Below are 57359 nucleotides of genomic sequence, written 5' to 3'. Positions count from 1 at the left end.
CAGGGTGATGGTCTGGGGAACCAGCTGTCTCTTGCAGACAAAGGATTGGATAGCCTCGTCAAGGTGGGCGGCCTCCAGGCCGGAGACCGGTGCGTAGCTGAGATCGCTGCCCTGGCCCGAGGGGACATGGGCAAGCTTGGAATCGGTCATGATCAGCTTTTCGCTCTCCTTGCCCTGATCAAAGAAAAAGTAGATCCCGTTGCGCTCCATCCAGCGGCAGATAAAGGCATAGTGACTCTCCGCATACTGACAGGCATACTCCCAGGTAAGGTAACTGCCCTGCAACCTGAACTCAAAATCCAGGGTGGAGAGACCGCCGTCCTGCAATACCTGGGCAATGATATCTTCTGCGCTACGGTCTAAAAATATCTGGTTGTGGTGGCTCAGGGTGAGGCGCCATAGCTTCGGCACCAGCAGGGCTCGATAGAGATAGCAGGGGCCGACCGCCCGAATCAGCTCAAATTCAGCGATGATGCCATGAAAGGGGACCCTGCTGCCGTCGGGCCGATGGATAAAAAAGGAGGCCGGTTCCTGCATGATCCCGTCCATATCAAGATCAGCGCTCTCGGCAACCAGGGTGATGTCAAAGTGATAGAGCCGGGAAAGCCCCTCTGTGCCGCTGAAGCTGACCACGCCAAAGCTTTCCCGGTCCACCGCCTTTGACTGGAAAGAAAATTTTTTCTCAACAAGATAGTTCATACTGCTCCCAGACAGTGCTCACTGTTTTCGACGCCCCTTGGCTGGAGCGCAGCCCGCCTTAGGCGAAGGTAAGGGTAAATTCACCCTCTTGGTCTGTATCCAAGCTAACGGCCGAGGGCATTTCCCCGTCACTCATATGGGTCAGGATCTCCCGCGACAGTTGAGGGAGGACATTACCATTGAGGATGTATTCGATGTTTCTGGCCCCGGTCTCGACCTCGGTGCAGCGGGCAACGATCTGCTCAATCACCCCTTGGCTGTACTCCAGCTGGATCTTGTTGTTGCGGCGGAGCATCTCCTCCAGTTTGGCCAGCTTGATGGCCACGATGTTTTCCATGGCATCCCGATTGAGGCTGTAGTAGGGAATGACCGTGGTCCTGGCCAGGAGGGCGGGTTTGAAGTATTGGGAGAGCATGGGTCGCACTGCCCCCATCACCGCCTCCATGGGTGGCTTGTCCTCAGTTGCGGTCATCTCCTGGATCACATCGGTGGCCAGGTTGGAGGTCAGGATGATGATGGTGTTACGGAAACTGATCTCTTTGCCCTCGCCATCGGTGAGGATACCCTTGTCAAAGACCTGGTAAAAGAGATTGAGCACCTCCAGATGGGCCTTCTCCACCTCGTCGAGGAGGACGATGGAGTAGGGGTTCTGGCGAACCGCCTCGGTCAACATGCCGCCCTCACCAAAACCGACATAGCCGGGCGGGGAACCGATCAGGCGACTGACGGTGTGGCGTTCCTGGAATTCAGCCATGTTGATGGTGACCACATTTTTTTCGCTGCCAAAGATCAGGTCTGCCAGGGCAAGTCCGGTGGCGGTCTTACCCACCCCGGAGGGGCCGGTGAAGAGAAACACCCCCATGGGCTGTTCCGGATTCTTTATCCCTGCCTTGGCGGCCCGGATGACCTCCCCCATGGCTGTCAGGGAATGGTCCTGGCCCTTGATCCGCTCTGCCATCAGCGCCTCGAAGTTGACGATACTCTCTGCCTCATCCCTGAGCATCTTGCCCAGGGGAATGCCGGTCCAGTCTGCAACCACCTGGGCAACCACATCCGGGTTCACCTCAATCTGGATCAGCGGGCTGTCGCCCTGGACCTGTCTGAGTGCCTGGTCAGCCGCTGCCAACCTGGGCTTCAGGGCCGCCGCTTCCCCGGACAGAGGGGCCGCTTGCCCCTGGCTCTCCTGGCTGGGCACAGGCTCCGCCTCCTCCTTGAAACGATGCAGCTGTTCCCGTAGCTCCAGGACGGCCAGCGCTGCCTCCTGTTCCTGCAGCCAGCGGGCCTCCAACTCGTCATGTCGGCTCGTCTGGAGGCTGATCTCCTCCCGGAGCTGCTGATATCGTTCCCGGTCGATGTTGATATTGTTTTCCTGATCCCGCTCCATGGCCTGCTGCTCCCGCTTCAGGGCCGCGCTGGAGCGTTCCATATCTTCGAGGGCAGGCGGCTTGGCACTGAGGTTGATGCTGATCCGGGCACAGGAGGTATCCAAAAGATCAATGGCCTTGTCCGGTAAAAAACGTCCCTGGATATAGCGATTGGCAAAGCTTGCGGCCGCCTGGACGGCGTCATCACGAATGATCACCTTATGGCTCTGTTCATAGCCCGCCTTGATGCCCCGCAGGATCAGGGTGGTGGTGGCGGTGTCCGGTTCCGCCAGCTTGACCAGCTGAAATCTCCTGGCCAGGGCCGCATCCTTTTCAAAGTATTTTTTATATTCGCTCCAGGTGGTGGCGGCAACGGTTCGCAGTTCTCCCCGGGCCAGGGCGGGTTTGAGCAGGTTGGCGGCATCACCGCCGCCGGCGGCACCGCCGGCGCCGATCAGGGTGTGGGCCTCATCGATGAAGAGGATGATCGGGGTGGCGGCCTGTTTGATCTCGCTGATGACCCCGTTCAGGCGGTTCTCAAACTCCCCCTTCATCCCGGCACCGGCTTCCAAGAGACCCATGTCCAGACCGAGCAGGCTGGTCCCCTGGAGCCGTTCAGGGACATCATCCTCAACGATGCGCAGCGCCAACCCTTCCACCACCGCTGTCTTGCCCACCCCTGGCTCACCGACACAGATGGGGTTGTTCTTCCGCCTCCTGGAGAGGATATCGATCATCAGCCTGATCTCCTTGTCCCTGCCAAAGACCCGGTCGATCTTGCCCTGCCTGGCATTTTCGGTAAAGTCGATGCAAAAACGGTGGAGAAATCCCTCCCTGGTCCCTCCGGAGGGAGAGGGGGGGGCGGCCTCGCCCGTCGCCGCTGTTGCGGCCTCGCTGGAGGCCTTGGTGATGGTCCAGAAATTCTTGAGCAGCTCCTCCCGGTTGATCTGGCGGAGGAGATCCATGTATCGGCCCGAGGAGTAGTAGGCAGGCTTGGAGAGCAGGGCGGTCAGGATGGCCCCGGAGCGTATCCTGGCATCGCCCAAATCGATGGAAGCGATCAGCCAGGCCTCCTGAACCAGGTCAAGCAGGATCGGGGAAAAGACCGGCTTGCCGGAGTTACCGTGTTGGTACTCCTCAAGTACCTCCTCCAGGGCCTGGCGGAGCTGCCCGGCCTCTATGGCGTTTTTTTCCAGGATCAGGGGCCAGTCACCATGGGGGTCTTCCAGCAACTTCATCAGCAGGTGTTCAACGGTCACCTCGTAATGGGTTCTGGAGACCGACAGTCCGGCTGCAGCCTGGAGGCCGTTGGTGCAGAAGCTGTTCAAGTGGAGGAGCAGGGACTTGATATCAACATTGACCATGGAAACCCCTTAAGGAGAGATTGTTAAGAAAATAGGCGTGAAACCGTAGCCGCGCCTGTTCACCCTGCAGACCCGCAGAGCGGTACCTTTCCCGGAGAGGGCGTGCCCTCTCCGCTAAACAGCCAGGTATTCCAGCCCAGTTTTCCCCAGTGGGCTCTCCCGGGTTGACAGGTATGCAGGTCTTCTGCCGCAACCTCTACCTCGATATCCCACAACAGGGGTTGATCGAGATAGAAGCGCACACACTCACAGAGCAAACCGTAGGCCGGGGTGTCGGGCAAAACTTCTTGCAGGCTCCGGCCGCTCAAAGGGCCGAGGCAGATGCGAAACTTTCCCATCATATCGAGGAGCTGGCGGCCAAGGTGCGCGTCTTCCCCAAGGCAGTGATTGTTCCGGCCCAGGGAGCAACGCTGTTCCGGAGCAATCACCGCCAGGTAGTGCACACACTGCTCGATTTCAACTGCCTGGAGCTGGAGGCAATGGGCGATGATGGTGCGCAGGCCTGCAGCAGAGCGGGGTGCCTGGCTGGCCAGACCGATATAGGGAAGAAAGCGTCGACTCTGCCGGAGTGCCAGCCGGGCATGCTCGCCGCCCAGACCAAGCAGGCTGAAGAGCTGGTCATAGATCTGACTGTGACGGTTTTCAGCGAGTTGATGGAGAATGGAATATTTTTCCCAGATCTCGAAACAGTGCTGAAAAAAGGGCTGGTTGATGACATCGAGGAAGTCCCGGGTAATCGAGTGCTCCTCTCGCTGTTCCTCAAGCAGGTCTTCGGTATAAAAGGTCGGTAGGGGTGAAGAGGGGCCGTAGAGTCCCATAAAGGCCAGGGTTACCCGATAGAGCGCACCCTTTTTTTGTTCAATCTGTTCCACCCTGACAACATCGGTCCCTGGGAAATCCAGGCCTAACTCTGCCCGGCAGCGGATAAAGTCAAAGACCTGGTCATAGCCGCGGGGATCACCTGCCCTCTTGATCAGGATCAGCCGGAGGAGGCGGAGAACCTGGACAAAGGGAACCTGCCGGCCATGCTCCAACAGGAGCTGCTCTAGATCAATGTTTTGTTGCCGACCCGAGTTGGCCATGGGTAGGTCTCTCCACTGACGCTATCTATAATGTCCAGCTGAATAAAGGTATTCATGCTGCAATATTCAGAAAATAACTGGTCCAAAACCATGCCGAACAGGCAGAAGTCACCCGTACCTGCAAAATGGTCGCTCCTGGCGGTCAGGCGAATCTTCTGCCCCCGCATCATCTGGCCCCGAATCAGCCTGTTGGTCGGGGTGACCTCAAACTCTTCAATTCCTTGAATCCTTTTTAGATTGGAAGCCACCCGACCCTGGTCCCGATCCTGTTTAAAGACATAGAGTTCCAGGAGCTCTGTCAGGTTTTCCACGGTGGAGAGGCTCAGGAGGTTCAAAGAGAGGTGGGATAAAAGTTTCCAGAGCAGGCTCCCGGAGAGCGGAGGGTCGATGGAGAGGGTGGGTTTCATCAGGTTGCTGAACTCCACCAGTTCAGGGGTCTGTGAGGTCGGCCTGCAGACGTCGCCAAGTTTCAACTGTTGGGGAATATCTCCGTTGGTGCAGGTCAGAGACACCGAGATGGTCTCCTCCGCCAGCTCCAACTCCTCAGGGGGGTAGGAAAACTGGAGCGACAACTCCGGCCTGTTGGAGACCTTGGAGATCGAGTGCAACAGGCCGTAACTGTTGCCCACCCTCCCTGCTCCGAAGAGCGATGCCGAGTGGTATTCTTTTTTTACCATGGCCCCCCGGGTATAACCGGTAACCCGGTCAACGGAGTATATTTCAGGCCGCCTGCCCTCCTTCAGGGCAGGGCTGACCATGATCTTGTCCCGACTGTGATCCTGGAGGATGGGATCTGCCTCGTGGCTGAAGAGGTTGATGACCGGGACCGTAGAGAGCAACAGGGCGTCCAGGCCCAGGTTCGGCAGGGTCAGGGTCGATGGTTCCAGTTCAAAGCAGAGGCGAAAACCTGTCCCTGTGCCCCGATCGGTCCACTCCCCGAGCCCCCTCAACTCCAGAAAAAGAAACTTATGGGGGAGCAGGAAGTATTCCTGGAGATAACGAAACCCTGGAAAGGAGTTTCCGGGATAGGGGAGCAGGCTGTTTTTGCGCTCAAAGGCGGTGGGCTGCAGCGACTGAGCAGCAAGGCTAATGCCCTTGCCCCCCTCCTCGGACTCTGCGACAATCCTGCGCAGCTTTCTGGTCAGGAGGTAGAACAGGTCAGCGGCCCTGGAGTAGCTGCCGCCGATATAAAAGGCCAGCTTCTCAGGGATCCAGGTGTCCAGGCCCGGTCCGCTAAGGCGGAACTCCACCGTGATCTGTTGGCCGCCGGCTGCGGAGCCGCTGTTGCTGATCCTGGTGATTGCAAGGGGTTGGACCGTGCAGTCAAAGCAGGTCTTAAAGGTGGCGGAAACCTGATCAACCCTGTTGGCGCCCAGCTCAGTGCCGGCCTGGATCAGGAGGGGCTCCTGCAGGCCTTTTTTGGGGGTAAAGCGGACCAGAGAGACGGCAGGGATACTCTTGAGGAAGTGGGGGAAGATGAAGTTGGTCAGCGAATGGATGACTTCCGGCAGATGATCATCAATCTTCTGCCTGAGCAGGCCGCTGAGAAAGGCCGTGCCTTCGAGCAGCCTCTCCACATCAGGGTCGGCCGCCTGGCCGCTGAGCATGGGCGCAATGGCAGGGTGAACCTCGGCAAACTCCCGGGCAAGTTGCCTGAGGTTATAGAGCTCCTGTTCATAATATTTGGAATAGACGTCCATCCGGATCCCCTGCCTTGCCTACGAAGAAATGCTTATTTTACCCTCTGTGGAGACCACGGTCTCAAAGATCACCGGTATCTCCTCCTGCTCTGCAAGGTTGGCCTCCAGCCTGAATCGTAAAGAAAAATTCTCCTGGTCTTCATGCTGCATGATCAGTCTGATGTCTTTGAGTCGCGGCTCATACTTCTGCACCACCTCTTGAATCACCTCTTCGATGCGCTGCCGCGCCTCCTGGATACTGTCTCCCGGGATATTGGTCATGTCGGGCACGCCGAAGTCCGGGGCAATGGTGACACTTCCCTGGCGGGTATTGAGCAATCTGAGCAGGTGGGCAATGATAGAGTTCACCTGCCTGGCGCTTGGTGTCAGCGGCTGCTGCGGCTCTGGTTCTTCAAGCCGACCGATACGCTCAAGCAGGCGTTCCTGGAGGATCATAAACCCCTGTCCAGGGCAGGGGATGAGTTACCGCCAGGCCTGGTGGTCGGATCATGCCCCTGGAGTAGAGGTTTATGATTTGGGAGATTTCCAGTCATCTTCGGCCTCGATACCGTCGGGCTCGTAGGTCCAGACAATCTTTTCATAGGAAAAAGAAACCTCTTCCATGTCATGGTAGGACTTGTTTTCCTCCAGGAAGGTGGTGGGGGTAAACTCCCGCATAGCCACGATGATCGCATTTTCCAGCTTGATGGTGAAGTAATGTTCTTCCTGACCCTTGGGGCTGACCCGATAAAAATCGAGTTCAAAGCTGGTGATCTGTTCACCGGTGCAGCAGGCCTGAAAGAGGAGGGGGCTGGCTTGATCCTTGTGTTTTTGGATGGTGAGCGGCTTGTGGATTCTCTGCCCTGTGGGTAAGCCGGAATGGGTGTCGCGGGGGATCTCCACGGAATGTTCCAGGCTGTATACCAGGATCGCGTTTTCACGACCGGACTGGCTGCAGTCGCCTTTAATATCTCCCTGGCTTGCTCCTTTCACCTTAAGGTACATCGTATTTGCCATCTGGTTTCTCCTTTTAGAGGATGAGATAATGAGAAGGACTCGCTTTGTTTCTTTGCAGGAGGCAGAGGTCCTGGCTCCAGCCTCCTGCCTCCCGGATCAGGTCAAAATCCGTGACCTGGCGGTGCCCTGCCTGGGCCGTTCTGCAGGCTGCCTGCAAGCCTCTTGACTATCAGGACTTATCGAGCTTGCCCACCAGCGAGAGGGTGAAAGATGCGCCCATGTACTTGAAATGAGGTTGGATCGCCATGTTGACCTTATACCAGCCAGGTTCTCCCTCAACATCGGATACCGTGATCTGCGCCTTACGCAGGGGACGACGACTTCTCACCCCCTTTCCCGGGTTCTCCTGGTCAGAGACATATTGACCGATCCACTTGTTCAACTCGTCTTCCAGTTCTCCGCGATCCTTCCAGGTTCCGATATTTTCCCGCTGAATAACCTTAAGGTAGTGGGCAAGACGGCTCACCACAAAGGTGTAGGGCAGCTGGGTGCCGAGCTTGTAGTTGAGCTCAGCCTGTTTCCCTTCCGGGGTGTTGGCAAAGGTCTTGGCCTGCTGGATGGAGTTTGCAGAGAAGAAGGCCGCATTATCGCTGCCCTTGCGCATGGTCAGGGCCATAAAGCCCTCCTCAGCCAGTTCAAACTCTTTGCGATCAGAAATTTCGATCTGGGTTGGAATCTTGTTTTGTATCTCGCCCATGGCCTCATACTGGTACATGGGGAGATCTTCAACCGCGCCTCCGCCCTGGGGGCCGATGATGTTGGCGCACCAGCGATACTTGGCAAAGCTGTCGGCAACCCTGGAGGTAAAGGCAAAGGCTGCATTACCCCAGCAGAAGGCGTCGTTGTCGGCAGAGACGTCTTCCGTATAGTTGAATGATTTTGTGGGATTGTTTTCCGGGCCATAGGGGAGCCGTAGCAGAAAACGCGGCAGGGCCAGGCCAATGTTACGGGCGTCTTCGGATTGGCGCAGTGATCTCCACTTGGTGTATTGTGGGCCCTCAAAGATGGATTTCAGATCCTTCAGGTTGGGCAGACCGTTAAAGTCATCGAGTCCGAAAAAGCTTGGCCCGGCTGCAGCGGTAAAGGGGGCATGGGCCATGGTGGCCACGCCGGCAATATTCTGGAGCAGGGCGATGTCCTGGTTGCCGGGGCCAAAGTCATAATTTCCCACCATCATTCCGTAGGGCTGGCCGCCGAACTGGCCGTACTCCTCGGTGTAGGAGAGTTTATAGAGGCCTGATTTGACAATCTCCGGCGCGTCCTCAAAATCATCAATCAGGTCCTGTTTGCTCACGTTGAGCAGCTCGACCTTGGTATTCTCCCGAAAATCGGTATGGTCGACCAGGTACTTTAATGAACGCCAGGCAGACTCCAGTTTCTGAAAGTCGCTGTTGTGGAGAATGGTGTTCATCTGCAGGGAGAGCTTCTGGTCAAGTTCGGCAATCATCTCATCCACCAGCCCCTGGCTGATCTTCGCCGTTTCCCGTCCGGGTTTGAGCAGCTCATCGATGAAGGCCTGCACGCCCTGTCTGGTAACCGCATACCCCTCGTCTCCGGGTTGGACCCTGGTGGCCTGGACTATCTCATCGAGCAGGGAAAGCTCCTGCTGTTCTGCCTGATCAACTGCTGCTTTTTTTTGTTCACTGGCATCTGCCATGGTTCTCTCCTATTCTTCTATCCCAAGTTCAGCGAGCAGTCTGGCCCTGGCGCTCTCATCGGTGACCAAGGAACTCACTTTTTTCTTGAAATCAGGGATGTTGCCCAGGGGACCCTTCACCGCCTTCAAGGCCTCTCTCAGCTCAAGCAGCTTGTTGAGTTCCGGAATTTTTTTGATGATCGCGTCAGGGTCGAAATCGTGGAGCGATTTGAAATCCAGATCAAGGTGCAGCTGGGCTTCGGGGTCTTCATCGAGTTCATTCTTGACAAAGGTGTCCAGCCTGAGCTTCTGGCCTGCAAGCACATCGTTGAAGTTGTCCTTGTCGATATTAATCGCCTTCCGATCTTCCAGTGCGGTGTCATCCTCCTGCCGGGTGTAATCGCCCATCACCAGAATCTTGAGCGGAAGTTCAACCTCTTCCTGGGCATCACCGGTGGCGGGCTTGTAGACCACGTTCACGCGTTCCTTGGGGGCAACGGATCCTTCTTGAGACATAGTATCCTCCTGTTGGCTGGATAAGGGGTAGGGCAGGGCGCGGGAGAACAGAATCGATTAAAGGCTACCTTGAAAAATGGCTTTTTCTTCCAAGCTCTGCGTTATGGTAAAAATTGTATCCTCGGAATATCAGTTATATGCCTGCGGTACCATTTTTACCATGCCTCGGAGTCTGCGCGTACCTGATCTTGATCGAAAAATCTACCTTTTCAAAGCACCCTGAAGAGACAAAAAAACAATCGATTACAGATGCGATAATTTATAAAATTGTAGCAGCATGGACAAGGAAATCAAAATGAATTTATGAGTTTTTCCGGTGCCAGCAGCATCAGGCGGTCCCGGAGGAGGCGGCTGCGGTGGCGCCACTCTTCGCCGACCTCCTGCTGAAAACAGTGGTGGACAAGGAGCAAGCCCTCCAGGGCAAGCTCCGGTTCCCAGGCTTCAAGTTCCCTCCGGTCGATGACCTCGAGGATCCGCTCAGCAAAGGGAAGCGCCGGCTCACTCTTCTTGCCCTGCAGCATCAGGCGGCATAGCGCCAGGTCATGGCGAAAACGGACCCTCTGGCTGGTGATGGGGTCACTGTTTTCCTGAAAATAGCGGACTGCTGCAGAGAGCCCCTGGCGGCCGACACGCTCCAGGGCCTTGGCCTGGCAGGCTCTAAGGGTATCATCGCCTCCTGTGCTGCTGGCCGTTCCAGCTGCGTCGGGCCCGGCCTCAGCCCCCTGCCGGAGCCATGCCCTGGTAGCCTGGCCGGCAAAGGGCAAACCTCCCTGGAAAGAGAAGGTCTCGATGGTTGGCAGGCGCTTAAGATAGAGGCGGGTATCGTTTTCCACCGCCAGCGCAGCCGTGGTCGCGCCAAGTTGCTGGAGGGCCGTGGCCACCCAGTAGCTCAAGTCCAGCCAAAATAGATATTGGCGGACGTGTCCCTCTGCGGTGCTGAGCAGGTCCGACCAGCGTGCTGTCTGGTACTGGCCCTGAAGCAGCGAGATCAGCTGCTCATCCGGCGGGGGCAGCATGGTCTCACCATCGGTGGCCGGCGGCAACACCTCCACCTGGCTCCAGGCTGCCAGGCGATTAAGCTGATAGGAAATGGGGCTCCCGGAGTCCTCGGCAAAGAGCTTGGTTGCTGAGCTGCAGAGAAAGTCGAAACCGGCGTGGAAGTAGGCAGCCCCATCATCCCCCTCCTGGCCATTGTCCCCAGGTGCCCCATTGTCCCCAGCCGCCTGGGGGACAGGTGGGGCCTGGGGGACAGCAGGCTGTGGCAGAGCCGCAGGCTCCCGAACGTCGGCTGCGCCCCCCCCATGGGGGGGCTGCTCCGTGTCCGGCTCTTCGACGCCGTCATCGACCGGAAGCTGCAGGCGGCTGGCCAGGGTGTCGACCAGGGTGCGGAGCAGGGGACCGTCAGGGAGCTGTTCGCCAATAAAGGCATCGATGGCCTCAAGATCATCGATGGCCTCTGCCCGCTGCTCCGGCTCCCAGGTTTCAGGCCCCAGCTCTGCAAGCAGCTCGTTGAGGGTCTCACTCCACCAGACCAGGGCATTGATCCTGCCTTTCTTCCTTTTTTTGGGCGGGTAGAGCTGGTCCCAGAAGGTGTCGAGCAAGACCCTGATCACATGGATACCGAGAGCGCAGCCCCTGAGTCCCTGGGTATGACCCAGGGCAATGCAGAGGTAGGAGGCAACCAGAAGGTTTTTCGACTCCTGTTCCAGGATCTTTTGGCTCAGTTCCGCTATCTTCGACCAGTCCACGGCCGAATCAGCAGTGGGGGAGGAGAGTTTCTTTACCTCCTCGGTCAGGGCCTGGTAGTCCTCGCCATAGGTGATATCCGTGCCCGCTGGTTGCTCTGCACTGACCGGCTCCTTACCCAGATCATATATCGTCATATCTTTCTGTCCCTCTCTCTGCCTCTTTCCCGGTTCAGCCTCAACCCTAGCGTAGTTCCTGCTGCACATCCCCAAACGAGCGGACAAAGGCACCGCCTTTGCGGAGCGCTGGGGGCAGGGACTTGAGATAGCCCTGGGCAGCTGCCCTGCTGTCAAAACGGCCGGCCAGCAGGATATGCCAGCGGACCCCCTTGATCAGGCGCGAATAGACCGCCTTACTCTGCTCCTGGGCGATTGCGGAGAATCCCTGGGCGATACTGGCTGCAGCCTGGAGGCTCATGATCTGCACCGTGTACTTCTTGGGGTCCTGGGCAAGCAGCCACGTCCCCTGCCGGTAGCCACCTCCCCCTGCAGAGTTCCCCCCCTGCTCCCTTTGGGCGGTTATGGGCAGTGGCTGGGGCCAGAGGCGCTCGGCCTGGGTGTCTGTCTGGGGTTTGGCTGCGAGCTGCTGTTCCGGAACAAGGACCTGCTTTGGCAGTTTTTGCGGCACCTTGTGGAGTAAGCGCACGATCTCCTCTGTCCCGGAGAGGGTATAACCGATGCTGATGTACTCTATCTTCTTCTCCTCCAGGTGGCCGGCATCCGCAGGGAAATCCTTGGCCGTGAACCGGTAGCCGCCGGTCTGGAACTGTTGAAGGAAGTGGGCGAAGGCCAGTGCGCCGCTCCATTTTTTGCTGAGCTCCATGGTCGGGAAACCAATCTTCAGGCTGACCTCACCGCAACTCTCGGGAGCCCAGTCAATGGTGAGGTCCTGGGGGAAGTTGTCATTTTCCAGGATATAGGACTGCTTGGCGCACTGCATGGAAAAGATGCTGTAGTAGGGTTCGACCCCTGCCTGCTCATTTACCGCCATGGGCTTGGTGGTCATGGTGACCCTATAGTGAGGCTGGGTATGGATCACCGCCAGCTTGGCCTGGTTGAGCAGGCTGTAAAAGGAGGGTTTGAACACCAGGGTACGGCCATAGAGGGTTCTGGCGGTGTAGCCGTTCACCGATTTCCGTACAAAGGGGGCTGCGTAATCCTGGAAATACTTCCAGACCACCCCGTGCTCCCTGTCAAAGAGAAAGGCTGTCCGTTTGTCCGGATCAACATGGGCGGCCAGGGAGAGGACCTCTTCCTGCCATTTCTGCTGTAGGACCTGAGCCGTATCCCGAGCCGCAAAATCCTGGAGAAAATTGAAGGGACCGTAGACCAGCTTCCAGACAAAGGGGGTATCATATCGCTCCTGGGCCAGACTCTTCAGGGAGACCCAGGCCTCGTAGACCTGGGCAAGGCCGGATTGGCTCGGCTCAGGGCTGTCGGCCTGCTTGAACCAGCTCGAAAACTGGGCAGCTGCCTTCTCCCTATAGGGGGTGATCACCTTTAATCCCGTCAGCCCGGCCTCATACTTGCTCCAGGCTTCGGCCAATTTCAGTTTGTCGACCATCTCTGCCGCCTTGGCCGGGTCAACCTGCTGCAGGGTCTCGGTGGTAATCCGGTTCTTCTCCGAGGCGATTCTGGCAAAGAGCGAGGGTTCGGCGTCCTTGCTCTTTTTGCTGGAGAGAGCAAGCGTACGGATCTCGTTGATGGCAATGACCGCCTTGCCCCACTCGGGTAAGACCGAGCCCGTCTCCTTGCTAAAGGCGGCAAGCTCCCTGGACAGGGTTTCCAGGAGCAGGAAATAGGGATTGCCTGGGCCGGCCATTCGGATGGCCTCCTCGCGCCAATCCGTATCCGTATCCAGGCCAAGCTCACCATCGATAAAGGCCAGGCCAAAAGCTTTCCACCAGTGGACAAACTGTTGAGGATAGGAGTTGAGGTAGCCCTGGCGGAGATCGCCAATAAGCTCCCTGCTGATACCTGCCTGTTCGATGGCCCTAAAAAAATCTTCGATCTTGGCTCTGCCCCTCTGGCTGAATGCGCCTGGAACTTCGATCCGGCCGGCTGCAGCGGTTTGGTGGACTTTCCAGAAGTCGGCCAGGGTCAGCGGAGGGGTGTCGGTAATGGATTGGGCGTAGAGCCAGGAGCTCGCCCCGCCGTTTTTGGTCAGGAGGTCTTTGAGGGTTCCCTGCAGGGCCAGGAGACGTTCTTCGATATCGGTTCTGTTGCGGGACCAGGCAAGATAGCTTGCATTGAGGTCGGGAAAAAATCGGCCTACATCGGCAAGGACCTCCTGGCTGTTGATGCTCAACACCGTCGTGGCCACCCGGGTAAAGGCATGAAACGGGGGGAGTTTCTTCCCTGCCAGGGCAGCCTTGAGGTAATTGATCTGTTCCACCAGGTAGCCGATATAATCGGCATAGAGATCTGCCGAGGTATCGGCGGAGAGATCTGCAACGGCCTGGGAAAAACCCTGCTCCATGGGATGGATCAGGCTGGTCGCCATCAGCCGGCAAAACTTCCTCTTATAGGCCGCCTCTGCCCGCTCTGCTGCCGAGAAGATGGGCAGCGGCAGGGCCCAGCGGCTGTTTGCCGTTTCGATCTCCAGGATGTTGAGGCGCATTTTTTCCAGGGAGACGATCACCGCATTGCGGCCGTTCTGCTCGCTTACGATCGTTTGCTCTGCCTTGGGAAAGAGGGCAAAAACCTGCTGGTTATGGAGGTAGGACAAACCGATCATGCCCCCTGCAAAGATGACCATGCAGAGCCAGCTGATCAGGGCCAGATTACGGGTCATCTTTCTCCAGAGCAGCAACTCTTTGACCGGCTCCAGCTGCCGGCGATGTGCCGGCAGTACGGTGCTGAACAGTTCCCGCACAAAGACAGCCGCTGAGCCGGCCTGTTCAGCGGCCCCGGTGGGGAGCGCACCACTGGCCGAGGTCCGGCCGCAACGACCACTGCCCAAATAGATCCCCTGAAGAAGGGGCGTTTCCTGGTAGGCGTTTTCAGAAAAGAGCACCTCCAGAAAGGACTCGAGGCCGGCTGCCAGGGACGCCAGTTGTGCAGGGAAGGAAAAAAACGCCCCGTTTCGTCCCTGCGGCTGACCGATCTTGTTGAGCCGTATACGCTGCAAGCCCTGATCCACATCCGCGATGGTCGCGGCCAGGAACTCCTGCCAATAGGGAGTGGCCTGGTTGTTCAGCCGGCCCATCACCTGCTCCCGTTCCTGTGCAGAGAGGAGGGCTGCGAGTTCGGAAAAGCCCGGGATCAGATCCATCTTGGTCACCATAACCGTGACCGGTACCTTGAAGCCGATGGTCCGCATGAGACTGTGGATGCGGTTGCGCAGGATCTGGGCTTTTTTCCGGAGGGCCTGGCCAGGAGTGTTGAGGAGGTCATCGGCAGCGACGAACAGGAGGATGCCGTTTAGGGGTTCTTTGCGGCGATGCCTGGCAAGCAGCAGCAGGAAGTGTTTCCATTCATTCTGCTCCTCATCCGAGGCAAGGGGCACGCTGTAGCGTCCGGCGGAATCGAGCAGTATCGCCTGGTCAAAGAAGAACCAGTCGCATGAGCGGGTTGCCCTTACCAGGCCCTTTTGATCTTCAAGTTCTGTAAAAGAAGAGGCAACACCGGCATTTGCCAGCATGGTCGATTTGCCGACCCCTGTCTCCCCCATGGCCAGATACCAGGGCAGGACATAGAGGGGGTTGCCGCGCTTTTTGAGGTGAGAGTGTTTCAGGATCTCCAGGTTGGCCTTCCAGGACTGTTCGAGCTCCAGGATGTTCTGTCGTTCCGGGCGCTCACCCTCGGCCAGGACCTCCCCATGCTCAACCACCCGCCGGACGAATCTCTTTTCCCGCCTGCGAATAAGGTATTTTTTTAAAAAGAGGAGCAGAAAGTAGAGGGCAAATACTCCGGCAGCCATGGAGAGCGCGATCCACCAGGGCCAGTGTTGGCTGAAATAACTCCAGTAGGCTGCAGCCGCAGCAAGAGCGGCGACCACCAGAAAGGTGACCAGGGCGATGATGATCTTGACGGACTTTGGCATGGTTTCCCTCATAGCCCAGCGGTTGTGATGGAAGAGTAGAGCGTCTCCAGTGAGCGCTGGCCAAAGTAGAACAGTCCGCCGAGAATGCCCAGGGAGAGGAGCAGCATCAGCAGGGAATGGGAGGCACGGGAAAAGGATAATCTTTTCAGCATGGTTTTCTTTGCTGCGGCTTGAGGCCCTGCTGCGAAAAGTTGGGCAGGCAGTTCAGCGGCGAATGCTTCCAGCTTGCAGCCAAATGATTGCTGGCAAAGGTCGGCAAAGGCCTGGGGACGGTCATACATTCTGCCGCGAAATCCCAGGATCAGACAGTAGGCAAAGACCTCACGCAGTTGGCTGTCCTCTTCAGCCGTGGCAGCCAGTCGCTGGTAAAATTCATCCCCTGCGACAGAGGTGTTGAACAACACCTTCTGGAGCTCGAGGTGGAGCCAGCGGCTGTCTGCCTGAGGGGCGCAGAGTCGCTGTTCGTCAATCCAGGCAATGACCGCAAAGAGTGCATCCTCCCGCTGCCTCTGACTGTATCCCTGTTGATCACATCTTTGCCGGCACTGATCGACCCGTTCCAGGTACTGTTGCTGGATTGCGGCAGGATCCATCCCCGGATCGGCCGCCTGTGCGTGGTCCTGAAAGCTCAAACTTATCAGAGGTGCAAAACAATCAATCAGCCGCATAGGCAGTCTCACCAAGGTTGTTGATTAGGCGTTCTGGATAACCGGGTATTTCGAATAATTCGAAGAGGAGATTAAACAGCTGCAAGCTGCTACAACCTGGTTACCACCAGTTCCATGGTCGCATCTTCCGGAGCCTGATCCCAGTGCAAACAGAGGGTGGCCTCTTTTTCCACCTCCAGCCACTGGCTGGATTCGCTGTCCAGTTCAAAGCAGAAGCAGCCCTGCCGGCGCACGATTCCCAGGGGCGGAATCTCGCGGTACACCAAGCCCACGCCGTTTAAAGAGCGGCTGACCAGAGTGTCCATGGATTTGCGGCTCCCGGTCTTTACATGGTGGACAAAGGTGTTCACCAGCTCCTCTGCCTCCTGGGCCGTGCGGACAATCAGGCAGTAGAGTTGGCGCTCTGCCAGGATCTCGGCAGGGAGCTCGCAGCAGAAGCGATCTGCCTCCCTGGTCAGGATGAAGATACTCTCCGAACCGATGACAATGCCATCGAGCAACTCGCCGATGAGCTGTTGGACCTCTCGATAACTGCTGCCGGCGTCGAGATGGTCATATTCAGAGAGCAGCTCCTGACCATCCCTTAACTGGGCCAGGCCGTTCATCCGGTCGCTGAAGGTGGAGAGCTCGCCAACCAGCTGGCGGAGTATCCCGTGGAGCTGCCAGGGATGGATCAGGGGCTGTGCCAGGTGATGCTGGAGTTGGACCACATAGCGGTTCAGGGTGTTGAGGGCAAAGAGATAGTAGAGGCTGGCCATCTCCAGGCTGTTCACCTCCTGGCCGGCAAGGGGCTTGTAGGCTTCCAGGACGCGACAGCGGGCCAGCATCTGTTCGCGGATATTCTTGACCACCTGCAGCAGGAGATGGGAACTCTCCAGGGTGAGCGTCGGCGGGACATAACTCTTGTCCAGCAGGATATTGTCGCCGCTCATCTTGAGCCGGAGCAGGGGAATCAGGTGGTAATCGCCGAGACTCTCCAGTTCCGATTGCCAGAAAATCTTGAGATTGTGTTCCATGAAGCTGATCTGCGCCGGCGGCCCCTGGTCGTAGAGGTCTGCCTGTTCCTGCGGATTCTCGGCACAGACGAAGCGGGTATCTGCGAGCCGGTCACGGTTGCCGGTCTTCTCGACGTTGATTCCCAGCCTGTCCCAGCGTTTCAGGCCGAGATAGACGGTAAAGGAGTCTTCCTCGGTAAAGGCATTTTCCTGATCTGCAAAGGACCTCGCCTGCAGTGAACAGTTCTCGCCCGCCATCACCCAGGAAAAATCTTGGAAGATGGCCTCCAGGCCGGTTATCTCGACCACCCTGTTTATCAGGGCAGACTCGTTCAGCTCCACCGCGCGCACCCCCCAGCAAAAGGGCTGTCGATATTGGTTGATGGGGGTGAGGAGGGAGCGTTGGTACTGTTCGGCCTGCTGGAAATGCTGGGGCTGAAGAAAGAGCCCCTGATGCCAGAAAATCTGTTTTTTAGGAGTCATCTCCGTCCTCCAGACGTCGGATGCGATCTTTTTCCAGGACCAGCTTGATATGCAGTGGCTTTACGGTGGTGCTCTTGGTCAGCAACCAGCCGTGCCTGCCGGTCTCATAGCTCAGGGGAATAAGGTCGGCTGATTTTTCAGGATCCAGCCCATGATAACCGGCAACGATGCCCAGATGCTGGGTCTTGGCAGCCCGGTCAAGGGTGAACAGCCCACTGCTGCCGGGTTCAATATAGTGCTTGCTCAGGGCTGTGACCGATGGATCAAAGGAGGCGGCCTGGAGCAGTTTCACCAGCCCCTGGCGATAGCCGACATAGCTGTTGAAGGCGTTGACCTCGGAGAGCTGGTAGATCACCAGCAGGAGCGTGTGGGGCTGGTGGTCGGCAAAGTTGAGCTCTTTGTCGGCCTGATAGTTCACGGTGATGGCAGCCTTGGCATAGTCCAGCTGTGGTGGTGGATCCTGCTTTGCACCACAGCTGACCAGGAAAAGACAGAGGAGCAGAACGACCATCACAGCACAGGGCGTGGTACGGAGTGACAGGACTAGGGACATCTACACCTCCAGCATTCCAGTCAAAGAGCAGACCAGGGGCTAAATTTGATTGGGCCATCTTGGCTACAGAGAGATACGCTGTTCAAGCTCAGTCCAGCTCAGCTCAGGGGTCCGTGTCCACTGCCTCAGGGCAAGGGCCAGTCCGTGCGCACCATTTCCAGCCGTTTCCCGGGGAGTGGGGCAGGCTGAACTTCCATCGTATTTTGAACAGTTACCCATTCACTATAGCAAAAAAACAAAGCAGCGCAAACAGAGGGAAAGAAAAACGAAAGCATTGGAAACACTACCGCCTCTTTTGGCTTAAGCAGACGGCGCCGGAGTCCATCGTCTTCAGGAGGGGTGCGAATCCTCCTGCGGCTGTCGGGGCCGCGTCCAGGGGCTGAGGCCTTGGGGAACTGTAACCGGGAGAACAGCTCCCGCCCTCATCAGCTGAGAGGGGGGCTCCCCTGGCCTGGTCTTGGGAGATTTATTTCTTGAAAACAAGGTGATCCAAGTGTAGCTTTCGTTCCATTCTGCCCGGGAGACAGGCCCTCAGTCGCCTCAGGCGCCTATGTCCCCGCTAAAAAAATGCTTTTCCGGCCAGTCCATGGGGTTGAGATCGGATTCAGCGGAGTCTTTTCAGCACCGCCCTGAAAAAAAAGGAGGAGTTCATGGTCGAACAGATCTGCCCTGTGTGTGAGCAGCAGAGAGTTGCAAAGGTGCAGTTTTTCGAGGAGTACCGAGTTGAGTTCTGCGCTCAATGCGGCCACGGGATAACCCTCCCCGTTTTAACGTCCACAGACCTTGATCGTCTGTACGATGAACGATATTTTTCAGAGCTCTATGAGCCTTGTTTTGCAGAGAAACGATATCTGCAGCGCAAGATCCGCCAGGAAGATCATCGGCTCAGGCTCCTGGGAAAACACTGTTCACAGGGCAAGGTGCTGGATGTGGGCTGCGGTCGTGGTTTCTTCCTCTACGCCTGTAAGGAGCGTTACCGTCCCTATGGTTTTGACGTCTCGTCGAACAATAAGGAATATATCGAGCAGCAACTGGGCGTAGAGCTGTTCACCGCTGAACAGGAGTTGCTGAAGCTATCTTCAGCAGAGGGTCTGTTTGAGGCGATAACCTTCTGGCACAGCCTGGAGCATTTTACAGATCCGGCGGCAACCCTTGGCTCATTTTGCTCCTTGCTGCAAGATGAGGGTGTATTGATTATTGAGGTCCCCATACATGACTCCATCGATGCCGGGATGAAAGGGGAAGCCTGGGAAGGGTGGCATATTCCCTACCACCGGCATCATTTTTCTTCCCGCTCCCTGCAGCAGTTCCTCAGGGATATGGGGCTGGATATTGTGGCTGCGCATTCCTATCACTCGGGACATGTCTATGAGCGGCTCAAGACCAGGTGGTACCTGCAGCCCTTTGCCCGGAGTGCTGCCAAGCTTTTTGGCGGCGGCAGCATGGTGGTGGCCTGCAGGAAAGCCGGATAAAGAACTGTAAATATTTCAGCAGCTTGCGTGGAAAGCCCTTGTTCTGGATTGTTCCGGACTCCTGGCCGCAACCTGTAGACACCTCCCGCGACCCTGGATCGATTGCGGATAGAGCTTTTTGGCGAGAGTGCGAAGGCTGTTGACAAGGAATATCCTGTCCTGTTAGAGGTGTGCATTTTTTCTCCATTGGTGTGCATCGATACGGATAATCAGCTCTCAGCGGCCCCGGGGGGATAGCTTGACATGGATTCCAACGACCTGAATGCAGAACGGATTGTCTCCGACCTTTCCTACTCTCTGATCACCTCGGGCTATTCGACGACCGGTATTGCCAATATCGTCTTGAATTATGCCAAAAAAGTAACCGCAAGCACCATCGGCTATGCCTCGGTTATTGACCCTCTGACCAGGAACAATATCTGTCATACCCTCACCGGCATGATCGGTGATTCCTGCCGCATGCCTCCGGGCAGGGGCGGCATTGTCTTTCCGCTCAGCCCGTCCGGTGAGTATCCAACGCTTTGGGGCCATGCCCTCAATACCCGCACCCCGTTTTACAGCAACGCACCTGAGGAGCATCCTGCCTCAACAGGCCTGCCGGCGGATCATGTTGCCATTGAACGCTTCCTGTCGGTTCCTGTGGTGGTAAAGGATGAGCCCTGTGCGCAAATCAGTCTGGCCAATGCGAGCCGCGACTATGATGACCGGGATTTGGAAAATGTCTGCCAGATTGGTCTGCTTTTTGGCCACGCCCTCAAGCGTTTTCAACTGGACGACGCCTCCCCGTCCGTGGGGGTGCCCGGTGAGCAGGCTGCCCCCTCCCAGCAGGAGGAGCAGGACGTCATAGCCGAGCAGGAGGAGGCCTTTCCTGTAAATATTCAGGCCACTATCACCAGCAATCTCAAGCGCTTGACCACACCCTACATTGAACAGCTGAGGCAGACGGAACTGAGCAGCAGCCAGCAGTTTCTCCTGGAGAAGCTCCAGGAAAATCTTGAAGGCTGTGGTTCGTCCCTGCTTTCCCATGGCCGACTGATGCATGTCTCCTTTACTCCGCAGGAGTTTCAGGTCGCCATCTTGATCAAGTCCGGATTAAAGACCAAGGAAATTGCCGACCAGCTGGGGATATCCATCAACGCCATCAACTTTCATCGCAAAAATATCCGCAAGAAACTGGCTATCAGCAACAAGCAGGTCAACCTGCAGACCTACCTGCTTTCCCTGGAGGAGTGGTAGGCCTCCCTACCACTATCCCCCCTAGTCATTCCCATTGTTCTTCTTCCCACGCCCTCTATACTGCACCATATCAAATACTCAGATTAAGCTGAAGGAGTTGCGCTATGGAAAGTAAGACCTTGATTGTAAACGGCGTTGCCAGAGATGTCCTTGCCGCGGCAGAGACGACCCTTGCCGATATCTTGCGTAAGGGCCTGTCGCTCACCGGCACCAAGGTGGGTTGTGATACCGGCCATTGCGGTGCCTGCAACGTGATTGTTGACGGCAAGCTCATTCGCTCCTGTTCATACAGGTTCAAACGGCTCAAGCCCTATGCCGCCATTACCACCATCGAAGGGGTCGGTACCCCGGACAATCTGCACCCATTGCAGTTGGCCTGGATCCTCCACGGCGGCGTCCAGTGCGGCTTTTGCACCCCCGGCTTTATTGTCTCTGCCAAGGCCCTCCTGGAGAGCAATCCCGCACCCAGCCGTGAAGATGTCCGCGACTGGTTTCAGAAACACAGAAATGCCTGTCGCTGCACCGGTTACAAACAGCTCACCGATGCGGTCATGGATGCGGCTGCGGTACTTCGCGGCGACAGGGATATCAAGGCCCTGTCCTGGGAGTTGCCGGAGGATCAGCGTATCTGGGGAACCCGCTATCCCAAACCCTCAGCAGTGGCCAGGGTTACCGGGATGACGGATTTCGGTGCAGACAAGATCCTCAAGATGCCCGAAGACACCCTGCAGCTGGCCCTGGTGCAGGCAGAGGTCTCCCACGCCAAGATTGTGGCCCTCGACACCTCAGAGGCCGAGAAGATGCCCGGCGTGGTCCGGGTGGTGACCCATGCAGACGTCCCGGGGAAAAATCGGATTACCGGCCTGATCACCTTCCCCACCAACAAGGGGGATGGCTGGGATCGCCCCATCCTCTGCGACGAGAAGGTCTTCCAGTACGGCGATGCCATCGCCATCGTCTGTGCTGACAGCGAGGCCAATGCCCGGGCGGCCGCAGCCAAGGTCAGGGTAGAGCTTGAACAACTCCCAGCCTACCTGAGTGCCCCGGAGGCCATGGCGGAAAACGCCATGGAGATCCATCCCGGTACGCCGAATGTCTACTTTGAGCAGAGTGTCAAGAAGGGCGGGAGCACGGCCGAGATCATCGCCAATGCCCCGGTCGTGGTCGAAGATAAGTTTTACACCCAGCGTCAGCCCCATATGCCCATCGAGCCTGATGTCGGTTTTGCCTACTTTGACGACCAGGAGCGTCTGGTGGTCCACTCCAAGTCGGTCGGCCTCTACCTCCATCACGCCATGATCGCTCCCGGCATCGGTATCGATCCGGACAGGCTGGTGCTGGTGCAGAATCCAGCCGGCGGGACCTTTGGTTACAAGTTTAACCCCACCATGGAGGCCCTGCTCGGGGTGGCCGCCCTGGTCACCGGGTGTTCGGTGGCCCTCTGTTACGACTATAGCCAGCAGCAGGTCTATACGGGCAAGCGTTCGCCCTGGTTTTCCCATCTCAGGTTGGCCGCCGATGCCTCCGGCAAGCTCCTTGCCCTGGAAAGTGACTGGACGGTCGATCACGGTCCCTACTCGGAATTTGGCGACCTCTTGACCCTGCGCGGGGCCCAGTTCATCGGTGCAGGCTACCATATCCCCAGCATCCAGGGGCTTGGTCGCTGTGTCGCCACCAACCACGGCTGGGGTGCAGCCTTCCGTGGTTTCGGTGCCCCTGAGGGGGAATTCGGCTCAGAGGTGCTCATGGACGAGCTGGCTGAAAAGATCGGGATGGATCCCCTTGAGTTACGCTATCTCAATGTCTACCGCCAAGGATCCACCACCCCCACCGGCCAGGAACCGGAGGTCTACTCTTTGCCTGAAATGATCGACACCCTCCGGCCCCTCTATAAGAAGGCCCAGCAGCAGGCGGCAGATAACTCGACCCCTGCGGTGAAACGGGGGGTCGGGGTAGCCATCGGGGTGCTTTGTGCCGGACTGGATGGTCCTGACCACGGCTCGGCAGATATCGAGTTGAACAAAGACAACAGCGTGACCCTCTACACCACCTGGGAGGATCATGGCCAGGGCGCGGACAGCGGGGTGACCTGCACCGCCCACGAGGCCCTGCGACCGCTTCGGCTCGCCCCCGAAGAGATCCGCCTGGTCTTAAACGATACCAGCCGTTGCCCGGACGGCGGTCCGGCCGGCGGCAGTCGTTCCCAGGTCATCATCGGCCGGGCCATCATCGATGCCTGCGAGAAGCTGCTCGCAGCCATGGCTAACCCGGACGGAAGCTTCCGCAGCTACGCCCAGATGGTGGAAGAGGGGATCGCCCTCCGTTACAGCGGCTCCTGGACCATCCCTGCCGAGGCCTGTGACGAGCATAGCCAGGGCAAGCCCTTTGTCTTCTACATGTATGGTTTGTTCATGGCAGAGGTCGCGGTAACCCTGGAGACCGGGGTAACCCAGGTGGAAAAGATGACCCTGGTGGCAGATGTCGGCACCGTGGGTAACCGGCTGGTCGTGGATGGCCAGATGTACGGTGGTATTGCCCAGGGCATCGGTATGGCCCTGTTTGAAGATTTTGAAGATATCAAAAAGCACGCCACCATGCCCGGCGCCGGCTTTCCCTATATCAAGCAGATTCCCGACGATATGGAGTTGATCTATATAGAAACGCCACGTACCGAGGGGCCCTTCGGCGCCTCGGGTGTGGGCGAACTGCCCTTGACCACCCCCCATGCCGCGGTCATCAATGGTATTGCCCAGGCCTGCGGGGTCCGCATTACCGAGCTCCCGGCCCGGCCGGAGAAGGTGCTCGCCGCCTTAAGAGAGCGGTAAAGATCGCCTCTACATCAGGCGCCAGGGGGCAGCTTTCCAGCGGCTCCCTGGTCCCCATGCTATGCCGGGCCAAGAGGCGCTGTGGTCTGTTCTCTTCAGGGGCCGGCTTGAGGTGAGCAGCTCAGCTCAAAGTGGCCAGCCTGTTTATTTTGTTGGGTAGCGGGCTGGTTCAGCGAAAAAGGTTATATCTGCATAGCCTGCATATATCTTTCCGGAATGTGGTACACCTTCCGGGATGTAGTATCGATCGCCCTTGGTAAAGGAATGCTTTTCCTTACCAATGACCAGCTCAATTTTCCCCTCTACGACTATCCCGACTTGAGCCGAATGTTCATGTTCCGGCAAGGCAACATCCCTGTCAAACTGCATGAAGAGAATTTGGTGATCAGCAGCCTGGGAAAGATGGGCGGTTAGCCCCTTAATCGGGATATCTGCCTCAGGCAGGTTTGAAATAGGGCCTGGAAACACCTTGGTCACGATACTCCTCCTTTTTTTTGATCTTTGCATAGGGATACAACTGCGCAGGGATGTCGTGGGGCGGAACCCCCTGCAGCCGGGTGCAGCGCTGTTGCCGGCGCGCTGTTCTGGCTAACAGCCGGCAAAGACAGACTCGATGAAGCTCTTCAGTTTCTCCACCAGTGATGAGCGGTTTGCCGCAAAAAGTTCGGTGCCGTGGGCATCACCGGGATAGAAGAGGAGCTCTTTCGGTTCGCTGAACAGTTCATACATGGTGCGGCTGTCCCCGGCCCCCTCATCTGATTCGGAGTTGATCAGGAGTGTTGGGATAGCTATCGTGCGCAACTCCTCAGAGGCGTAAAAGACGCTTCCATCATGTTCGATGGGGGCGGAAAGGGCTGCAAGGCCGACGATATCGTCGTTTTTCACCGCCTGTGCTGCGACCTTGACAGAGGCGACCCCGCCCCTGCTCGCCCCGATAAGGATGATTCTCGCTGCACCCGCAGATCCCATGAATGCAATCGCGTCTTCAAGAACCCTTGACTGCTCTTCCTCATACTGGAGGTAGTTATAGCTGAGGAGCTGGTAGCCTTTTGGCCGCAGGGCGGCAATGATCGGCTCCCACTCCATCTGCTGATCGGTATCCATGTTGGAAAAGATGACAGCCTGCTCACCAGCTCCATGGAGTGTGCCTCTGGTGGTCCTGCCGGGATATGATTTGAGAAGCGGAATCTGGACGGATCGTGTTTGTGGTGCCTGCATGGCTGAAGTTCCTCTGGTTTGGGTTGGCTGAGATCGGGATCGGGGATAAGGGGACAGAGCTTGACTCATCACTTCCCTTTAGACCATGGTCAGGAGCGGAAAAGGCTGTTTTCCTGAAATGAATGAGTCTGGTTATCCTCTGGCTTCAGTGCTTAGGTTTATCAGGTCCAAGAAGTTGGTCCTGGCTATCTGCCCGGCGACTAGCGGCGGCAACTGGCTGAAGAGCAGGTCATATTTTCGGATGGCTGCTCCATATTGGTCAAAGTTGCCAATTTTGTCCGAGCCGATAAAAAATCGTTGGGGATGGCCTGTTAACAAGGTCTTCCAGGCTTCGCTCATCTGCTTTTCCGGACAGACCCACTCTTCAAATACCCCCCAGGATAGATCAATCCAGAGATTGTCATAGCTTTCCACAAGGCGGGTCAGGTCGTCGACGATGGAAGGGATAACCAGCTGCCTGTTATAGCCGGCATGGCACCAGATAAACCGCACCTTGGGAAAGGAGGCTACAGCCTCTTCCATCTCATAGAGATAGATAGGTTCCTGCAGTCCCTTGCTCCCTGCATCACTGTGAATCTGGACCGGTAGGTTCTCCCGGCCAGCCAGCTCGTAGACCGGGAACAGGGATGGATGGTTGGCTCTGGCCTGTTCTCCCTCTGTGAGCATGGACAATTCTGATCTGTGGAGGAGCAGTTCCCCTATTCCCTGCCACATCCCAGGGAACCATTCCAGCATCCGCTCAATATGGTGCACGCCGTTTTTGTCGGTTGGGTTGAAGCCGCAGATAAAGGGGTGGACCCGGGACTGATCCTGTTCGGACAGGGATTGGACCTGACGGGCAACAATGGTGTCTGTGAGGGTGTAGTAGTAGCAACGGTCTGTATTTTCGAGGTAATATCTCGGTCTGCGACGGTTGGCGGCGTTCCATTTTTTGATAACCGGCAGGCCCATGATCTGGATATGGTCAACCCCGGCCAGGTCTGCCTGGTGCAAGAGAGCCTTGATGCCCTGGGTCTGCTGTAAAAAATCAACCAAGTGGCAGTGGGCATCGGTGTATCCCTTGCCGGTTGATGTGCCTGTTGCAGCATACAGTGTTCCGAGATCTGTAATTCCGAGTCCACTGGCAGCAAAGGTGGCAGCCAGGCTTGATAGAAATTGTCTGCGACTGATGGTCATCTTTTCTCTCCCGCTGGTTGGGAATGGCCCTGGTTCATGGCCTTACCGAGATAGATCGGGGCGTGGATTTGTTCATTGTTTCATGGTTATACTTAACAGGTTGAGCCAATGATACCAGTTGATTCTCGATATAATCACCTCTCTTGAGGCGCCATAATCCGTGGAATCGGTGAAGGCGCCGCAAGGCCCTTGCACTTCCTCAATAGTTTCATGGGTGGGACAGCTGCTGAGTCCGGCAGGAGAGGCTGAAGTGTATTTTTATTTTTTTATACTTTAAATGAGGAGCTTGTGGTTGTAGTAGTGGTTGTGTGCGAATGCACATAACCACCGGGCAACCTGGGCAGGTTGGCTTTGCCCACCAGGGGAGTTCGTCGGGCTGAGCAGCTGGGGTTTCAGCTAAGATCTAAAGGATACGTCTTAAATAAAGCCACCTAGAAAAAAGCTTTTTCGTCAACCTTGGCGTTGCCTTTCAAGTGTATCCTTGAGGTATCAAGTGGGTACCTGCGCGCCTTGCGCCTTGATCGAAGAATTGCATCGTTCAGGATACCCTATAAAAAAACTGTGCGAACAGGAACAATACAAGGAGCGTTTTTATGAAATCGTTAGATGATCTCTATCATTCTTGCACACTGGACTATTTTGAAAGTGGTGCCTATCGCATCACCCTGGAAGACTTCCTTGCCCTGAAGAAAGAGGACAAGGTCATGATGTTGGATCTGCGATCCAAGGAGGAGGCAGAGCTGGTAGGGCTCTCCTTTGCGCATAACATTCCCATTGCAGAGTTACCCGAGCGTCTGGCTGAATTACCCAGGGACAAGACCATCGCGACCTTCTGTGCCAGCTCCATCCGTGCCGTGATGGCATTTGTCTATCTGCGGGCAGCTGGCTTTGAAGATGTAAAAATCTTGCCTGATAAGTTGCAGGATCTGACCACAAACTTCATGCCTCCCTTTGCTGCCAAACATTACGAGACCCTGAAATAGTAACCCTGCTCCATCCACCACCGGCTGCTCGCCGCTGCTATGGACAGGGGCTGGTCTCAGACCTCCTGGCCCGGCGTGGCCGGCAGGGTGATGGTAAAGGTCGAGCCCTGTTCCGGGCTGCTGACCACCTCCACCCGGCCGTGATGGGCCCGGGCAATATGTTTGACAATGGCCAAGCCCAGACCGGTGCCGCCGCTCTCTCTATTCCTGCCCTTGTCGCAGCGGTAGAACCGTTCAAACAGCCTGGGCAGGTGCTCCCGGGATATCCCGCCCCCCTGGTCGATCACACTGAGCAGGACCTGGCTGCCCCCAGCCATCTCCTCTTTGCCTGCGGCCCGGAGGGTGATCACGGACTGGGGCGGGCTGTAGGCGATGCCGTTTTGGAGCAGGTTGATCATGGCCTGCTCCAGCAGCGCTTGGTTGATGGGAGCGGTCAGCCGTTCATCGGAGTCGATCCTGACGGTGATGCCCTTTTCTTCGGCCTGGACCGCACAGGTCTGGGCCGCGGCCTCCAGGACCGGCCCCACCGCGAGCAGGGTGCGCTCGATCTCACCACTCTCCTCCTTGTTTTCCAACCTGGAGAGGGCCAGCAGGTCCTCGATGATGCTCTCCAGCCGACTGGTCTGTCTGGAGACGATGCCCAGGAAGCGCTGGGCATCGTCCCGGTTGTCCAGGGCGCCGTCCAGCAGGGTTTCCACATAGCCCTTGATGGCGGTGATGGGGGTCTTGAGTTCATGGGAGACATTGGCCACAAAGTCCTGGCGGATGTTTTCCAAGCGGTTGAGTTTGGTCAGATCATGGAGGATCACCAGTATCCCCATGGGCTGGCCAGCATCCCCCAGGGGGACGATATGGGTCTGGAGGATCAGGGGGGTAGTGCCGTCAAAGAGGATCACCTCCTCCTCCAGGGGAAGGTGATCCTGGAGGGCCTGGCTGATCAGGCCCAGGAGTTGAGGGTTGCGGATCACCCCTTGAACGGATTTTCCCTGGACCGCCTCCGGAGAGAGGGAGAAGAGGGTGGTTGCCGCCTGGTTCATCCGCAGGATCTTCTGATCCCTGTCAATGGCCACCACCCCGTCGGCCATTCCGGAAAAGACCCCCTCCAGTTCGTTGCGTTGCTGGATGATGATCTTGACCCTGCGGTTGATCTCCTCTGCCATGGTGTTGAGGGTATCGGCCAGGCCGGCCATCTCGGTGGACATCCGGTCGCTGCTGATGCGGCTCAGCTGATCGATGCGCCCCTTGGTCAGCTGTACCGCCCCCTGGCGCATGATCTCCAGGGGGCGGCTGATCCGGCGGGCACTGTAGACGGCCAGCAAGGCTGCCAGGGCCATGATAGCGACGGCAAAGAGGCCAAACTTGAGTTGCATGGAGCGGAGGATATCTTCGTAGACCGTTGCCGGTACCGAGAGCCGCAGGGCAGCGATCTTACCGTTGGCCAGTCGGGTGGGGATGGCCACATAGAGCATGGATTGACCCAGGGTTGCGCTGAAGCGGATGGCTGAGCCAGTTTCTCCGGCAAGGGCCTTCTTGAGCTCCGGTCGCTGGGCATGGTTGTCCATCTCCAGGTAATTTTCATCGGAGTCGGCCAGCACCGTGCCCTGGTTGTCAACCAGGGTGATCCGGGTACCGGCCCGTCGACCGCTCTGGCGGACATAACTGTGGAGCGCCTGGTCTTCCTGGGTGGCCAGCCGGTCGATGATCGGTTCAATCAGGAGGGCCCGGGAACGGATACCGGCCTGGAGTTGCTCCAGGTAGAAACTGCGCCCGTTTTCCGCCACATACCAGCCGAGTATGACCACCGAGGCCAAGGTGGTGAGGAGGATCGCCGGGTAGATTTGCCAGAAGAGTCGTGTTTTTCTCATGAAAGATCGTAGGGTGAAAGATGGACTGGTGATAAGCCTTCCCCCGGCCCGGGGGCTGGAGTTACTCTTTGAGCCGGTAGCCGATGCCCCGGACGGTCTCGATACAGCTGCCGGTGGGGCCGAGTTTCTTGCGCAGTCCGAAGATCTGGACATCAACGGCCCTGGGGGTGATCATGTAATCATAGCCCCGGACATGGTCGATGATCTGTTGTCGGGAAAAGACCCAGCCCGGTCGGTTGGCCAGGAGGGTGAGGATGGTGAACTCGGTGATGGTGAGGTGGATCTGTTCGCCCTCCAGCAGGACCTCGTGGCGTCCCGGATGGATCTCCATGGAGTGGAGGCTGATGATCCCCTCTTCCTGTTCATGGCCGCCCTGGGGTTGTTCCGGTTTTCGGCGCAACACCGCCTCCAGTCTGGCCAGCAGGACCCTGGGGCTGAATGGCTTGGTGACGTAATCGTCGGCACCGTGTTCCAGGCCGGAGACGATATCGTCCTCTTCCCCCTTGGCCGTGAGCATGATGATGGGCAGGGTGGAGGTCGTCTCCTGTTTCCTGATCTGGGCGCAGATTTCCATCCCATCTTTTCCCGGCAGCATCAGGTCCAGGATCATACCATCCACCTGCTCCCGTTCCAGTATCTGCAGCGCCTCTTCACCGCTGTCGGCACAACTGACGTTAAAACCGGATTTGATCAGGTTGTAACTGACCAGCTGCTGGATATCGCTGTCGTCTTCAACCACCAGAATACGGGGTTTGTCCACCTTGTTCTCCTTATCTCCTCAAAACTATACTGAAAATATAGAGAAGCTTACCTGCTGTCGTTATTGTTGCAAGAAAAAAGGATCCTGCTAATACGATCCTAATCTTTTGCTAACGTCCGGGTAACGGTCAGCGGTTCTAGTAACAGCATGAACGCCACTATTGTCATTGTATCAGGAAAGGAGCACAGCCGTGGGGAGACATATGCATTTTCATCGTGAAATAGATAATCTCAAACAGAAGATCCTCGAGTTGGGGGGACTGGTCGAGGACCGGGTACGCAAGGCCTGTTCCATCCTGGAGAGTCGAGACCCTGACATGGCCCATGGCCTGGTGAACTCGGACTGGGAAGTGGATGAGATGGAGATCCTGGTTGAGGAGGAGTGTCTGAAGATCCTGGCCCTCCATCAACCGGTGGCCAGGGACCTGCGCCTGGTGGTGGCCATCATCAAGATCAACAACGAGCTGGAGCGGATGGCAGACATGACCGTCAACATTGCCAAGAGGGTGCTGAACATCGAGCAGGAGTTCAACCATTCGGCCTTCCTGGATTATCAGCCCATGGGAGAGCGGGTGCTGGAGATGGTCAAGATGAGTCTGGATGCCCTGGTGACTGAAGATGCCGAGTTGGCCAGGCGGATCTTTCTTAAGGACGAAGAGGTGGATCGGATGCGCAACCGGGCCTACGGCACGGTGCTCAGCGAGTTGAATCGCGGTGGTGAGCACGCCGCCGATCTGGTCAACCTCTATCTGATCGCCCGCCATCTGGAGCGTATCGCAGATCGGGCCACCAATATCGCCGAAGAGGTGGTCTACCTGGTGGAGGGAGAGATCGTGCGCAGCAGCGGGGAACTTTCTGATCCTTAAACAGCCGCTCCTGACCGGGCCGGCCAGGGGAGTCTGTGCCCGGGGGCCCCTGTCCATGGGGCTTCCCCGCCCCATGGGTCTGCCGGCGATCCTTGGGACCTTTTGGGGCTAAAGAGCCATCCCGGAGCCCAGGCAGGTGCCGGTTTCGATGGCCGACCGGATCCAGGGGTGGTCCAGGGGAATGGTCTTGCGCTGGCCAGCCACCTCTTCCAGGGGGATCAGTTGGGTGGATTCTCCCCGGACCCCGACCATGCAGCCGAAGCAGCCCTTGGCAATGGCCTCCACGCTGGCAGTGCCCACCCGGGTGGCCAGGATGCGATCCGTTGCCGAAGGGGTTCCGCCCCGCTGGAGATGGCCCAGGATGGTTACCCTGCTCTCCAGGCCGGTGAGCTCTTCCAGGGTCCTGGAGAGGTGGAGGGTGTTGTTGCTCTGGTTGGCCTTGAGTTCCGCCAGCGCAACCGCAACTTTCTTCTGCTGTTCCTCGTCACCGTTTTCCTTGAACTTGCGTTTTTTGGTCTGCAACTTGTTCAGCAGCTTGGCGTCTTCCTGGGACAGGGCCCCCTCGGAGACGGCAACGATGCTGAAGTTCTTGCCGCGGTGGCGTCTTCTTCGGATGGCCTCGGCCACCAGCGAGACATCATAGGGGAGCTCCGGGATCAGGATCACATCTGCCCCGCTGGCCATCCCTGCCCCCAGCCCCAGCCAGCCGGTGTTGTGGCCCATGATCTCGACCACGATGATCCGGTGGTGACTGTGGGCGGTGGAGTGGAGTCGGTCGATGGCCTCGGTGGCGATGGAGAGGGCGGTGTCAAAGCCGAAGGTGGTGTCGGTACAGGCCACATCGTTGTCAATGGTCTTGGGCAGGGTGACGATATTCATCCCGGTATGGGCCAGACGAAGCGCATTCTTCTGGGTGCCGCCGCCGCCGATGCAGATCAGGGCCTCCAGGTGGTGGCGGTGATAGTTATCCAACATCACCTCGGTCATATCCTGCATCTTCGACCCCACCGGCATCTTGTGGGGTTTATCCCGACTGGTGCCCAGGATGGTCCCGCCCAGGGTCAGCAGGCCGGAGAGGTTGTCGCCCTCCAACTGCATGGTCCGGTTTTCCATCAGGCCGCGGAAACCGTCGCGGAAGCCGATCACCCGCATCCCATAGTGGTTGAAACCGCTCTTGGCGATGGCTCGGATGGCGGCATTCAGGCCGGGGCTGTCGCCGCCGGCGGTGAGCACCCCTATGCATTTTCCCATGTGATCTCCGTTTCTCTAAGTGGTCGTGGAACTCATTATTTTAATTCCCAGCTCATAATTTGCAAGCCGGGCATTGAAAAAGAGGCTGGCGTCGCAGGGATAGCGGCTCTCGGGGCAGCCGAATCAGCCCAGACGGGGTTGAAGCCAGTCTGCACCATAGGAGCAATCACGGCCAGGGGGCAAGGGGGCTAACCAAAACCTAACAGAGGCCGAACCGACGGTTAATAAAAGTACGATACGGTACACGGTATTGAAAACTTCCCTTTTCCCTGCACGGTGAGAGATGTCCCATGTCCTTGAATCCTTTACTCGTAGCCACCCTGATCCTCGTTTCCTCTGCCTTCTGGCTGGGCAAAAAAAAGGCCCTCGCCGTAGCCGGTCAGGCCGGCTCGCCCAGGTTGCATTCCCGTCCCGGCTACTACGGGATGATTGTGGCCCTCTGGTGCGCTATCCCCTCCCTGTTGATTTTTGCGGCCTGGCAGAGCTGTGCTGATACCATTCTGACCAACCTGGTGATGGGCTCCATCAGCGCAGCCGGCGAGGCCCTGGATCCGGCCCAGTTACGGCTGCGGGTCAGTGATCTCCACAACCTGGTCAGCGGCAAGGTCTTTTCCACAGATATTGATCCCCTGATGCAGAAGGCGGCCCAACGCTACCAGGCCATGGAGCGGCTCAGCACCATGGCCATGGGCGTGACCATTCTGGCGGCAGCCATCATCTCCGGGGCCTTGGTCTACACCAGGATCCGGCCGGCCATGCGGGCCAGAAACCAGGTGGAGAAGATTGTCGAGCTGGGCCTGATCCTCTGCTCCACCATCGCCGTGGTCACGACCCTTGGAATCGTGCTCTCGGTGCTGTTCGAGGCCCTGCGCTTTTTCCAGCAGGTCCCCTTGACCGACTTTCTCTTCGGCACCCGCTGGAGTCCCCAGATTGCCCTCAGGGCCGATCAGGCAGGCAGCTCGGGCAGCTTTGGAGCTATCCCTGTGCTGGCCGGTACCCTGATGATATCTGCCATCGCCATGTCGGTGGCGGTACCCATCGGCCTGATGGCGGCCATCTATCTCTCCGAGTATGCCGGCCGCCGGACCAGGGCCATGGTCAAACCCCTGATGGAGATCCTGGCCGGGGTGCCCACGGTGGTCTATGGCTTCTTTGCCGCCCTGATCGTCGCCCCCCTGCTGCGTAAGGCCGGAGTCAGCCTGGGGCTGTCGGTCTCTTCGGAGAGCGCCCTGGCCGCCGGCCTGGTCATGGGGGTGATGATTATCCCCTTTGTCTCTTCGCTCTCCGATGATGTGATCAATGCCGTGCCCCAGTCCCTGCGCGAGGGCTCCTACGGCCTGGGGGCCACCAAGAGTGAGACCATCACCTCGGTGATCCTGCCTGCGGCCCTGCCCGGGATTGTCGGCTCCATCCTCCTGGCGGCCTCCCGGGCCATCGGCGAGACCATGATCGTGGTGATGGCGGCCGGGCTCTCCGCCAACCTGACCGCCAATCCCCTCCAGGCCGTGACCACGGTGACGGTCCAGATCGTCACCCTGCTGGTGGGTGATCAGGAGTTTGACAGTCCCAAGACCCTGGCCGCCTTTGCCCTGGGCCTGCTCCTCTTTGTGATTACCCTCTGTCTCAATGTGGTGGCCCTCTATGTGGTGCGCAAGTACCGCGAAGAGTACGAATAAGCAGCTAGATCCTCAACGCCACTCCCGGGTATGAGAGCTGTGAGCGCGTATCTTTTTTATGAAGCTGGGGTTCCGGCAACGAAAACATGTTGTTGGCCAGATTTTTTTACCAAGAGCTGAAGAACAATCATGACCAGACAAAACAAATCTACCATGGAGATGGTCCAGCGCGGCCTGGCCAGACGCCACCGCCGGGAAAAGATCTTTCGTTTCCTGGGAATGGCCGCCGTGACCACCAGTATCCTCTTTCTGCTGCTGTTGTTCGGCTCCATCATTGCCAACGGCTGGAGCGCCTTTCGCCAGGCCGAGTTGAGCCTGGAGGTGAGCTTTGATCAGGAGCTCCTGGATGTGGATAATCTGCGTGATGCCAACTATGCCCTTCTGATCAAGCGTTCTCTCCGGGAATTCTTTCCCCAGGTGGAAAAGCGCAGAGACCTGCGTCACCTCTACAAGCTGGTCAGCTCCGGGGCCGCCTTTGAGCTCCAGGCCATGGTGATGGCCGACCCCAGCCTCATCGGCACTCGCCGCCTGGTCACGCTGCCGGCCGATGACGAGGTGGACATGCTCCTCAAGGGCTATATTCCCCGGGATGTGCCCGAGAGCGAGCGGAGGGTCTCTGATCAGCAGATTCGGTGGATCGATGAGTTGGTGGCGGCCTCTCGCCTCAAACTGGGCTGGAACACCACCTTCTTCACTGCCGGCGATTCGCGGGAACCCGAACTTTCCGGGATCAGGGGAGCGGTGGCAGGTTCCCTCTTCACCCTGCTGGTCACCCTGCTGCTCTCCTTTCCCATTGGGGTGGCAGCGGCGGTCTATCTGGAGGAGTTTGCCCCCTCCAATCGCTGGACCGACTGTATCGAGGTCAATATCAATAACCTGGCCGCAGTCCCTTCCATCGTCTTCGGTCTGCTTGGCCTGGCCGTGTTTCTCAATGTCCTGGGCATGCCCCGTTCCGCCCCCCTGGTCGGCGGCCTGGTGCTGACCCTGATGACCCTGCCCACGATCATCATCGCCAGTCGGGCCTCTTTAAAGTCGGTGCCTCCCTCGATCCGGGAGGCGGCCCTGGGGATCGGAGCCTCCCGGATGGAGACCATCAGCCACCATGTCCTGCCGCTGGCCATGCCCGGGATGCTCACCGGTACCATCATCGGCATGGCCCAGGCCCTGGGCGAAACCGCGCCCCTGCTGATGATCGGTATGGTGGCCTTTATCGTCGATGTGCCCGGAGGACTGACCGATCCGGCCACGGTCCTGCCGGTACAGATCTATCTCTGGGCCGATTCGCCGGAACGGGCCTTTGTGGAGCGGACCTCGGCTGCCATCATGGTGCTGTTGACCTTTCTGATCATGATGAACGGCACTGCCGTCTTCCTGCGCAAGAAGTTTGAACAGCGCTGGTAGAATGCAACTGAAATAGAGTGCTAACGGTTTCTGAACAATCCGGGGGTAGAGTGTGTGCCCATGATAAGCAGGAAGCAGTCAACCAGCTGTAGTAAAGAATGTTAACAAGGAAACAAGGAGAACGAGATGTTGAAGAAGAGCGTAGCCCTGGCAGCCGCATCCCTGATGATGGCCTCTGTCGCAGGTACCACCCTGGCAGCCGGGCGTGATTACATTTCCATAGTCGGTTCCTCAACGGTCTATCCCTTTGCCACCACCGTGGCCGAGCAGTTTGGTAAGACCAGCCGCTTTAAGACCCCCAAGATTGAGTCCACCGGTTCAGGCGGCGGGATGAAACTGTTCTGCGCCGGCATCGGGGTCAAAACTCCGGACGTGACCAACTCCTCGCGCCGGATCAAGAAGTCTGAGTATCAGAAGTGTCAGGCCAACGGGGTCACCGATATCGTCGAGATGAAGATCGGTTATGACGGGATCGTGGTGGCCAACTCCAAGAAGACGGCCCAGCTGGAGCTGAGCCGCAAGGACCTGTTCCTGGCCCTGGCCAAGGATGTACCGGATCCCAAGGGCGGCGAGAAGCTGGTTGCCAACCCCTATACGACCTGGAAAGAGGTCAACCCTGCGCTGCCGGCCACTCCCATCGAGGTGCTGGGGCCTCCCCCAACCTCCGGTACCAGGGATGCCTTTGTCGAGCTGGCCATGGAGGGCGGCTGTAAGCAGTTCCCCTTTATCAAGGCCATGAAGAAGAAGGATAAGAAGGCCTACAAGGGGATCTGTCATACCGTCCGTGAAGACGGCGCCTATATCGAGGCAGGGGAGAACGATAACCTGATCGTCCAGAAGCTGGAGGCCAACCCCCAGGCACTGGGGATCTTTGGTTTCAGTTTCCTGGATCAGAACAGCGACAAGATCCAGGGTTCCAGGGTCGATGGCACCAATCCCACCTTTGAAGAGATCGCCGATGGTAGCTATCCGGTATCCCGTCCCCTCTACTTCTATGTCAAGAAGGCCCATGTCGGGGTGATCCCGGGGATTGCAGAGTATCTGGCCGAGTTCAGCAATGACCGGGCCTGGGGTGAGGATGGCTATCTGGCCGATAAGGGGCTGATTCCGGCACCTGTGGAAGAACGGAGGCAGTTTGCCCGGGCAGCCAAGGAGTTGACCCCCCTGGTGATGGATTGAGCAGTTGCCTCGCAGCTAAGGAAATAGGGTGATTGTTGTCTTGAGCTCAGGGGATTGCCATGGCAATCCCCTGGGCGTGTTAATAGTCGAGGGTCAAGATGGGAATAGATATGGTTTTGGAAAGTGGGAATAGCCTGATAAGGCCTGGTGCCGTGGAGAGCGCTCAAGAAGAGATCAGGAGTGAGCGGGTCAGTCGGGAACAGCGCCAAACCGTGGGTACACCCTTTGTCGAAGATGCCCGGATGACCTGTCGCGGAGTAGAGGTCTTTTACGGCAACAAGCAGGCCATCAACGGGGTGTCCATCGATGTGGCCAAAAACGAGGTCCTGGCCATGATCGGGCCCTCGGGCTGCGGCAAGTCCTCCTTTCTCCGCTGTCTCAATCGGATGAACGACACCGTGGATATCTGTAGGGTGCGGGGAGAGATCCTTCTGGACGGTCAGGATATCTATGGCAGACAGGTGGATGTGGTGCCGCTGCGGGCCCAGGTGGGCATGGTCTTTCAGAAGCCCAACCCCTTTCCCAAGTCCATCTATGACAACGTGGCCTACGGCGCCAAGATTCACGGCCTGGTCAGCTCCAAGTCGGAGCTGGATGAGGTGGTGGAGGATGCCCTGAAAAAGGCCGGCCTCTGGGACGAGGTGAGTGATCGTCTGGAGCAGCCCGGAACCGGTCTTTCCGGCGGCCAGCAGCAGCGGCTCTGCATTGCCAGGGCAGTGGCCGTCCGGCCGGAGGTGATCCTCATGGACGAGCCCTGTTCCGCCCTGGACCCCATTGCCACGGCTACGGTGGAGGACCTGATCACCGAACTCAAGCAGCAGTACACCATCGTCATCGTTACCCATAACATGCAGCAGGCAGCCAGGATCTCCCAGCGTACCGCCTACTTTCATCTGGGCGACCTGGTGGAGGTGGGGGCCACGGATCGGATCTTTACCAATCCCCTCCATCAGCTGACCGAGGATTATATTACCGGTAGATTTGGCTGAGCTGAAAGGCGGTACATCCTGACAGCCTGGAGCCGTCGGCAAGGCGCACAGGGAAATACAAAAAAGAAATTGGAGTGACACGCCCGCGCCACCGGATCAGACCGTGGCGCGGGCTTTTTTGGGGCAGGCTCAGGCGTAGGTGTCGATTCTCTGGTTACCGATGGAGGTAACCCGTTGGGGTTCAGGACGTTCAGGACTCTGTCCGGCCTGTCTTGCTTCATCGCTTTTTTCCAGTGTTTTTTGCAATATATCCTGGCCGGCCTGGGCGCGGTTCAGGGTGATTTCCTGGCTGGCCAGGGTGTTTGGTCCTATTTCCATGGAGGCCTCCTCTTGGGTTTACTTGGGTGCCGTCTCAGTATCTCTGTGCATTCGATGCAATATCGAGGCCGGAGAGCTGTGTTAAAACAGGATAACCATTCCTGCCTGTCAGGCAAGTGCAGGCGAGGAGCAGCAGCTTAAAAGACCACCCGTCGGACATTGCCCGGAGCCCGCTGGACCGTGCGAAAATACTGTACCGCCGGTTGACCAAAGAGCATCAGGTAGCCCAGGCTGTGGTCCTCGGGGATGCCAAGCCTGGGCAGCATCTCCGGAACAATATCCATGAAGGCCCATTTGGCCAGACCATTCCAGAGGGTACCGAGCTTCATGCTGGCGGCCAGCAGCTCGAAGTAACTGAGGGCAATGATGGGGTCCACCTGGGGAGATGGTCCCTGCTTTGGGGTGGAGACCAGCAGCAGGTGGGGCGCACCCCGGAAGAGGATATCGTTGCCCTCATCCCAGGCCCGGACAATGCCTGCAAAAAATTCCAGTCCGCTGGGCAGGGACTCGCTCTCCGCCTTGGCCCGGATGCCGGCTATGGTCTGTTCCCTGATCCTCTTCATCACCTCCTGGTCTTCCACCACACTGAACAGGCACTGGCAGTTGTTCACCCCGGTGGGGGCATGGGCAACGGTGGCCAGCATGGCATCGATCACTTCGGGCTCCAGGGGCGTGGCCTTGTATCGCCGCACCGAACGACGGCCCCGGATCAGGCCGCTCAGCTGCTCCTCTGTTGGGAAGATCCCCTTGAGGGGCAGTGAGCCCTCGGGCTCAAAACCGAGGATGGAGAGTGCCCCGGTGGGACAGACTGCCAGGCAGTGCTGGCACTCGATACACTGCTCGGCCCGATCCGGGATCACCGCCGGATAATCAGGGGCGAGTTCCAGGATAGCGTAGGGGCAGTCCTGCACGCAGGCACGGCATTGGATACAGCTGTCCTGGTCAATCTCCAGCTGTAACTCCTTTAATTGTAACTCCATAGGGGCCTCCAGTGGTCCACTCCCTGATGGTCTTGTTGCCTTCCGAGGAGGGAGGTGAAAAACGTTAAAGATGAACTCTTCTTTCGTGTTACCATGGAAGGGCGAGTCGAATCAAGGAGACCTTGAACTCTTGCTTGCCGGCGCTGCCTGCCGGAAACCTCGCCACCTTGAGCGTGTCAGCTCTATTATCTTCAGAAGAGAGTGTACACCATGAACCTTGAACAGGCCCTTCGTGATCTTGAACAATTCCGGGGAGGGGTTGTGGATACCTCAAGCCTGATCTATCTCCGCAAGCTCTCCCTCCTGACCAGGGTCAGTTCCTGCTACCGCCTGCTGCTGCCCCACCAGGTGGCCCGGGAGTATGGCCGGCCGCTGCCGCCGGGGCTGGTCATGGTCCAGGCAGGGACGCTTACGGCGGATCAGGCGGTCTCTGCCCTTGCCGGGGAGTTGGCCATGGCGGTGATTTCCGAGGATAAGGGGGTGCTCAAGGCTGCCCGTGCCCAGGGCCTGGTCCACTTCAACACCCTGATGCTGCTGCTGGCGCTCTACCGGCATGGCCACTGCGGGCTGGAGGCTCTGCTCGCCTCCCAACAGCAGCTGCGGGAGTTTGCCCGCTATGGCCCCTTAATCTGGGGATTTGCCGAATCGCTGCTGGAGCAACTGAGGCCCTTCACAGAATCGGGTGCGAAAACAATCTGTTAAGATTTATAAAATCTCCGGTCCAACCCTTGACAAAGCAGCTGAATCAGGAGAAGCTGAAGTAAGCTCCCAGCGGGAATGAGAACTATTGGGCTTGCCTTCAGCGGTCCAGCCAATCCGAGCCGGATCAGCCGGCAGGGCAGCACTCTTGGCAGCTCTGTCGTTTGGTCTGCAATCCCTGGTCATGAGGTGTATGAACGATGAGTGCAAGCAGGAAGAGCGAACCCCGTATTCACCGACGTCGATTCCTTCAGATTGTAGCCCTTGCCGGAGCCGCCGGGGCGGCCTATCGTTTCGGCCTGCGGCCAGCTCCTGCCAAGAGCTGGCTGGCCCGGGAGAGTCGGACCATGATGGGGACCCAGATCAACCTGATCGTCTACGGGGAGGATCAGCAGCAGGCCCATCGCGCCGTTGATCGCACCCTGGCCCGGATGGCTGAGGTGGAGGCTCTGCTCAGCAGGCACCAGGAGGAGAGTGAGCTCTCCCGGCTCAATCGCGACAAGAGGCTGGCTCAACCCTCCAAAGATCTGCAGGCCGTACTCACCCTGGCCGAAGAGATCAGTGAGCGCAGCAGCGGCGCCTTTGATATCACGGTCCTGCCCCTGGTGGAGCTCTATCGCCGCAACCCCAGCCCCGATGCCGGCCAACTTGCCCGGATCCTGGAGAGCGTGGACCACGGGGCCGTGTCCTGCAGCAGTCGGCAGGTGGTGTTGGGCCGGGAGAACATGGCCCTCACCCTGGACGGTATTGCCAAGGGCTATGTGGTTGATCAGGGGGTCCAGACCCTGCGGGAGCAGGGCTGTGCACAGGTCTATGTCGAGGCCGGCGGTGATCTGATGGTTGCCGGCGGCAAGCCCCAGGACCAACCCTGGCGGATCGGGGTGCGCAATCCCCGGCCAGGGCAGCAGCAGGAGCGGATCACCCTGGAGCTCAGCGGTCCCACGGCCGTGGCCACCTCCGGGGATTATATCCACTGGTACAGTCAGGATCTTCGCCATCATCATATCATCGATCCGCGTACCGGCATCTCTCCACCCGAGTTGGCCAGCGCCACGGTCACGGCCCCCTCGGTGGCCCTTGCCGACGGCCTGGCAACCGCTGCCATGGTGCTTGGCCCCCAGGAGGCCGTAGCCCTGCTGGAGTCCATGGAGCACTGTGAGGGGCTCCTGATCGACAAGGGGCTTGAGCAGCATCGCAGCAGCGGCTTTCAGGGCTGATATGAAGAACATTACCGTGCAACAGGGCCTTGATCTGCCCCTCAAGGGCGCCCCGGAGCAAGTGATACGTGAAGGAGCCCCGGTGGACCGGGTGGCTTTGGTGGCTGAGGATTACCTCGGCCTGAAGCCCACCATGCTGGTCAGGGAGGGGGACAGGGTCAAGCTGGGTCAGCCGCTCTTCACGGACAAGAAAAATCCCGGTTTCTCCTTCACCTCCCCGGGCAGCGGCAGGGTGGAGGCCATCCACCGAGGCCCCAAACGTCGCTTTGATGCTCTGGTGGTGGCCCTGGAGGGGGAAGAGGAAATCTGTTTTGAGCAGGCCCAGGCCCTGCCGCCCGAGCAGCACTCTCCGGAGTCCATCCGGGAGCTGCTCCAGCAGTCCGGTCTGTGGACAAGCCTGCGCAGCCGCCCCTTTGGCAGGATCCCCCGCAGCGATTCCCGTCCCTCCTCGCTGTTTGTCACTGCCCTGGATACCAATCCCCTGGCCCCGGATCCCGAGGTGATCATTGCCCCCCGGCAGGAGCTCTTTGTCTTAGGCCTGCGTGTGCTGGTGCGGATGCTGGCCGTCCCCCTCCATCTCTGTCTGCCGCCGGCCAGTCCCCTGGCAACGCTCGGGGTGGAGGGGGTGCAGAGCTGGTCCTTTAGCGGTCCCCATCCCGCCGGTCTCCCCTCCACCCATATCCATTTCATCGATCCGGTCCATGAGAACAAAGAGGTCTGGCAGCTCTGCTATCAGGAGGTGATCAGGATCGGCGCCCTCTTTCACCATGGTCGGCTCCAGCAGGAGCAGGTGGTGGCCCTGGGCGGCGAAGACTTTCACCGGCCAGGCCTGGTGCGGACCCGCCTGGGAGCCTCGCTCCGCCAGCTCTGCTCCCATGAGCTGGCGGAACGGGATGATCAACGACTGCTCTCGGGTACGGTCCTGGACGGTCGTCCCTGGCGGCAGGCGGACGGCTACCTGGGGCGCTATCATCGTCAGCTGAGCGTGCTCCGGGAGGGCAGCGGCAGGTCCCTGTTTGGCTGGCTGGCGCCGGGCAGAGATCGCTTCTCGGTCACCGGCCTCTTTCTCTCTGCCTTCAGCGCCAAGGGGCGCCTCCTGCCCATGATGACCGCTGCCTGGGGCGGCAGACGGGCCATCTTTCCCCTGGACGTCTATGAGCGGGTGATGCCCCTGGATATCATCCCCCTGCCCCTGCTCAAGGCCCTGGCCGTGGGGGATAGCGAGAAAGCAGCGGCCCTGGGCTGCCTGGAGCTGATCGAGGAGGACCTGGCCCTCTGCTCCTTTGTCTGCCCGGGCAAGAACGAGTTCGGCCCCATGCTGCGTCAGGTCTTGACCTCCATCGAGCAGGAGGGCTGAATCAAGCCGGGAGCAGGGCTGTACAGATGACCATTCCCTCCGGAGCAGCAGCCCCCAGCTGCTGCCCCGAGTAACCAGAGCCACCTTGAGACGATATGAGCCTTCTCAGCGATCTGTTTGCACAACTCGGCCCCAAGTTTGAACAGGGGGGGCCCCTTGAACGGTGGTATCCGCTCTACGAGGCCACCGATTCCTTTCTCTTCCACTCCAGCAGGGTGACCTCCACAGCCCCCCATGTCCGGGATGGGGTGGATTATAAGCGGATCATGATCACCGTGATCATCGCCCTGATCCCCTGCGTGGTCATGGCCCTCTGGAATACCGGTTACCAGGCCAACAGCGCCCTGACCCAGTTGGGGATCCCCCTGCCGGGGGGCTGGCGCGGCCAGGTCATGGCCCTGGTGGGCTGTGATCCGGACTCCCTGCTCTCCAACTTCATCCACGGTGGACTCTACTTCCTGCCCATCTACCTGGTCACCGTGCTGGTGGGCAGCATCTGGGAGTGCCTCTTCAATGTCATCCGCGGCCACGAGATGTCCGAGGCCTTCCTGGTCACCAGCCTGCTCTTCCCCCTGACCCTGCCGGCCACCATCCCCCTCTGGCAGGTGGCCCTGGGCATCAGCTTTGGGGTGATCTTTGCCAAGGAGGTCTTTGGCGGGGTGGGGCGCAACTTCATGAACCCTGCCCTGGTCTCCAGGGCCTTTATCTTCTTTGCCTATCCTGCCCAGATCAGCGGGGACCGGGTCTGGACCGCGGTGGACGGTTTTACCGGTGCCACCCCCATTGCCAGTGTCGCTGCCGCCGAGCCAGGCGGGGTGATGACCAAGCTGGGCTTCAGCTGGAGCCAGGCCTTCCTTGGCACCATCCCCGGCTCCATGGGAGAGACCTCCACCCTGGCCTGTCTGCTCGGGGTGGCCCTGCTCCTGGTCAGTGGTATCGCCTCCTGGCGGATCATGCTCTCCATGGCCCTGGGCGGTCTGGCCATGGGCCTGCTCTTCTGGCTCTGGCCTGGAGGGGATAACCCCCTGATGGAGCTGCCGCCACACTATCACCTGGTCATGGGGGGCTTTGCCTTTGGTCTGACCTTCATGGCCACCGACCCGGTCTCCGCTGCCCAGACCAGAATGGGCCAGTGGCTCTACGGCGGCTTCATCGGCTGCCTGGCCATTACCATCAGGGTGGCCAACCCTGCCTATCCCGAGGGGGTGATGCTGGCCATCCTCCTGGGTAACGTGCTGGCGCCCCTGCTTGATTATTTTGTGATCCAAGCCAATATTAAACGTAGGGCAATACGACATGGCTGAAGAATCTCCCTTGAAACCCTTTTATTCGGTGCTGGTCCTGGCCTTTGTCTGCTCCGCCCTGGTGGCAGGGGCAGCGGTCGGCCTGCGGCCCTTCCAGGAGGCCAACCGACAGCTGGATCAGAAGAAGAATATCCTTCGCGCCGCAGGGCTCCTCCGGCCAGGCGTGCCGGTGGCAGAGCAGTTTGCCCAGGTGGATACGCGCCTGGTGGAGTTGAGCAGCGGCAGGTTGGTCCCCAGGGAAGTGCTGGCTCCTGAAGACTACAACCAGCTGAAGGCGGCCTTTTCCCCGGATCTGGGGCGCCCCCTGGAGCGGGATGAGGATCTGGCGCGGCTCTCCCGCCTGGAGAAATATTCCCTGGTCTATCTGGTTGGCGGCAGCCAGGGGCTGGAGCAGATTATCCTCCCGGTCCGCGGCAAGGGGCTCTGGTCCACCATGTTTGCCTATGTGGCCCTGGATGGTGACGGTAGCACCATCCGCGGCATCAGCTTCTATGCCCATGGAGAGACCCCGGGCCTGGGCGGTGAGGTGGAAAACCAGCGCTGGCAGCAGAGCTGGCAGGGTAAACAGGTCTATGGGCCCGAACAGAGGGTGCGGTTTCGGCTGGTCAAGGGCGGGGCAGGAACAGGGCCGGACCAGGCCCCCTATGAGGTGGACGGCCTCTCCGGGGCCACCATGACCTCGGTCGGGGTCAATGAACTGATGCGCTTCTGGTTTGGTGAACATGGCTTCCAACCCTTTCTGGAGCGTTTGCATGCCAAGGGAGGTTCCAATGGCTGAGCGGACAAGAGACCTGTTGCTGCGCTCCATCATCGAGCGTAATCCCATCGCCCTGCTGGTTCTGGGGATCTGTTCGGCCCTGGCCGTGACCTCCCAGCTGATCACCGCTGCCGTGATGTTTGTCTGTGTGACTCTGGTGGTGGCCTTCTCCAGCCTGACCATCTCCATCGTCCGTCATCAGATCCCCTCCTCGGTGCGGATCGGCATTCAGATCACGGTGATCGCCACCCTGGTGATCCTGGTGGATCAGGTCCTGCGGGCCTTCTACTTTGATCTCTCCAAGCAACTCTCCATCTATGTGGGGCTGATCATCACCAACTGTATCGTCATGGGACGGGCCGAGGGCTTTGCCATGAGCAATCCCCCGATCGACTCCTTCTTAGACGGCATCGGCAACGGTCTGGGCTATGGCTTTGTTCTGATGTTTGTGGCCGCAGTCCGGGAACTTTTTGGCGCAGGCACCTTTTTTGGGATGGAGGTGCTGCCCCTGACCACCAATGGGGGCTGGTACCTGCGGAACGGTTTCCTGGTCCTGCCGGTGAGTGCCTTCTTCCTGATTGCCCTGCTCATCTGGTTCTTGCGGACCATTGACCCTGTCCAGCAGGAGGAACGATGATCGCCCATCTGTTTGAGATAGTCTTTCGCTCCCTCTTTATCGAGAATCTGCCGCTCAGTTTCTTTCTGGGCATGTGCACCTTCCTGGCCATCTCCAAGACGGTCAAGAGTGCCGTGGGCCTGGGGGCGGCGGTGCTGGTCTTGATGACCATCACCGTTCCGGTCAACAACCTGATCCTCAATAAAATGCTCAAGGCCGGGGCCCTGGCCTGGGCCGGGCAAGCGGAGATCGACCTTACCTTTCTGGGGCTGCTCTGCTATATCGGCACCATCGCCGCCATTGTCCAGATTCTGGAGATGTTTCTCGATCGCTTCAGCCCCGGGCTCTATAACACCCTGGGCATCTTCCTGCCGCTTCTGACCGTCAACTGCGCCATCCTCGGCGGCAGCCTGTTCATGGTCGAGCGCGATTACAGCCTGGTGGAGAGCATGGCCTACGGCATCGGTGCGGGCGGCGGTTTTTTTGTGGCCGTGGTGCTCCTGGCCGGTATCCGGGAAAAATTGGAGTACGCCGATCCGCCGGCCGGGCTGCGCGGTCTGGGCGTGACCTTTATCAGCGCCGGCCTGATCGCCCTGGCCTTCATGGGCCTGGCCGGATTTTAAGCGGGAGACGCGGGAGGAACGACAATGAACGAAGTCATCTATGGGGTGCTCTCTTTCCTCACCATCCAGTTTATCCTGGTTTCGCTGATTGTTCTGGCCAAGAAGGTCCTGCTCCCCAGTGGGGATATCTCCATCCTGGTCAATGGGGAGAAAGAGCTCCACTCCTCCCCCGGCGGCAAGCTCCTGACCACCCTGGCAGACAACGGTATCTTCCTCTCCTCTGCCTGTGGCGGCGGCGGCTCCTGCGGCCAGTGCCGCTGTGTGGTGGAGCAGGGCGGGGGGGGGATCCTGCCCACCGAGCTCTCTGCCATCAAACGCTATGAGGCCAGGGCCGGGTATCGGTTGGCCTGTCAGGTGCCGGTGAAGCGGGATCTGAAGATTCAGGTCCCGGAGGAGATGCTGGAGACCCGCAAGTGGCAGTGTCGGGTCCGTTCCAATCGCAACGTGGCCACCTTTATCAAGGAGCTGGTCCTGGAGCTGCCTCCGGGCGAATCCGTGAACTTTACGTCGGGAGGCTATATCCAGATCGAGGTCCCTGCCCATGCCCTCAACTACAAGAGCTTTGATATCGATGAAAAGTTCCTGGGTGATTGGACCAAGTTCAAGATGTTTCAGTACCAGTCCCATGTCCATACCCCGGTGACCCGGGCCTACTCCATGGCCAACTATCCCGGGGAAGAGGGGATCATCAAACTCAACGTCCGCATTGCCAGTCCTCCACCCAGGGGCCCCCTGGGGATTCCTCCGGGGCAGGCCTCCTCCTACATCTTCAACCTCAAGCCAGGCGAAGAGGTCATCATCGCCGGTCCTTTTGGTGATTTTTTCATCCATGAGAGTGAGGCGGAGATGATCTATATCGGCGGCGGAGCGGGCATGGCCCCCCTGCGCAGTCATATCTTTGAGCTGTTCAAGGCCAGAAAGACCGGCAGAAAGGTGGCCTACTGGTATGGGGGGCGGAGTCTGCAGGAGGTTTTCTATGCCGAGGAGTTTGCAGCCCTGGCCAGGGAGCACCCCAACTTCACCTTTGAGGTGGCCCTGTCCGAGCCGCAGCCCGAAGACAACTGGACCGGCAAGACCGGCTTTATCCATCAGGTGCTCTACGACTCCTATCTGGCGGATCATCCGGCGCCCGAGGACGTGGAATACTACCTCTGCGGTCCGCCCATGATGATCAAGGCGGTCAGGGAGATGCTCGACAACTTGGGGGTGGAGCCGGATAATATTTTCTTCGACGATTTCGGTGGCTGATTTTGATAGATGGTTTTGATGGATGTTTTTACTGGATGAGGGGGTACGGTGGCTGACTTCCTGTTGCTCTTTGGCCTGAGTTTTCCGGCCTTTTCCGGCTTCAGCTGGCTGCTGATCTTCTGCCGTCGTCGGGCCGCGGAGCGCGGCGGCAGGGCAGGCCAAAGTTGTCATGGCCAGGGCTCCAGCTGCTGCTGCAGTAGCCGGGATTCTTTGCCCCAGGCTCCCTCGGCCCCTTCCCTGCCCCTCTATCAACGGCTCCCTGGCAAAGAGCAGTCCTGAGAGCGGCCCGCTGGTTCAGGGGCTGCCCTGGTTATTGTTCCTTTCCCAGGACCGCCCAGGCCTGGCTGGCCTGATTTCGAGAGATCCAGGCTTACGCTCCGGGTTCTGCTCGGCTATCTTCAGTTTCTTTCCCTTCCATGGGAAAGTTGTGTTCCTGCCACTCCCTCCAGCCTCCTTTCAAGGCATAGACCCGGGTGTAGCCCTGGGCCATCATCTTCCGTGCCAACCTGGCACTGGTTGCCTCGTTGGGTCAGGAGCAGTAGAGGACAATGGTGGCCTCCTTGGGGTAGCGTTTCCCCCAGTGGTTAAAATCAGCTGCTGCTCCGCGAACAGCGCCCCGGATCTTGGCGCTGCTGGTCTCCCAGTCAGCCGGGGCCCTGGTGTCGATCAGGATCAGTTCGGCTGAGGCCAACATGTTTTTCAGGGACTCTTTATCCAGGGTGGCAACCCTTTCTGTCGCCAGTGCCGGTGGAGTCAGTGCCAGGGTCAGCAGCAAGGTGAAGAGGTGCAGTCTGTTCAGGACGTTCTCCATGGTAGCCCTCCGGCTGATGTGCATGGTGTTCTCTATGGTGTTCTCTATAGACTAAGAACGCAGCTGCAGCCGGGCAAGGAGAAGAAGGAGATGAACTGGCAAGGAAAAGAGCAGGAGGAGGGAGTGGTTGGGGGGAGGTTCCGACAGCTACCGGGAGGTAACTGTCGGAAGCCTGCAGGTGGGTTGACGCTCTAGGCAACCTGGGTAAAGACCTGCTGCTTGGCACCACAGACCGGGCATTTCTCCGGGGCAGCGCCCATTTCAATGTAACCGCAGACCGGGCAGAGGTAGAAGTCGCTGACATCCATATCCACTCCGCTCTTTACCGCCTCCAGGGCCTTGCCATAGATCTGGGCGTGCACCTCTTCGGCATCCACGGCAAACTTGAACATGGTCTTGGCCTTGTGGCTGTCAGAGACGGCCTGCTCCACCATGGGGGGGTACATCTCGGTGAACTCGTAGGTCTCGCCGTCAATGGCTGCCTGGAGGTTGTCGGCGGTGGAGGCAATCATATCCAGGGCCTTGAGGTGGCCCTCTGCATGGATCCGTTCTGCCTCGGCAGTGGTTTTGAAGAGCTTGGCGATGTTGGTGAAGCCTTCCCGCTCCGCCTTCTTGGCAAAGGCCTGGTATTTTTGGTTGGCCTGACTTTCACCGGCAAAGGCCTCTTTCAGATTTTCGTTGGTTGTGGCCATGGTTGTTCTCCTTGTTGATTGAAAAGGTCGTGATATACGGCAGGGCTTGCTCATCTGTGGGGCCAATAGATAGCGCACTCCGCCATGTAATGCAAGGGTTATTGGGAATAAAAATCATTTAATAATCATTGTCGATAACCGTCGTGTATTGGGGACTACTTCTTGCCTCCAAAGACCAGCTTGCCGCCCAGATGGCCGGCCGTCCCGATGGCTCCCAGCAGCAGCAGGGAGAGGGCAAGGTAGAGGATCCGGGCTCCGGAGGCGCTGGTCATGATCTGGGGCTGGAGGATCCTCCAGGCTACCAGCACCAGGAGCAGGCTCAGCGAGAGCAGTGAGGCCCCGATCTTTACCTGGAAGAGCGAGGTCAGTTTCCCCTGATACTTCTTTTTCCAGGTGAGGTAGCCGGTGAGCAGCACCGCCGGCATCATCACCAGGACAAAGAGCAGGTTGTAGAAGGCTGCGGACTCCAGGCTGCTGGTTCCGAAGAGGAAGCACAGAAAGAGGAGGAGTACGGCCAGGGGAACGATACCGTTGGGGCTGTGCACGGCGATGGGGTGGAGGTGAAAGCGGAGGATCAGGCTGCTGATCCTCTCCGGGGCAGAGTCGGGGGCAGGGGCCTGGGCAGCCGCCTCTGCTCTGCCTGGCTGCGGAGTCGGCTCCGGTGCCGGGACGGTTTCTGCAGGTTCAGCCGCAGCTGCATTGACCTCGACAAACATCTCCGCTCCGGCACCGCAGACGGGACATTCCTCGGGAGGAAGCTCCCCCTCATGGATATAGCCGCAAACTGTACATTCCCACTGTTTCATCTGGACCTCCTTGGTCAGCTCTACCACTGGTGGCTGGGTTGGGTGTCTGTTGCCGCTGCCGTCTGTTCTGGCTGTTTCCCTTCTTTGGAGCGTTCAGGGGAGAGCGGCCCTTGGTACGATTTTTGAGGATAAGCTAAGACAGCACTGCCCTGATCAGGTATCATGGGGCAGGTGGCTCCGTAAAGGTGGTGACACAGCGTAGGAGTAGCCGTGCGATAATGATTATTTTGAAATAGATTAGCACTTTTTGCTGATATTGCAAAGGATTAACAAGGGTAGGCAGGCGGTTGCAGAGATGGCCTCCGCCCATGTAAGGGGATCTGGATGGAGAAGAGGGAGAGAGGGGCAAGCGAGGGTTTTCAGCATTTGAACCCTGTGGGTATTTTAAATCTGGTGGAGGAAGAGCTCGGTTTCTACTGCTCAAACCTGTGTCGTCCCCTGAACAGCTATATCAATCGGGTCTATGAGTTTGAAGATGAAGACGGCAATGGGTATGTGATCAAGTTTTACCGTCCCGGTCGCTGGAGTGAGGCGGCCCTGCGGGAAGAACATACCTTCATGGCTGAGCTGGCAGAGGCCGAGATCCCGGTGATCGCCCCGCTGCCGTTGACCAGCGGCACCACCCTGGGCTGCCGGGATCAGGTCTATTTTGCGATCTACCCTAAAAAGGGCGGCCGCTACCTGGACGAGCTCGGCGATGAGCAGTGGCTGGCCCTGGGGCGTCTGTTGGGGCGGGCCCATCTGGTGGGAGCCGGCCATGACTTCAGCCACCGTCCGGTGATCCGGCCGGATAAGAGTACTGCCGGCCAGCTGCACTATATCCTGGAAAGCGGTCTGCTGCCGCCTGAGCTGCTGCCCGCCTACCAGGGCGTGGTGGAGCAGTTCATCGAGCAGGCCGCGCCCCTCTTTAGCCAGAGCGAAATGATCCGGATCCACGGGGACTGTCACGCAGGCAACCTGATCTACCGGCCCGATGAGGCCTACTATCTGATCGATCTGGATGATATGGCCATGGGGCCGCCGATCCAGGACTTCTGGATGCTGCTGCCCGGAGCTGTGAGCGATTCCTGGGCAGAATTGGATTTTTTTTTAGAGGGATATGAGACCTTTCGCTCCTTTGATCACGGCAGCCTGGCCCTGATGGAACCCCTGCGGGCCATGCGTTTTGTCCATTATAGTGCCTGGTGCGCCTATCAGGTCAAGGAGGATGGCAGCTCTCCGCTCATTCCGGATTTCGGCAGTCACGGCTACTGGCAGCAGGAGATCGATGATCTGGCCGATCAGCTGGAGCGGATGAAGGAGGGCGTCTCCATGCCGGGCAACAGCTGGTAAGCACAAGGCTGGCTTGAAACTTTTTTTTTGCCAATCTCTGCGCACCCTCTGGTTGACCTCTATCTAACCTCTAGCTAACCTCCAGGTTATGTCGAACGTTGTTCCTCGGCATATCCGTTGGATCTCTGCGGTAGGCTTTCTCCATGCCTCGGAGTCTGCGCTTAGCTGATCTTGATCGAAAAACCACAGTTTTTAAAGTATTCCTAAGGGGCATAAACCGGCCTCCCGGCAGAGGCCGGTGCAGGGGCCGCAGCTCTCAGGGCTGGAGCGGCACCAGATAGAGCGGCGGGTCGGGGCTGAGTCTTGCCTGATCCAGCCGCTGGAGGTGATTTTTTGTGATCAGGAGGCGGAGGTCCTCCACATAGGCCTGGCCCCGCTGGGAATAGCGGCTCAGGGTTTGGGCAAGCTGGATGCCGCCGGCAGGGCGACCCGAATCGACCAGGGCGGCCCGTTGGCTGCGAAATTCCTGGTAGCTGGGATGGGTGTTGAGGTTGAGCATATAGGCGGCCACCGAGTCAGCCGGGCTGGCAAAGGAGGCGACCTGGTACTTTCCCTTTCCCTGCTGGCGCTCTTTGCTGTCCATGCCGGTCCCGCTCCAGGTCCATTGGCCGTAGAGGGCATTGCCCTGGACGGCAAAGCGAGAGCTTCCCCAGCCGCTCTCCTCTGCCGCCTGGGCCAGGGCCAGTGAGGGAGGAATAGGGGCAAGCCGCAGCTTCAGTGCGGCAAGGAGCTCACCATCTCTCCCCTGCCGGCTGGGGAGGGGAACCTTATATTTTTCAGCCACTGCCTGCAGCCAGGCCGTATCTTTGCCGCCCTCCCTGGCAAGTCGGGCCTGTTCCGCCATGATCTCCAGGTTGGAGCGGAGGACCAGTGGGGTCAGCCAACGGAAAAAAAGCAGCTTCTTTTCCCGGATCGAAAGCTGGGCAGCACCCTCCTCGGTCCAGTGTTGCGGAATCCTGGTCAGGTAGAGGGGCGGAATTTGAGTGAGCCCCTGTTCCCATTCCCGGGAGTCATACCCTCTCTGGCTGAAGAGTCGTTCCAGCTCCTGATAGCTGCTGAATGCAAAGTCGTGTTCCGGCTGCCGGCGTAACAGCAGGCTGCTCACTGTCAGGATGATCAGGATCAGGATAAAGAGTAAAGCAAGGGTTTTTCGGGAAAGGTTCATTGGCATGGTGTGGGCGCAAGGGTGGTGAGTCCCTCCCCCATCAGCCCCCAGGGATGACCTTTGGGCAGGGGAGAATGGTCTGGGGTGTTTAGGCCCTGTCTGCGTCGCTGTCCTGGATCCAGGCCAGGGCGGCCGCCACCTTGGGAAAGCCGATGGTGGAGATCAGCACCAGCAGGGCGTGTTGGAGCTCCTCCCGGCTGGCACCGGCTTCCCTGGCCCGTCTGGCATGGGAGTGGACTGCGCCGGTGGACTGGGTTGCGGCCGCCACCCCCAGTTGAATCAGCTCTGTGGTCTTCCTGTCCAGGGGACCGGCCTGGCGAACGGTGCTGCCCAGGTTTTCCAGGGCGGTCATGACCTCGGGAAAGGAGTGTTGAAGGTACTGGTAGTGGCTCTGTGGCTGTTGGCTCATGGCTCTCTCCTTGCTGTTGTGGTTGAGGGGTGTTTTCAGGTGGCTGGGCTCTTTGCGGCAGCCCGGCCAAGCGCTCTCACTCGTATAGCCTGGCACAAAGGCGCTCTGCCTGGGGCGTACCTTCTGGTCCGGAACAGGGCCGCTCTTGCCCGCTGACCCTAGGCCGCCGCCTGCAGCTCGCTGAGCCGGATGAAGATCTCCCGCCCCACCCAGGCATCGGTGGCGGCATATTGGAGCTGGGCTTGACTGAGTTGGTCATTGGCCCAGTTGCTGGTCCGGGCGGATTTGGAGATCCGAAAGTCGAGCACCGCAGCGGCCAGGCCACGGAGGCCGTGGTGGTGCAGGCCCAGGCGCTTGCTGATGCGGGCAATGTCGGTAAAACCGCCGTGCTGGAACGATTCGATCTTCTGTAGATTTTCCAGGTCATCGGCGATGGCCACCCCGACCTTGGCAACGGTGTGGTCACTGAGCAGGGCAGAGAGTTCCTGGGGCAGGCCGGTTTTTTTGAGCTGGAACAGGAAGACCTCTTCAGCCGTGGCCAGCTGGAGCAGGGAGGGCGGATAGGATTGCCCCTTGCGAAAGGCAGGCCTGGTCTCGGTGTCAAAACCGAGCAGGCTGCTGCTGCTCAGCCGGGGCAGGACCTCTCGGCACTGTTGAGGGCTGTTCACCAACTGGATAGGCCCCTGCCAGCGTTCAAGCGGCAGGGCATTGATCTCGTCTTTGCTTAATCGCCGCCGCATGGCGGCAGTGGCCTCGGGCAGGGTGGGACAGGTCGGTTTGTTCATGCTGTTGCTTGGGGTTCGTTGTTGCGGTTAAAGACAGGGATCTTCTGGACCGCTGTCAGGGAAATCGCGCTCATGATCGCTCCGGCGATAAAGGGGATTCGATAATCGATCATCCAGATCAGGCCGCCCAGCACCGGTATAACCACGGCCGCTATATGGTTGATGGTAAAGCCCACCGCCATGCTGGGGGAAATATCCCTGGGATCGGCGATCTTCTGAAAGTAGGTGCGGATGGCCATGGAAAAGGTAAAGAGGAGGTGGTCCAGCACATACATCAGCACCACCACCAGCTTGGATTCGCTAAAGGCGTAGCATAAAAAGACCACTATCAGGCCTGCATACTCAAGACTCAGGATCCGCCGTTCTCCGAAGCGGACGATGGCCCGCCCCAGGATCGGGCTGAAGAAGGCGTTGATCAGGTTGTTGACCATGAAGAGCAGGATCACCTCTTGTACGGAGAAGGAGAAGATCTTTACCAGCAGGAACACGGAAAAGGCAATGAAAATCTGGCGGCGGGCACCGGCCATGAAGGTCAGGAAATAGTAGAGCGAGTAGCGCCGGCGGAGGATCATCTTTTTTCGTTGGGGTACCAGCTCGGTCAGGGAGGGGTTCTGGCAGAGCGCCCAGCAGCCCATAGCCGCCACGCCGCTGCCCAGGAGCAGGTAGATAAAGCGATAGTCCAGGACAAAATCGAGCAGATAGATGCAGCCGCTGGTAGCAATGGCCGCTACCGCGCCCAGGCTGCGCAGGCGCCCCAGGATCAGGGGTGAGCTGGAGTGCTCAAAGTATTGGAGAACCAGGGAGTGGTTCATGGTCTCATAGTAGTGAAAGCCGAAACTCATCAGCAGGGTGGTGGCCACCAGGCCGGAGAAGTCCGGAAAAAAGCCGGTGGCTGCGGTGCCCACGCCCAGACAGATGATGGCCAGGGCCGCGATGGTATGCTCTCGAAGGAGCAGCAGCACATAGACCGCCAACAGGGCAAGAAAGCCGGGGATTTCCCGGATCGACTGGATGATCCCCACCTCCTGTCCCTCAAGTCCGGCTACCTCCACCGCAAAGTTGTTGAACAGCACCATCCAGGTCTGGAGTCCGATCACCGAGCAGATGGTCAGGACGATCAGGTAACGGAACATGGGGCGCTGGGCTTGATTGACCATGGCAGTCTCGTCTTTGGGATGGGGATGGGGATGGGCTCCTGCAGGGGGAGGCGACTGGTCTCTCGCCAGGCCGGAGTCGATTGTCGATAAGAGTAGACCCGAAAGTAACAAAAAAAGCATCCCCCTTTTGGTGTTCCCTTCCGGACTCGGCCCTGGCTAGGGAGTGGCACCGGTCCGGGCAAGCTGCCAGCCCCGTTCCATCCGGCTCACAGTGAGCAAGGACCGGCGGAGGGCAGGGGCCAATCCGGGGGGCAAACCCTGTTACCGATACCCCTCTTGCCGATCCCGGCGGCCTGTGGTAGTACCCTGGAGGCCTTGACAGTGGCTGCAGAAAAGGTCTGCCATGGCCGGGCAGGATCCGGTCCGGCCTGTGACCTCCCCCAAGAACCTTTGCCCTCCTTTCCAGGACATCATGAGCGATAGCAAGCCAAGCAGCCCGGCGCAACCGGCACCCTCAGCCGGTCGGCTGGACTCCTATCTGCGGATCCTGCGCACCAATTCCCGTTTTCGTCGTTTCTGGCTGGCCACCATTGTCAGCCAGCTCGGTGACTGGTTCAATTATATTGCCATCTTTGTGCTCTTGACCGAACTCACCGGTTCCGGCGAGGCCGTGAGTTGGTTTCTGATTGCCAAGTTTCTGCCCACCACCCTGCTGGGGCCCATTGCCGGGGTGGTTGCCGATCGCTTTAACCGCAAACGGATCATGGTCTGCTGCGACCTGCTTCGGGCCCTGGTGGTCGCCGGTTATCTGCTGGTGGGGGTCAGCGGCCAGGTCTGGCTGGTCTATCTGCTGGCCTTTCTCCAGGAGGGGGTATGGAGCTTCAACCATCCGGCCAGGCAGGCCTCGATCCCGGATATCTGCACCAGGGAGGAACTCAACGTGGCCAATGGCCTCTTTGGCGCCTCCTGGTCGGTGAATCTGGCCCTGGGTGCCGCCCTGGGCGGCTTTGTCACCGCCTGGTTCGGCTGGAGGGCCGCCATCCTGGTGGATGTGGTGACCTTCATGGGCTCAGCCCTGCTGATCGCCCTGGTGCCCCTGGAACATGTCTCTGCCGCCGTTAAAGGTGGTGGTTTCTCCCTGGCCCGCATCTCCGGGCTGGCTGATATCATCGAGGGGCTTCACTATGTCCGTTCTCATCCCCGGGTGGCGGCCCTGTTGCTGGTCAAGAGCGGCTGGGCCCTGTCCGGGGGGATCCTGGTGATGTTGACGGTTTTCGGCGAACAGGTCTTCTCCCAGTCCGGTCAGGGCGGGCTGAGCGGGGCCCTCTACTCCATGCGCGGTCTGGGGGCGGCCGTGGGTCCCTTCCTGGCCTGGCGCTGGTTCGGCAACGAGCCCCAGGGCATGCGCCGGGCCATTGGCGCGGCCTTTTATATCTCGGCTCTCTCCTACCTCTGTTTCAGTCAGGCCCCCAATATCCTGGTGGCCGGCTGTTTTGTTCTCCTGGGGCATATCGGCGGCTCCATCCAGTGGGTCTTCAGCACTGCCCTGCTCCATCACCGGGTGGAGGCTCGCTTCCGGGGCCGGGTCTTTGCCGTGGAGATGGCCCTGTTGACCCTGACCCTCTGCCTCTCCACCCTGGCTACCGGCCAGGCCCTGGATGCCGGGCTTGGTCCCCGGACCATCGTGGTGGTGCTGGCCCTGCTGTTTCTGCTGCCGGGAACGATCTGGCTCTACTACCTGCGTCGGCTGGGGAGCATGGAGGGGGATGGGCCCAAGGAGTCCTGAGAGGGAAAGAGGGGGACAGGGGGGAGAGGAGCTGAACTGGCGACCCTGCCCTCCATCGGGAGGGCAGGGAGCCTTGGCTGCCTTGGTGGTTTACATTCGGCGATAGAGCTCCAGGACCCGTTCCCTGGTCATCTGCTCTTCCCAGCCCTTGCCCAGGCAGTTTTCCCAGAGCGGGGTCAGTCCCAGGGCCACGGTGGCCATGGTGTCGAGCTCCTCGGCGCTGAGATTCGCGGTCAGGTTGCGGGGCAGGGTGATGCCGTGTTTGTCCATCATCCGACGAAACTCCGCCACTCCCTGGGGATAGATCTCTTCCAGGTAATCAAAGGTGATGCAGCAGCCGATGCCATGGTGGGTTCCCAGGACAAAGGAGAGCCCATAGGAGAGGGCATGGCAGGCGCCCACCTGGGAGTAGGCGATGGACATGCCGCCGAAGTAGGAGGCCATCATCAGTTTATCGTCACGCTCCGGGTGATCTTCGAGAAAGACCTGGCGGCAGAGCTCTATGGACTTTTCGCCATAGGCCCTGCTGAACTCGTTGAGAAAGGTGCCGGTCAGGGACTCCACATCATGGATATAGCAGTCCATGCCGCTGTAGAACCACTGATCCTTGGGCACCCCGGCGAGGAGTTCCGGGTCCAGCATGATCTGGTCATAGAGGGTGTAATCGGAGTTGATGCCCAGCTTTTTTTCCGGACCGGTGAGGACCGTGGTCCGGGAGATCTCGGCCCCGGTTCCGGAGAGGGTGGGGATGGCGGCATGGTAGACCGCCGGATTGTGGATCAGGTCCCAGCCCTGGTAATCAGCCGCAGACCCGGGATTGGTGAGCATCAGGGAGACGGCCTTGGCGATGTCCATGGTCGAGCCGCCGCCGATGCCGATGATGCCGGCCGGGGTGACCGGGTAGGTCTCCTTGAGCAGGGTGACCAGTTCGTCGATGTAGCTGGTCTTGGGCTCGTCATCCACATTGACATGGAGGATCATGTCCTTGCCCCGCAGCGGGATCCTGCCTTCAAGCGTTTTCCCTTTGAAAACATCGTCAAGCACAAATATAATGGGAGTATCGGGATCCGTTCGGCGCTCCTGGAGAATACCGTCCAGTTGATTAAAGCAGCCTCTGCCGAAGATAATATTGGGAACGATTTTAAAATTTCTATACATGGGTGACCCTTCCGGATGATCCGGCGGTGAAAGTTAAGCCTGGCAGCACGGCATGGTCGCAGCCTTGTCCCAGAAAACGCGTCAGTTCGCGCCATTAGGCTACGGGCTGTCTCTGTGGAGAACCAGGTTGTAATGTTTGAATTTCAAGGTGTTAGCCCTGTCGCCGACAGGCCTCAATACCAGGTTGATTTGAAAAACTCAAGGATGTTTTTTTTGAGGTCAGGCCGCGCTCGGCAAGGCGGATCAGGCCCGCCTCTGCAGAGGAACAGGACGTGCAAGAAATCGGAATTTTAACGGAAAAGTTGTTCGGAGACATCCCCAAGGGGGTCCTCTACCATTATACCACCCTGACCGGCCTGTTGGGCATCGTCGGTGGAGGTACCCTCTGGGCCAGCGATATCCGCTACATGAACGATTCTGCCGAGCTCAGGCACTCGGCAGATCTGATCCACCAGGAGGTCAAGGAGCGCATCGCCCAGGGACACGGCAAGGCCGATCTCCTGGGACAATTTGATGACTGGGTGAGCCATCGGATCACCAACGGTCACATGCTCTTTGGTGCCTCCTTCCGTTCCCATGGCAATCTGCTCAGTCAGTGGCGGGGCTACAGTACCCATGGCAAGGGGGTCAGCCTGGGCTTTGCGGCAGATTATATCCGCCAGTGTGCCCACAGGCAGCACTTTCAGATCGGCAAGTGTATCTATGATTCCAGCAGTCAGCAGCGGCTGATCCGTCAGGTGCTGGATGCGGTGGAGTCGCAGGTGGAGCAACAGCTTCGGGGCGGTGAGAGCTGCGAACAGCTCTCCGCCATCTATCACCTGGTCTTTGAACAGATCGAGATCGATCTCTTGAAGATCGCTGCCGTGATCAAGCATCCTTCATTCCGGGAGGAGAAGGAGTGGCGGATTGTCTCTCCGGTCTATACCGACGCGAGTGCGCCCATCTCTTTCAGGGAGGCCAATGCCATGTTGGTCCCCTATGTGAAGTTTGCACTCCAGCCCGACGCCGATCATCCCATCCAACTGGACCACCTCTTTCTGGGGCCCACCTCCAATATCGGTATCTCCATGAACTCCCTGAAGATGTTTCTGGGACAGAACGGTATTGTCCCCACCCGGGGGATCGACTACTGCCGCATCCCCTATCGGCAGCGTTGAGCAGAGCCGGGTCGGCTCAGGCCTAGATAAATTTTTCCTGCTCTATCCAGGCGCGGGTTCCCAGGGAGGTGCAGGAGAGGGTGGCGAGCTCCGAGGCCCTGGCCAGGCTGAAGGCAAAGTCGTGGTCAAGGATGTAGTGACAGAAGGCGCCGTGGAGGATGTCGCCGGCCCCCAGGGTGTCCAGGGGCTTGACGGCCATGATCGGCAGCTCTGAGCGCTCTTCTCCCTCCTGGATCAGGATGGGCTCCGCACCCCTGGTCAGGGCGATCTTCTCGATTCCGGAGTCGCGGAGCAGCTGGA

51 protein-coding genes (2 of these 51 running past the window's edge) are annotated in these 57359 nt (G+C 58.7%); 21 read left to right on the top strand and 30 right to left on the bottom strand.

The genetic code is table 11. The features are described from left to right. The 13 genes from G494_RS22355 to tssJ form a co-directional block, all read right to left on the bottom strand. Positions 1–699, bottom strand: the 5' portion of a protein-coding gene (locus G494_RS22355; protein WP_051305479.1) for a type VI secretion system Vgr family protein. 1665 nt of this gene lie to the left of the window's left edge; the window shows 699 of its 2364 coding nt (coding positions 1–699); its start codon is at positions 697–699; its stop codon lies off the left edge, out of view. Between the two features lie 58 nt (positions 700–757). Next, positions 758–3427, bottom strand: coding sequence for a type VI secretion system ATPase TssH (gene tssH, locus G494_RS0107225; RefSeq protein WP_028583998.1), 2670 nt, complete (start codon positions 3425–3427; stop codon positions 758–760). 59 nt (positions 3428–3486) lie between these two features. Beyond that, positions 3487–4509, bottom strand: a complete 1023-nt coding sequence (tssG, locus tag G494_RS22350; RefSeq protein WP_051305478.1) for a type VI secretion system baseplate subunit TssG — start codon at positions 4507–4509, stop codon at positions 3487–3489. Then, positions 4473–6209 (bottom strand): type VI secretion system baseplate subunit TssF, encoded by a 1737-nt coding sequence (gene tssF, locus G494_RS0107215; protein WP_035245748.1) that lies wholly within the window; start codon positions 6207–6209, stop codon positions 4473–4475. The genes tssG and tssF overlap by 37 nt, the downstream gene beginning before the upstream one ends. 18 nt (positions 6210–6227) lie before the next feature. After that, positions 6228–6644, bottom strand: a complete 417-nt coding sequence (gene tssE, locus G494_RS0107210) for a type VI secretion system baseplate subunit TssE (RefSeq protein ID WP_051305477.1) — start codon at positions 6642–6644, stop codon at positions 6228–6230. A 72-nt stretch (positions 6645–6716) separates the two neighbouring features. Beyond that, positions 6717–7205, bottom strand: coding sequence for an Hcp family type VI secretion system effector (locus G494_RS0107205; RefSeq protein WP_028583995.1), 489 nt, complete (start codon positions 7203–7205; stop codon positions 6717–6719). Between the two features lie 169 nt (positions 7206–7374). Then, positions 7375–8862, bottom strand: a complete 1488-nt coding sequence (gene tssC, locus G494_RS0107195) for a type VI secretion system contractile sheath large subunit (RefSeq protein WP_028583994.1) — start codon at positions 8860–8862, stop codon at positions 7375–7377. Between the two features lie 9 nt (positions 8863–8871). Continuing rightward, positions 8872–9357, bottom strand: a complete 486-nt coding sequence (gene tssB / locus G494_RS0107190) for a type VI secretion system contractile sheath small subunit (RefSeq protein ID WP_028583993.1) — start codon at positions 9355–9357, stop codon at positions 8872–8874. A 290-nt stretch (positions 9358–9647) separates the two neighbouring features. After that, entirely contained in the window at positions 9648–11240 is a 1593-nt protein-coding gene (tssA, locus tag G494_RS0107185) for a type VI secretion system protein TssA (protein ID WP_028583992.1), read from the bottom strand. Between the two features lie 46 nt (positions 11241–11286). After that, positions 11287–15147, bottom strand: coding sequence for a type VI secretion protein IcmF/TssM N-terminal domain-containing protein (locus G494_RS0107180; RefSeq protein ID WP_161629950.1), 3861 nt, complete (start codon positions 15145–15147; stop codon positions 11287–11289). A gap of 8 nt (positions 15148–15155) precedes the next feature. Continuing rightward, positions 15156–15815 (bottom strand): DotU family type IV/VI secretion system protein, encoded by a 660-nt coding sequence (locus G494_RS25240; RefSeq protein WP_051305476.1) that lies wholly within the window; start codon positions 15813–15815, stop codon positions 15156–15158. 89 nt (positions 15816–15904) lie between these two features. Continuing rightward, a complete protein-coding gene (gene tssK, locus G494_RS0107170; protein WP_028583990.1) occupies positions 15905–17293 on the bottom strand; it encodes a type VI secretion system baseplate subunit TssK in 1389 nt (462 codons plus the stop codon). Further along, complete coding sequence (tssJ, locus tag G494_RS0107165; RefSeq protein ID WP_028583989.1) at positions 17283–17846, bottom strand: type VI secretion system lipoprotein TssJ; 564 nt, start codon at positions 17844–17846, stop codon at positions 17283–17285. Before tssJ ends, tssK begins: the two co-directional genes overlap by 11 nt. Positions 17847–18496: 650 nt before the next feature. On the opposite strand from tssJ, the gene G494_RS0107160 reads away from it, so the two are divergent. From G494_RS0107160 to G494_RS0107150, 3 genes are all read left to right on the top strand, one after another. Then, positions 18497–19318 carry a class I SAM-dependent methyltransferase gene (locus tag G494_RS0107160; RefSeq protein ID WP_028583988.1) on the top strand — a complete coding sequence of 274 codons (822 nt, stop codon included), beginning with the start codon at positions 18497–18499 and terminating at the stop codon, positions 19316–19318. A 243-nt stretch (positions 19319–19561) separates the two neighbouring features. Next, a complete protein-coding gene (locus tag G494_RS25235; RefSeq protein WP_051305475.1) occupies positions 19562–20554 on the top strand; it encodes a GAF domain-containing protein in 993 nt (330 codons plus the stop codon). Positions 20555–20658: 104 nt separating this feature from the next. Continuing rightward, positions 20659–23379: a molybdopterin-dependent aldehyde oxidoreductase gene (locus G494_RS0107150; RefSeq protein ID WP_028583987.1), complete on the top strand. Its 2721-nt coding sequence runs from the start codon at positions 20659–20661 to the stop codon at positions 23377–23379. Between the two features lie 144 nt (positions 23380–23523). Here the strand turns inward: G494_RS0107150 and G494_RS0107145 are convergent, their stop codons facing one another. The 3 genes from G494_RS0107145 to G494_RS0107135 all read right to left on the bottom strand — a co-directional run bounded on the left by G494_RS0107145 (position 23524) and on the right by G494_RS0107135 (position 25773). After that, the gene (locus tag G494_RS0107145) at positions 23524–23856 is read right to left on the bottom strand and encodes a cupin domain-containing protein (RefSeq protein ID WP_028583986.1); all 333 of its coding nucleotides are present in this window, start codon (positions 23854–23856) and stop codon (positions 23524–23526) included. A 111-nt stretch (positions 23857–23967) separates the two neighbouring features. Next, positions 23968–24597 (bottom strand): alpha/beta hydrolase, encoded by a 630-nt coding sequence (locus tag G494_RS0107140; protein ID WP_028583985.1) that lies wholly within the window; start codon positions 24595–24597, stop codon positions 23968–23970. Between the two features lie 132 nt (positions 24598–24729). Next, positions 24730–25773, bottom strand: coding sequence for an amidohydrolase family protein (locus tag G494_RS0107135; protein ID WP_028583984.1), 1044 nt, complete (start codon positions 25771–25773; stop codon positions 24730–24732). A 593-nt stretch (positions 25774–26366) separates the two neighbouring features. On the opposite strand from G494_RS0107135, the gene G494_RS22335 reads away from it, so the two are divergent. Continuing rightward, the gene (locus tag G494_RS22335) at positions 26367–26756 is read left to right on the top strand and encodes a rhodanese-like domain-containing protein (protein WP_051305474.1); all 390 of its coding nucleotides are present in this window, start codon (positions 26367–26369) and stop codon (positions 26754–26756) included. A 56-nt stretch (positions 26757–26812) separates the two neighbouring features. Here the strand turns inward: G494_RS22335 and G494_RS0107125 are convergent, their stop codons facing one another. Both G494_RS0107125 and G494_RS0107120 read right to left on the bottom strand, forming a co-directional pair. Next, a complete protein-coding gene (locus G494_RS0107125; RefSeq protein WP_028583983.1) occupies positions 26813–28621 on the bottom strand; it encodes an ATP-binding protein in 1809 nt (602 codons plus the stop codon). 61 nt (positions 28622–28682) lie between these two features. After that, a complete protein-coding gene (locus tag G494_RS0107120; protein WP_028583982.1) occupies positions 28683–29381 on the bottom strand; it encodes a response regulator transcription factor in 699 nt (232 codons plus the stop codon). 202 nt (positions 29382–29583) lie between these two features. Between G494_RS0107120 and phoU the strand changes: the two genes are divergently transcribed. Further along, positions 29584–30246 carry a phosphate signaling complex protein PhoU gene (gene phoU / locus G494_RS0107115; protein ID WP_035245746.1) on the top strand — a complete coding sequence of 221 codons (663 nt, stop codon included), beginning with the start codon at positions 29584–29586 and terminating at the stop codon, positions 30244–30246. 108 nt (positions 30247–30354) lie between these two features. Here phoU and G494_RS0107110 read toward each other — a convergent pair whose 3' ends face one another. After that, positions 30355–31497, bottom strand: coding sequence for a 6-phosphofructokinase (locus G494_RS0107110; protein ID WP_028583980.1), 1143 nt, complete (start codon positions 31495–31497; stop codon positions 30355–30357). A gap of 290 nt (positions 31498–31787) precedes the next feature. Between G494_RS0107110 and pstC the strand changes: the two genes are divergently transcribed. The 4 genes from pstC to pstB all read left to right on the top strand — a co-directional run bounded on the left by pstC (position 31788) and on the right by pstB (position 36742). Continuing rightward, entirely contained in the window at positions 31788–33173 is a 1386-nt protein-coding gene (gene pstC / locus G494_RS0107105; protein ID WP_028583979.1) for a phosphate ABC transporter permease subunit PstC, read from the top strand. A gap of 129 nt (positions 33174–33302) precedes the next feature. Next, positions 33303–34574, top strand: a complete 1272-nt coding sequence (gene pstA / locus G494_RS0107100; protein ID WP_028583978.1) for a phosphate ABC transporter permease PstA — start codon at positions 33303–33305, stop codon at positions 34572–34574. Positions 34575–34700: 126 nt separating this feature from the next. Continuing rightward, entirely contained in the window at positions 34701–35753 is a 1053-nt protein-coding gene (locus tag G494_RS0107095; protein WP_028583977.1) for a PstS family phosphate ABC transporter substrate-binding protein, read from the top strand. A gap of 116 nt (positions 35754–35869) precedes the next feature. After that, on the top strand, positions 35870–36742 hold the full coding sequence (gene pstB / locus G494_RS0107090; protein WP_028583976.1) for a phosphate ABC transporter ATP-binding protein PstB: 873 nt from the start codon (positions 35870–35872) through the stop codon (positions 36740–36742). Between the two features lie 129 nt (positions 36743–36871). Here the strand turns inward: pstB and G494_RS0107085 are convergent, their stop codons facing one another. Both G494_RS0107085 and G494_RS0107080 read right to left on the bottom strand, forming a co-directional pair. After that, complete coding sequence (locus tag G494_RS0107085; RefSeq protein WP_028583975.1) at positions 36872–37060, bottom strand: hypothetical protein; 189 nt, start codon at positions 37058–37060, stop codon at positions 36872–36874. A 137-nt stretch (positions 37061–37197) separates the two neighbouring features. After that, positions 37198–38040, bottom strand: a complete 843-nt coding sequence (locus tag G494_RS0107080) for a nitroreductase family protein (protein WP_028583974.1) — start codon at positions 38038–38040, stop codon at positions 37198–37200. A 210-nt stretch (positions 38041–38250) separates the two neighbouring features. On the opposite strand from G494_RS0107080, the gene G494_RS0107075 reads away from it, so the two are divergent. The 9 genes from G494_RS0107075 (at position 38251) to G494_RS0107035 (ending at position 46140) form a co-directional block, all read left to right on the top strand. Next, complete coding sequence (locus tag G494_RS0107075; RefSeq protein ID WP_028583973.1) at positions 38251–38742, top strand: hypothetical protein; 492 nt, start codon at positions 38251–38253, stop codon at positions 38740–38742. A 197-nt stretch (positions 38743–38939) separates the two neighbouring features. Next, a complete protein-coding gene (locus G494_RS0107070; protein ID WP_028583972.1) occupies positions 38940–39956 on the top strand; it encodes an FAD:protein FMN transferase in 1017 nt (338 codons plus the stop codon). Position 39957: 1 nt separating this feature from the next. Next, entirely contained in the window at positions 39958–41313 is a 1356-nt protein-coding gene (locus G494_RS0107065) for a Na(+)-translocating NADH-quinone reductase subunit A (protein WP_028583971.1), read from the top strand. Between the two features lie 95 nt (positions 41314–41408). Continuing rightward, positions 41409–42617 carry an NADH:ubiquinone reductase (Na(+)-transporting) subunit B gene (locus G494_RS0107060; protein WP_028583970.1) on the top strand — a complete coding sequence of 403 codons (1209 nt, stop codon included), beginning with the start codon at positions 41409–41411 and terminating at the stop codon, positions 42615–42617. After that, positions 42610–43395 carry a Na(+)-translocating NADH-quinone reductase subunit C gene (locus G494_RS0107055; protein WP_028583969.1) on the top strand — a complete coding sequence of 262 codons (786 nt, stop codon included), beginning with the start codon at positions 42610–42612 and terminating at the stop codon, positions 43393–43395. Before G494_RS0107060 ends, G494_RS0107055 begins: the two co-directional genes overlap by 8 nt. Beyond that, entirely contained in the window at positions 43388–44011 is a 624-nt protein-coding gene (locus tag G494_RS0107050) for an NADH:ubiquinone reductase (Na(+)-transporting) subunit D (RefSeq protein WP_028583968.1), read from the top strand. Before G494_RS0107055 ends, G494_RS0107050 begins: the two co-directional genes overlap by 8 nt. Next, positions 44008–44613 (top strand): NADH:ubiquinone reductase (Na(+)-transporting) subunit E, encoded by a 606-nt coding sequence (gene nqrE / locus G494_RS0107045; protein WP_084456520.1) that lies wholly within the window; start codon positions 44008–44010, stop codon positions 44611–44613. The genes G494_RS0107050 and nqrE overlap by 4 nt, the downstream gene beginning before the upstream one ends. A gap of 24 nt (positions 44614–44637) precedes the next feature. Beyond that, positions 44638–45861, top strand: a complete 1224-nt coding sequence (gene nqrF / locus G494_RS0107040) for an NADH:ubiquinone reductase (Na(+)-transporting) subunit F (protein WP_028583966.1) — start codon at positions 44638–44640, stop codon at positions 45859–45861. Between the two features lie 48 nt (positions 45862–45909). Next, positions 45910–46140 carry a hypothetical protein gene (locus G494_RS0107035; protein ID WP_028583965.1) on the top strand — a complete coding sequence of 77 codons (231 nt, stop codon included), beginning with the start codon at positions 45910–45912 and terminating at the stop codon, positions 46138–46140. Between the two features lie 91 nt (positions 46141–46231). On the opposite strand, the gene G494_RS27910 is transcribed toward G494_RS0107035, so the two are convergent. The 3 genes from G494_RS27910 to G494_RS27905 all read right to left on the bottom strand — a co-directional run bounded on the left by G494_RS27910 (position 46232) and on the right by G494_RS27905 (position 48170). After that, positions 46232–46672 (bottom strand): rhodanese-related (seleno)protein, encoded by a 441-nt coding sequence (locus G494_RS27910; RefSeq protein WP_269746552.1) that lies wholly within the window; start codon positions 46670–46672, stop codon positions 46232–46234. Positions 46673–46863: 191 nt separating this feature from the next. Further along, complete coding sequence (locus tag G494_RS0107015) at positions 46864–47364, bottom strand: rubrerythrin family protein (RefSeq protein WP_028583963.1); 501 nt, start codon at positions 47362–47364, stop codon at positions 46864–46866. 155 nt (positions 47365–47519) lie between these two features. Continuing rightward, a complete protein-coding gene (locus G494_RS27905; RefSeq protein ID WP_028583962.1) occupies positions 47520–48170 on the bottom strand; it encodes a rubredoxin-like domain-containing protein in 651 nt (216 codons plus the stop codon). A gap of 324 nt (positions 48171–48494) precedes the next feature. Here G494_RS27905 and G494_RS0107005 point away from each other — a divergent pair, with 324 nt between their 5' ends. Further along, entirely contained in the window at positions 48495–49502 is a 1008-nt protein-coding gene (locus G494_RS0107005) for a serine/threonine protein kinase (RefSeq protein WP_051305473.1), read from the top strand. A 256-nt stretch (positions 49503–49758) separates the two neighbouring features. On the opposite strand, the gene G494_RS22330 is transcribed toward G494_RS0107005, so the two are convergent. The 4 genes from G494_RS22330 to G494_RS0106985 form a co-directional block, all read right to left on the bottom strand. After that, the gene (locus G494_RS22330) at positions 49759–50667 is read right to left on the bottom strand and encodes a glucosaminidase domain-containing protein (RefSeq protein ID WP_051305472.1); all 909 of its coding nucleotides are present in this window, start codon (positions 50665–50667) and stop codon (positions 49759–49761) included. An 88-nt stretch (positions 50668–50755) separates the two neighbouring features. Further along, positions 50756–51076, bottom strand: coding sequence for a carboxymuconolactone decarboxylase family protein (locus tag G494_RS0106995; RefSeq protein ID WP_028583960.1), 321 nt, complete (start codon positions 51074–51076; stop codon positions 50756–50758). A gap of 158 nt (positions 51077–51234) precedes the next feature. Then, positions 51235–51861 (bottom strand): 3'-5' exonuclease, encoded by a 627-nt coding sequence (locus tag G494_RS0106990; protein ID WP_208597640.1) that lies wholly within the window; start codon positions 51859–51861, stop codon positions 51235–51237. After that, a complete protein-coding gene (locus tag G494_RS0106985; RefSeq protein ID WP_028583958.1) occupies positions 51858–53018 on the bottom strand; it encodes an MFS transporter in 1161 nt (386 codons plus the stop codon). The genes G494_RS0106990 and G494_RS0106985 overlap by 4 nt, the downstream gene beginning before the upstream one ends. 412 nt (positions 53019–53430) lie before the next feature. Between G494_RS0106985 and G494_RS0106980 the strand changes: the two genes are divergently transcribed. After that, positions 53431–54744, top strand: coding sequence for an MFS transporter (locus G494_RS0106980; RefSeq protein WP_035245799.1), 1314 nt, complete (start codon positions 53431–53433; stop codon positions 54742–54744). Between the two features lie 90 nt (positions 54745–54834). On the opposite strand, the gene G494_RS0106975 is transcribed toward G494_RS0106980, so the two are convergent. After that, positions 54835–55902, bottom strand: coding sequence for an iron-containing alcohol dehydrogenase family protein (locus tag G494_RS0106975; RefSeq protein WP_028583956.1), 1068 nt, complete (start codon positions 55900–55902; stop codon positions 54835–54837). Positions 55903–56174: 272 nt separating this feature from the next. Here G494_RS0106975 and G494_RS0106970 point away from each other — a divergent pair, with 272 nt between their 5' ends. Continuing rightward, a complete protein-coding gene (locus G494_RS0106970) occupies positions 56175–57059 on the top strand; it encodes a DUF2971 domain-containing protein (RefSeq protein ID WP_028583955.1) in 885 nt (294 codons plus the stop codon). A 22-nt stretch (positions 57060–57081) separates the two neighbouring features. On the opposite strand, the gene G494_RS0106965 is transcribed toward G494_RS0106970, so the two are convergent. After that, positions 57082–57359: the end of a PfkB family carbohydrate kinase gene (locus tag G494_RS0106965; RefSeq protein ID WP_028583954.1), read on the bottom strand. It continues 589 nt past the right edge of the window; only the last 278 of its 867 coding nucleotides appear in the window; its start codon lies off the right edge, out of view; its stop codon occupies positions 57082–57084.

The organism is Desulfogranum mediterraneum DSM 13871, from assembly GCF_000429965.1.
GTDB lineage: Bacteria > Desulfobacterota > Desulfobulbia > Desulfobulbales > Desulfobulbaceae > Desulfogranum > Desulfogranum mediterraneum.
This window is presented reverse-complemented; position numbering and strand designations above follow the sequence as displayed.

Coding starts and splice junctions, on each gene's coding strand:
- G494_RS0107180 (WP_161629950.1), bottom strand. CDS start 15,147: ATGCCAAAGTCCGTCAAGATCATCATCGCCCTGGTCACCTTTCTGGTG.
- G494_RS0107110 (WP_028583980.1), bottom strand. CDS start 31,497: ATGGGAAAATGCATAGGGGTGCTCACCGCCGGCGGCGACAGCCCCGGC.
- G494_RS0107140 (WP_028583985.1), bottom strand. CDS start 24,597: ATGCAGGCACCACAAACACGATCCGTCCAGATTCCGCTTCTCAAATCA.
- G494_RS0107205 (WP_028583995.1), bottom strand. CDS start 7,205: ATGGCAAATACGATGTACCTTAAGGTGAAAGGAGCAAGCCAGGGAGAT.
- tssK (WP_028583990.1), bottom strand. CDS start 17,293: ATGACTCCTAAAAAACAGATTTTCTGGCATCAGGGGCTCTTTCTTCAG.
- G494_RS0107080 (WP_028583974.1), bottom strand. CDS start 38,040: ATGGAGTTACAATTAAAGGAGTTACAGCTGGAGATTGACCAGGACAGC.
- pstC (WP_028583979.1), top strand. CDS start 31,788: ATGTCCTTGAATCCTTTACTCGTAGCCACCCTGATCCTCGTTTCCTCT.
- G494_RS0107015 (WP_028583963.1), bottom strand. CDS start 47,364: ATGGCCACAACCAACGAAAATCTGAAAGAGGCCTTTGCCGGTGAAAGT.
- G494_RS25235 (WP_051305475.1), top strand. CDS start 19,562: ATGGATTCCAACGACCTGAATGCAGAACGGATTGTCTCCGACCTTTCC.
- G494_RS0106980 (WP_035245799.1), top strand. CDS start 53,431: ATGAGCGATAGCAAGCCAAGCAGCCCGGCGCAACCGGCACCCTCAGCC.
- G494_RS0107065 (WP_028583971.1), top strand. CDS start 39,958: ATGAAGAACATTACCGTGCAACAGGGCCTTGATCTGCCCCTCAAGGGC.
- G494_RS0106990 (WP_208597640.1), bottom strand. CDS start 51,861: ATGAACAAACCGACCTGTCCCACCCTGCCCGAGGCCACTGCCGCCATG.
- G494_RS25240 (WP_051305476.1), bottom strand. CDS start 15,815: ATGCGGCTGATTGATTGTTTTGCACCTCTGATAAGTTTGAGCTTTCAG.
- G494_RS0107050 (WP_028583968.1), top strand. CDS start 43,388: ATGGCTGAGCGGACAAGAGACCTGTTGCTGCGCTCCATCATCGAGCGT.
- G494_RS0107005 (WP_051305473.1), top strand. CDS start 48,495: ATGGAGAAGAGGGAGAGAGGGGCAAGCGAGGGTTTTCAGCATTTGAAC.
- tssC (WP_028583994.1), bottom strand. CDS start 8,862: ATGGCAGATGCCAGTGAACAAAAAAAAGCAGCAGTTGATCAGGCAGAA.
- G494_RS0107160 (WP_028583988.1), top strand. CDS start 18,497: ATGGTCGAACAGATCTGCCCTGTGTGTGAGCAGCAGAGAGTTGCAAAG.
- tssF (WP_035245748.1), bottom strand. CDS start 6,209: ATGGACGTCTATTCCAAATATTATGAACAGGAGCTCTATAACCTCAGG.
- G494_RS0107150 (WP_028583987.1), top strand. CDS start 20,659: ATGGAAAGTAAGACCTTGATTGTAAACGGCGTTGCCAGAGATGTCCTT.
- G494_RS0107125 (WP_028583983.1), bottom strand. CDS start 28,621: ATGAGAAAAACACGACTCTTCTGGCAAATCTACCCGGCGATCCTCCTC.
- tssA (WP_028583992.1), bottom strand. CDS start 11,240: ATGACGATATATGATCTGGGTAAGGAGCCGGTCAGTGCAGAGCAACCA.
- nqrE (WP_084456520.1), top strand. CDS start 44,008: ATGATCGCCCATCTGTTTGAGATAGTCTTTCGCTCCCTCTTTATCGAG.
- G494_RS22330 (WP_051305472.1), bottom strand. CDS start 50,667: ATGAACCTTTCCCGAAAAACCCTTGCTTTACTCTTTATCCTGATCCTG.
- G494_RS0107095 (WP_028583977.1), top strand. CDS start 34,701: ATGTTGAAGAAGAGCGTAGCCCTGGCAGCCGCATCCCTGATGATGGCC.
- G494_RS27905 (WP_028583962.1), bottom strand. CDS start 48,170: ATGAAACAGTGGGAATGTACAGTTTGCGGCTATATCCATGAGGGGGAG.
- tssJ (WP_028583989.1), bottom strand. CDS start 17,846: ATGTCCCTAGTCCTGTCACTCCGTACCACGCCCTGTGCTGTGATGGTC.
- G494_RS0106995 (WP_028583960.1), bottom strand. CDS start 51,076: ATGAGCCAACAGCCACAGAGCCACTACCAGTACCTTCAACACTCCTTT.
- G494_RS0107075 (WP_028583973.1), top strand. CDS start 38,251: ATGAACCTTGAACAGGCCCTTCGTGATCTTGAACAATTCCGGGGAGGG.
- tssH (WP_028583998.1), bottom strand. CDS start 3,427: ATGGTCAATGTTGATATCAAGTCCCTGCTCCTCCACTTGAACAGCTTC.
- phoU (WP_035245746.1), top strand. CDS start 29,584: ATGCATTTTCATCGTGAAATAGATAATCTCAAACAGAAGATCCTCGAG.
- G494_RS0107060 (WP_028583970.1), top strand. CDS start 41,409: ATGAGCCTTCTCAGCGATCTGTTTGCACAACTCGGCCCCAAGTTTGAA.
- pstA (WP_028583978.1), top strand. CDS start 33,303: ATGACCAGACAAAACAAATCTACCATGGAGATGGTCCAGCGCGGCCTG.
- G494_RS0106985 (WP_028583958.1), bottom strand. CDS start 53,018: ATGGTCAATCAAGCCCAGCGCCCCATGTTCCGTTACCTGATCGTCCTG.
- G494_RS0106975 (WP_028583956.1), bottom strand. CDS start 55,902: ATGTATAGAAATTTTAAAATCGTTCCCAATATTATCTTCGGCAGAGGC.
- nqrF (WP_028583966.1), top strand. CDS start 44,638: ATGAACGAAGTCATCTATGGGGTGCTCTCTTTCCTCACCATCCAGTTT.
- tssE (WP_051305477.1), bottom strand. CDS start 6,644: ATGATCCTCCAGGAACGCCTGCTTGAGCGTATCGGTCGGCTTGAAGAA.
- G494_RS22335 (WP_051305474.1), top strand. CDS start 26,367: ATGAAATCGTTAGATGATCTCTATCATTCTTGCACACTGGACTATTTT.
- tssG (WP_051305478.1), bottom strand. CDS start 4,509: ATGGCCAACTCGGGTCGGCAACAAAACATTGATCTAGAGCAGCTCCTG.
- G494_RS0107055 (WP_028583969.1), top strand. CDS start 42,610: ATGGCTGAAGAATCTCCCTTGAAACCCTTTTATTCGGTGCTGGTCCTG.
- G494_RS0107070 (WP_028583972.1), top strand. CDS start 38,940: ATGAGTGCAAGCAGGAAGAGCGAACCCCGTATTCACCGACGTCGATTC.
- tssB (WP_028583993.1), bottom strand. CDS start 9,357: ATGTCTCAAGAAGGATCCGTTGCCCCCAAGGAACGCGTGAACGTGGTC.
- G494_RS0107085 (WP_028583975.1), bottom strand. CDS start 37,060: ATGGAAATAGGACCAAACACCCTGGCCAGCCAGGAAATCACCCTGAAC.
- G494_RS0107135 (WP_028583984.1), bottom strand. CDS start 25,773: ATGACCATCAGTCGCAGACAATTTCTATCAAGCCTGGCTGCCACCTTT.